Origin of the sequence: Rhodococcus sp. Eu-32, assembly GCF_003336925.1 — a bacterium.
Taxonomy (GTDB): domain Bacteria; phylum Actinomycetota; class Actinomycetes; order Mycobacteriales; family Mycobacteriaceae; genus Rhodococcoides; species Rhodococcoides kyotonensis_B.
Window position 1 is genome coordinate 57672 of sequence record NZ_QGNK01000018.1, and the last position, 54348, is coordinate 112019.

The following is a 54348-nucleotide window of genomic DNA, read 5'->3' on the forward strand; positions in this document are numbered from 1 at the left end:
GCGTCAGCGCTTGGAGTACTGCGACGCCTTGCGGGCCTTCTTCAGGCCGTACTTCTTGCGCTCGACGGCACGCGCGTCACGCGTCAGGAAGCCTGCGCTCTTGAGAGCGGGGCGATCCTCCGGGGTGACCTCGATGAGTGCACGCGAGATGGCCAGACGCAGTGCGCCTGCCTGTCCCGACGGGCCGCCACCGTGCAGCAGAGCGATGATGTCGAACGACTCGGTGCGGTCGACGAGAACCAGCGGAGCCTTGATGAGCTGCTGGTGGACCTTGTTCGGGAAGTAGTCCTCGAGGCTGCGGCCGTTAAGCGTGAAGCCACCGGCACCCGGCGCGAACCGGACACGAGCGACAGCTTCCTTACGACGACCGACGGTCTGGACCGGGCGGTCGAACACGATCGGAGCAGGCGCTGCTGCAGCGGCTTCGATCTCGGCGGTGACCTCGGGCTCTTCCACGGACACGAACTCGTCCGCAGCGATCTCGGCCTCGTTGACCTCGACCTCTGCCGGGTTTTCCTGCGACGTCACGTCATTTCCCTCCGGCGCCGTCACTGGGACACCTGCTTGATCTCGAACGGAACGGGCTGCTGCGCTGCGTGCGGGTGGTTCGGTCCCGCGTACACCTTCAGCTTGCTCGCAATGGCATTACCGAGCTTGTTCTTCGGGATCATGCCCTTGACGGCCTTCTCCACGAGACGATCGGGGTTGTTCTCCAACACCTGACGCGTCGAGCGCGACTTCAGACCGCCCGGGTGGCCGGAGTGGTGGTGGTGGAACTTGTCGTCGAGCTTGTTACCGCTGATGGCAACCTTCTCGGCGTTGATGATGACGACGAAGTCGCCACCGTCGACGTTGGGTGCGTACGTCGGCTTGTGCTTGCCGCGAAGCAGAGTCGCGGCCTGGACGGCAAGGCGTCCCAGCACGACGTCCGTCGCGTCGATCACATGCCACGCCCGGGTGGTGTCCCCGGCCTTCGGGCTGTATGTAGACACGTAAGAGTCCTGTCTTCATGATGTCGCTGCTGGCCACGGCGTGTTGATGAGCTCGGCGGCCAGTTGAGACCCGAGATCGAGAGCTCGTCCGCGCACGAATGCATGCGGCGAGCCCGTACACGCCAACGAAGGACGATACCGGCTTCGGCCGGCCCAGGTCAAAACGCCTCTTCGGCATCGACCCCCGAGTCAGCGACGGCCGGTGCAGTCGATGCAGCGACGAGCCGTCACCAGCGCCTCCAACCGGGCGTCCGAGATCGCCGAGCCACACCGTTCGCAGCGACCGTAGGTTCCGGCGTCGAGCCTGACGGCGGCTGCGTCGAGCTCTCGCAATTCGTCTTCGGCGTCGCGCGCGAGGCCTGAGATCTTCGCGCGCTCGAAGGCGATGGTGGAGCCTTCGGGGTCGTGCTCGTCGTCGGCAGTGCTGAATTCCGACCCTGCGACGATCGCGGCGAACTGCTCACGCAGAGAAACCAGGCGCGCGGCAGTGGCGGCGCGCACCTCGTCGATGCGATGCCGGGCGACGTCGGGGTCCATGACACCAGTGAACACCACGAAGGCCGGGCCCGACATCGTCATGACGTCGGCCCGGCCCGTGCAGGTGTCGCCGATCAGGCGAAGCGAGCCCGGTTGATCGCTTCCTGCTCGATCATCTTCTGGTTGCCCGCGGAGACGGCGCCGATGAGGCTCTGCAGGACCGTGTTGAGTTCGGCTTGAGCGGCGTTCCACTCGCCCTGGCGGACCTGGTACGCATCGGCGTCGGCGCCCTGCCACGTGGCGACGAGCGGCTGGATCGAGGACTTGATCTCGTCGAGCTTCTCGTTCAGCGACTGCCACTTGACCGTCATGCCGCTTGCCAGATCGGCGATCGAGCCGAAGTTGTATCTGATTTCGCCGTCCATGTGTCGGTTCCTCTTTCTCGGTTCGGTGCGTGGATGGGGTGACGGTCAGAGATTGAGGGTGCCTGCGACCGAGTTGATCGACGAGACGTTGTCCTGCTCGGACTGGTCGTACTCGACACCGGAAGTCTTGATGGCCTGGCTGATACCGGCCAGAGCGTTCTCCAGCTTGAAGGCGCTGGCATCCCAGTTGGTCATGACCTGGGCGAACGTCGTCGACGCCGCACCCTTCCAGATTCCCGACGCGGCCAGGTCGACATCGCCCCGAAGCGCTCTCAACTGCCCCGCGATCTGATCTCGCAGCCCGTCGACCTTCGCGGCGACGGCGAGCATGGTGTCGATATTTGCATCTGCCATGTCAACTCCTGATTCTTCGATGATGGGTTCTCGCGGTGGTCCGCCGCAGCGATGGACGTGCGGGACGAAGCTGCCGGTATGTCCTACATCTGCTTGGACGCACCGACGCACGTGATCGGTTCCGCCATCTCCCACTTGTTCTCGGACTCAGTTCGGTCGAACCGTCAACGACGTGGTGGCGCGTGCGCAGTCGTCCTCGAGGACGGCCTCCTCCCCGAGCGTCGACTGGCAACCGATGGCGATCTGAAGATCGTCCTCGACGAAGACGCGCCACCTCACGATCGACTCGTCGTCCGGCGACTCGGTGTACGACAGCGCCACTCGCCCACCGACATCCGTTGCACGCGTGAGGTTTCCGAGAGACGTGTCACCCCCTCGCCGATCGGCCTCGGCGAACAGGTCGTCGGCGACGTCGTCGAACGTCGCACCAGGTGTCAACGGGGTCGTCGCCACCACGATCCGGCGGTCCGGTAGGTCGTCGGGGACCAACACCAGCCGGTCGGGTTCCTCGCGCGCCGACCACGTCGACGGCAGTTCGAGCCGGACACGTCCTACCTCGAAGCCGGTCACCGCAGGTGGGGACGGCGAGGTCGTCGCCGGGACGACAGGCGGTGCTCGGTCCGCCGTCGAGGCCACGACCGACGTCGTCGGCGGCGGACGAGGCGTCGAGAGATGCCGAGCCGCAGCGGGTTGGGTCGGCGCAGGCGCGCCGCGCATCAGAACGACGACGAACGCCACGAGAATCACCACGGCGACCGCGATCAACGTTGCCGGGATCGCACCACCGCGTCGACGAACCTCGTCCGACTCCGCCGTCACTTCACTCAACCAGGCAGCCGACCGCACCGGCAACGGAATGTCCGAGATGTACTCCGCCACGTCGATTTCCGGCGCTCGCCCCTCAGGGGAAATACCCGCTCGACCCGCCACGGCACGCACGACGTCACTGCCGTCGAGTCGACGGAGAACGTGCGGCACCGTAACAGAGGGCGGATCCGGCTGCGCCCGAGCGGAATCGACGACGAAGACGTGCACCGGATCTCGGCTCGGTCGCGAGGTGATGGCGGCGGTGACGCGCTCCTCGACCCGTCGCCGGCCCGAGCCGTCGGCCACGAGATCCATCGCTCCGGTGGTGATCCAGTCTCCGGAAACGGTCGCCGACCCGTCTGCGTCGAGAGTCACTGCACTCACCGCGGAGTCGAGAAGCGCCATCTCGACGACGACCGCGAATTCGGGCGCCCGCTCTCCCACGCTGTGCACGGCCGCGACGGCGGTGTCGACGAGCAGCACCTCGCGCGCGACGGGCTGAGCGGCGAGCCGAACCGTCCGCCGCCGGTGGTGGCCCCACGTCGCGGGACACGATATCTCCAGCACGTCGACGCCGTCCGACGCACCTGCGCTGTGCAAGGCGGCCTTCAGCGTGCCTGTCAGGACGTCCGCGGTCGCGACGGGTGTGACCCCGACGATCGTCACGGGGTCGTCGATCGTGCGCGACAGGTGACACACGGTGTCCGGGTCGTCGAGATCGACAGGGAACGACAGAACCCCGTCGCGCATCACTGCCGACGTCGTATGACGGGTCTCGATCACCTCGTCACCGCGCGCGTGGAGCACCGACATCACACCGTCGCCGAGATGCACTGCGGCGTAACTGCGTTCGCCCCTCACTCGGGTATCCAGGCCAGCTGGACCAACGATTGCCCACGGCGGTCGACGAGCGTTCCACGTCCCGGGGGCAGCGGAGTCGGCTTGACCGACCCGATCAGAGCGCCCTCGTCACGGCTTCCACTCATGACGAGACCGGCCGAGACGAGGTCACGCAACCGCGACACCACCTGGTCGTACAGCGATCTCGACGCTCCCCCGGACCGTCTCGCCACGACGAGATGGAAGCCGATGTCTCGCGCGTGCGGAAGGTATTCGACGATCACCGACAACGGATTTCCCGACGGCGTCGCCACCAGGTCGTAGTCGTCGACGACCACGAAGATCTCGGGCCCGGTCCACCACGACCGTTCACGCAGCTCACGCTGCGTCACGTCAGGACCGGGCATGCGGGCAGCCAGCTTGACGGCCAACTCTCCCATCATCGTCGTCAGAACCGAGTGCGACGCAGCGTATCCGGCGAGGTGATCGCCGGTCACGGTGCCGAGCATCGTGCGCCGATAGTCGACGAGAATGACCTTGACCTGTGCCGATGTGTTCGCTTCGACGAGCGATGCACACATCGAGCGGAGCAAAGCAGTCTTGCCGCACTCGGTGTCACCGAACATGAGAAAGTGCGGTTGCTCCCCGAAATCGACTGCGACAGGCTTCAACTCGGCCTCGTCGACGCCGATCGGCACGGTGATCTCGGGACGACCACCCCCCTGTCTCGGCCAGCGTCCAGTCATCATGTCGAGAAGCGCAGCGCGCGAGAGGTTCTCGGGCAGCATGCGAACACCGGGCGCCGACATGCCGGTGAAGACACGCGCTGTCGCCGTGACCGCGGCCTGGATACCGGCACCGAGATCGACCGTCGACGATGTGTCGTCGATCCGAGGCAGCGCGGTCAACAGGTGCAAACCGTCCTTCGTGATTCCACGCCCGGGACGGTTCTCGGGGACACGAGCAGCCTTGGCACGCCCGAACTCGGAGTCCGATGCGTCACCGAGTTTCAACTCGATCCGAGTACCGACCAGATCCTTCGTCGCGGGGCGCACCTCGGCCCATCGAGAGGCACTGAGAACAAGGTGCACACCGTACGACAGCCCCTGCGCCGTCAACGCCGCAAGGGCAGGTTCGAGCGATTCGAAATCGGACCTGATGCTCGCCCACCCGTCGACCACCAGGAACACATCGCCGAAACCGTCGTCGGTATCGACCGGACCCCCGGCGCGTCGGCGACGGAAATCGACCATCGAATCGATTCCCGCCGAACGGAAATGATTTTCGCGACGAGCGATCACCGCGGTCACCTCGGCCACGGTGCGTCTGACACGGTCGACGTCCGTCCTGCCTGCAACCGAGCCGACGTGTGGAAGAGCCTGCAGAGCTCCGAGTGTGCCGCCGCCGAAGTCGAGGCAGTAGAACTGCACCTGCTCGGGCGTGTGCGTCAGAGCGAGCGACATGATCAGCGTTCGAAGAACCGTCGATTTGCCCGACTGCGGGCCGCCGACGACGGCCATGTGTCCCTGTGCCGCGGACAAGTCGACCGTCAGAAGGTCGCGGCGCTGGTCGTACGGACGGTCGACGATGCCGATCGGCGCCCGGAGCGACGCCGACGCCGGGGCCGGGCCCGTCAGCACCGAGTCAGATATCAACCGATCGAGGGTCGGCGGGAGGTCGAGCGGTGGCAACCACACCTCGTGCGCAGCCGATCCTCTACCGCGTATCCGATCCACGACGACGTCGAGAACCGTCCGTCCGTTCACCCCGGGCTCGGGCGTCTGCACGGCAGCAGATGTGGCGGCAGGCCGTACTGGCACCACCTCCTCGTTCCGGATCCGAACCGGGAATGCGCCGAACACGCGCGGGCGGATGTCGATCGCTGCCCGCCCGGCAGCTCGTTCGGCACCCCGCGGTCGGACGTAGGGCCCCGACACGTACGCCGCCGCGAAACGCACGATCTCCGAGGAATCGCACTTCAGATAGCCGACGCCGGGCTGCGCAGGCAGGTGGTAGGCGTCGGGAACACCGAGGACCGAACGAGACTCGTTGGCGGAGAACGTCTTCAACCCGATTCGGTACGACAGATGGCTGTCGAGACCTCGCAGTTTGCCCTCTTCGAGCCGCTGACTCGCCAGCAACAGATGCATGTGCAGCGACCGCCCTAGACGCCCGACAGCGACGAACAGTTCGGCGAATTCCGGCTGCTGGCCGATCAATTCGGAGAACTCGTCGACGACGATGAACAACGCAGGCAGCGGCGCGAGCGGCGCGCCCGCAGCACGGGCTTTCTCGTAGTCCGACACGTTCGCGTAATTGCCTGCGTCCCGCAGCAATTCCTGACGCCGATTCATCTCACCGGCGATCGCATCGCGCATCCGGTCGACGAGCGCCAGATCGTCCGCGAGATTGGTGATCACCGCGGCCACGTGCGGCGCGTCCTCCAACCCGGCGAACGTCGCACCACCCTTGAAGTCGACGAGCACCACGTTGAGCTGATCCGGGCCGTGTCGGGCGACCATGCCCAGCACCAGTGTGCGCAGAAACTCCGATTTTCCCGATCCTGTTGCGCCGATGCACAATCCGTGCGGACCCATGCCGTTCTCGGCGGATTCCTTCAGGTCGATCTCGACGGGGCTGCCATCGGGTGCGACGCCGATCGGAACTCGCAATCGGTCACGACCGCGGCGCGGAATCCACGTGCGGTCGGTGTCGAGCACACCGACGTCGGGGATGCCCAACAACCGATGCCACTCCGACATCGATCCCGTGTCGTCCGACCCGTCGTCGGTAGCCGCGTGCGCGGCCGCGGTGCGGTAGGGAGAGAGGCGTCGGGCAACGGTCTCGGCCTGGGCGACGCTCAGTCCGTCCACCGCACCGAAGAGTTCGATGCGGTTGCCGCTGACCGCCCCGATCGTCCCGTTCTCGGTCACCAACCGCAGCCCTCTACCGGCTGCGAGACCCGAGGCGAAGTCGGACAGGTCGACGACGGTGACGGCATCGAGTCCGGTGCGGACGACGTCGGTACCGGAATTGTCGAGCAACCCGCCGTCGACGACGATCACGAGCTGAGGCACCCCGGGTGACGGCGCGGAACCGCGCGCGAAGCGGGTACGCAACGAAAGATGCTCCACGAGAGACGATTCGAGCTCAAGGAACGATCCGTAGATCGTTCTCGCGGTTCCGACGTCGTCGCGCGCAGTGTCGTGTTGGGCGTGCGGCAGCCACTTGGTCCAATCCCAGTACGTCACGGTGTCCGGCCCGCAGACGACGGCGAGGCGTACCTGGTCGGGATCGTGAAAAGTACAGAGCGACGCGAGCATCGCGCGCACCAAAGCGCGCCCGGCATCCCGGTCACCGGCTACCGAGATGGCCGCGAACCCGCGCAGCGACACGGCCGTCGGCAGCGTCGATACCACCGAGTGCGCCCTCACGAATCTCCGCAGCGACACCGCCGACACCGGTTCCAACTCCTCCACCGGGCCCGTCTCGGGTGGGACGAGGCGCGTCGCGAGCCGTTGGTCGCCGGTGCCGAGGCGCACGTGGCAGAAATCCGGGTCCGACGTGCGTCGCTCCCACATGCGAGCGGTTCCCGAGTAGGTCCATAAGACCTCCGGAGCCGGATGCGACCACTCCAGTGCTGCGCGTTGGCTTTCCGCGGTCGCGGCGACGTCGCGCCGCAGCCCGTCCAGATAGCGCAGATAGTCCTTGCGGTCCTCGTTCGCCTCCGCCGTTCGTGCACCGCTGCCGCGACCGCCACCGGCGACCATTCCGAGCATCGACACCAGCATCATCGCCGGGAACATCAACATCATCGGGTTCGCCGCCATGCCGGAGGTGAACATCAACGCGACCATCCCGACCATGGCCGCGACCATGACGACCGGCATCAGCTTGGTCATCAGACTGCCCGGGACGACGCGCGGAATTTCCGGCGGCGCCTGCAGCGTCACTTCGCCGCCAGGGGTGCGCGGAACCGGCCGACGCTGCCCGCGCACGAAACGAATCGTGCTCACGTACTACTACTCACGCTGAACAACGCCCCCCACCGTTCGGTGTCCCCCGTTACCGCAGACTGCTCGTTCCCAGGCGAGCGGTCTGTTTCCGCGACAGACTAGCCCATGGGCACGTTCTCCGCGAGAGACGAGCTCGGAATAGTTGCACGTACACAGGGGTTGAGAATCGGAGACGACGAGCACCGAAGCGAACGAAAGGTTGGCGTCACCCGATGTCAGTACCACTCTCCATCCTCGACCTGGCCCACATCGGAACCGGCGAGAGCGTCAAGGACAGCTTCGACGCGAGTGTCACGCTCGCGCAACGCGCCGAGGACTGGGGTTACCGTCGAATCTGGTACGCCGAGCACCACAACATGAGCTCGATCGCCTCGTCCGCCACGAGCGTTCTGATCGGACACGTCGCCGCGAACACCAGTCGAATTCGGCTCGGCTCGGGAGGCATCATGCTCCCCAATCACGCACCGTTGACCATCGCCGAACAGTTCGGAACTCTTGCCACGCTTCACCCAGGCCGCATCGACCTCGGACTCGGTCGCGCACCCGGCAGCGACCAGGTGACGATGCGCGCGATGCGTCGTGATCCCGCATCGGCCGATCGATTCCCCCAGGACGTGCAGGAACTCCAGGGCTACCTGTCCGACGAGTCTCGCGTCGCAGGCGTTCGCGCGACGCCGGGTGCGGGTACGCACGTGCCGCTGTACATGCTCGGATCGTCCCTGTTCGGCGCACAGCTCGCGGCGCTCCTCGGCCTGCCGTACGCATTCGCGTCGCACTTCGCTCCCGACGCGCTCGAGCAGGCCGTCGAGATCTACCGTCGCGAGTTCCGACCGTCCGAGCAGCTCGACGCGCCGTACGTCATCGCGGGCGTCAACGTCATCGCGGCCGACACGAACGACGACGCTCAACGGCAGTTCCTCGCCACCAAGCGCAGCCGCGTCAGTTTGCTGCTGGGACGCGGACGTAACTTCACCGACGAGGAAGCCGACATGCTCCTCGACGCGCCCCAGGGCAGGCAGATCATGCAGATGACCAAGTACTCCGCAGTCGGCACGCCCGACGTCGTCAAGGACTACCTGGAGAAGTTCGCCGAGCACGCCGACGCCGACGAACTCATCGTGGCGTCCGGAGTCGTCGAGCGCGAGTCGTGGCTTCGGTCCTACGAACTGCTGGCCGACGTCAGCAATCTCGCGTCCGTCTGACACCCTCCCCGTTGTCGGACCGATGTCGTAGAGTCTGACGCTGCCAGACACGCCGGTGTCGGCACGACGACCATTCCGGGGGGATTGGATGACGGGGGATCTCGCGCGGTCCGTCGACGGTGACGGCGCGACGCACGCGGCGATGGATCTGTGCAGACTCACCGTCGTCGCGGAGTCGACGCAGGTGGACATGGCGTTGCCGACGGATGTGCCGCTCGCGCTGCTTCTTCCGGGCATCGTGGACCTGCTCGGTGGGCAGGCGGACGGTCCCGCGGCCGCTCGGCAGACGCCGTTGGTGCTCGGGCGCGTGGGCAGTCCGCCGCTACCCGGCACGCGCACTCTCCACGAGTCCGGCGTCCGCGACGGCGAGCTTCTCGTTCTCTGTGACGCCGAATCGCCCGCTCCGGCACCGCTGTTCGACGATTTGATGTATGCGGTCGCGACGACGGGCACGGACCCCGGGTCGCTCTGGACACCGCGCACGGCACGGACCGTCGGATTCGCGGTGAGTGCCGTCGCACTGCTGCTCGGATGCGTAGGCGTGGTCTCGGACGCGCTCCGCGAGAGCACCTCGGACACACCGGCCGGCGCGTTCGCCGCCGCGACCACCGCGTTCGTCTTTCTCGTGGCGGGCTCGGTCTGGAGCCGCATCGGACCGGATTCACGCACGGGCGTGTTCGTGTCGGCGTGTTCGGCGTTGCTGGCCGGGACTGCAGGCATCCTGTTCGTACCGCTGCCCCTCGGCGCTCCACACCTACTGCTGAGCGCCTCCGCCGTCGGAGTCGTCGCAATTCTCGCGCTCCGCCTCGGTGGGCAGGACTCGGCGCTGTTCACGGGCACGGCGGTGACGTCGTGTGCTGCCGCAGCGGCGGCCGCGGTTACGGAGTTCACCGAGCTACCCGTCACTACCGTCGGAGGCGGTACCGGCGTTCTCGCCCTGGCCGGTCTGACATTCGCTCCACGTCTGTCGATGATGCAAGCTCGGATCCCGCTTCCGCCGGTACCCACCGCGGGCGCTCCGCTCGACGCACACGACGAGGACGACTCTCCCTCGTACGACAACCTGGACACCGCAGCCGCCGACGCGCGCAGCTACCTGACGGGTCTCGTGTGCGCGGGCGCCGCGACGACCGCAGTCGGAGTCCTCGTCGCCGCAGTCGCGGGCGGATCCGACACCTATTGGCCGGGAATCACTCTGGCGCTGCTGACGGCGTTGGTACTCGTCCTACGCGGTCGCACCTTCGCGGAACTGAATCAGGCGGTGCCGCTCGTCGCGGCCGGGGCAATTATCGTCCTCGGCTTGTTCGGCGCCGTCATCGTGCGACTACCGTCGTCGTCGTTGGTCACCTTGTCGGCTGCGACCGCCGTGGCGGTCGTCGCGCTTGTGTTCGGCTCGATCGTCCCGACGCGCGAGTACTCACCCGTCCTGCGCCGCACCGCCGAGTTGATCGAGTACGCGGCGATCGCCGGAATCGTGCCGGTCGCATGCTGGGTGTGCGGGCTGTACTCGGCCATGCGCGCGCTGTGACGACGCAGCTTCTCCGCGTCGGATGCCTGATCGGCGCCGTCGTGGTCCTGACTGCAGCGGGTCCCGGTGTCGGCGTCTCGGGCGCCGAGAGACCCGTCGTCGACGCGTCGCTTCTTCCTGAGCCCGCACCGCCGGTGCCGCCGGACCCGACCGAGCAACGCAACGCCTGCGTCCCGGTCACGTCGGTAGTCGACGGACCCGCAGTTCCCGACGCGCAGCGCGCCCTCGACTTCGGTGCAGTCTGGCCGATCACCCGTGGCGCCGGACAACTGGTGGCCGTCATCGACACCGGCGTCACACCGCACCCCAGACTGCCCGGTCTGCGTCCCGGAGGCGATTACGTCCACACCGGTGACGGCCTGTCCGACTGCGACGCTCACGGCACCCTCGTCGCCGGCCTCATCGCCGCGCAGACCGTCCCGGGCAGCGGATTCGCCGGCGGGGCACCCGACGCCCAGATCGTCTCGATACGGCAGTCCAGCAATGCCTTTCAGAAGGAGCGAACGCCGGAGGAGGAAGAGCAGTCGCCGGTGGAGAATGCTGCCGGGTACGGCAACGTGATGACGATGGCACGAGCGGTGCGAACCGCAGCAGACCTCGGTGCGACGGTCATCAACATCTCGGAAGTCGCCTGCGTACCGGCCTCGGGCGGTATTGCCGACGGTCCGCTGGGCGCGGCGATCGACTATGCGGCACGAATCAAGAACGTCGTGATCGTGGCGGCGGCGGGCAACATCGGGGGCGGCGGCGAGGGACGGTGCAGCGCACAGAATCCGCTGCCCGACCCCACGGATCCCTATGCGGATCAATGGAATCGAACGGCGACGATCGCGACACCGGCATGGTTCGACGATCAGGTGCTCACCGTCGGCTCGGTCGGCCCCGACGGATACCCCTCGGGCTTCACACTGGCCGGACCGTGGGTCGACGTCGCGGCACCGGGCACCGGTATGACGTCGCTGTCACCGAGCGGAAACGGTCTGACCGACGGCACCGTCGACAACCAGGGGAACGCGCGTCCGATCCAGGGCACCAGCTTCGCGGCTCCCTTGGTCGCCGCCGTTGCCGCCCTCGTCCGCGCACATCGACCCGATCTTTCGGCCGCACAGGTGATCGAACGTATCGAGGCGACCGCCCATCAGCCGGCCGAGGGGTGGAACCCGTTGGTGGGCAACGGCGTCGTCGATCCTGTTGCGGCTGTCACGGGGCAGGTCGACGGAATGCCCGCTATCTCGGCGGCCGCGCCGGTGCCCGTTCCCGCACCGGTCGTGCCCGTCCCACCCGATCCACATCCGCGGTCCGCGGCGCTGTGGGGAACCGCTGCCGTGGGCGTGCTGCTCGCGCTCGGCCTCGGTGTCGCGGTCCCCCTCCGGGCACAGCGACGGCCCGTCAATTCGACGGCAACGCAGCGGCATTCGGTGGCGGATCGACGCCGTCGTGGGCCGTGAGAGCTGCCGCGCGACTCAACGCCGGCCCGGGTCCGAGAAGTTCGACCATCTGCCACGGTGCCGGGACCGGTTCGTCGAGACCGAGAGCCTTCGCGGACTCCGCATCCGGCACCCCGAATCTGACACCGGTGTCGGCCACGAAGAACGACGAGTCCTGGCGTGTGCTGTTCGCGCCGATTCCCGTCGTTCGCACGAAGCGACCGCTACCAGGAGTCAGAAAGACGGCGTCGGCCGCGGGTCCGCCGCTGTCCGCCTGAGCGAGTCGGACCGGCGCGGCCCGAGCGTCGAGCGGCAACGCACTACCGGACGACGCGACGATACGTGCCGTGGGTCCACCGTCGGCGGCGGTCAGGGGACTCCACGTCACGCACCCGACCGGCGCGGACGAGGTATCGACGAGAGTGGGCGCTGCGGCCGGAAAGGTCTGGACGGCAAGGTCGGTCACAGTCGGGGCGTCGAACAGCACGTCCGGCAGGACTGCGTCGATTTGTTGGTTGCCTTGAGAATCGACGAACACGATCAGCTGCGCTGTCGCCTCCGAGATCGCCTGAATTCCGTTCTCCAGCACCACATAGTAGGCGACATTCACCCCGGTGACCTTGACGACCGACCCGATCGTCTTGCCTGCCATCGGATAGTCGGGCAACTCCCCTGCACGAGGAATGAACGGTGGCGTGATCGCGGGAACGACCGGAACCGCATCGGCCACACCAGGACTGACCGGCGACGCGACAGCGTCGTCCAGTCCCAGCGCGCGAACCACGGCTCGGTCTCCGAGATCGATGCGGGCGCGACCGCCGCCGTACACGAGGTACGTGCCGTCGAGCGTCGACCACAGAAGAGCCTCATCGTCTCCTACAGGCTCGATGTCGTTGCCGTACACCGGGTCCCCGACCACGACCGTCGTTTCCGAGACGCTTCCGGTAGCGCCGAGCGTGTCACACACCGTCCACGCACCCACGGCCGCGTCGTCCTGCGGAAGCGCCGACGGCGCACCCGGGATACCGACGAGCGAACCACGGGGTCTACCAGCGAGTTCGGATTCTTTCACGATCGTCGGCGTCTCGGGGCGCCCGACGATCAGTCGCGCCGACGCCAGATTCAGCACCGGATGGAACACGTCGTCGACCCGCACGAACATGGCGCCCGAATCCTTCGCCACCACAACGGACGCGTCGCCGATCTTGTCCTGCGGGCGAAGCAACGCCAAGGCCGCGCATCCCGCGAGACCGATACAGGCGATGACCGATCCGACCGACAGCGCGCGCGACTGAGACCGCATCGGATCGTGCAACATACGAACATCTCGGCGGACCAGCGCGTGTTCCATCCGCCGGACGAGAAAGCGGTATCCGCCCACCTGCCATTTCGTTGTCGGCGTCGCCGCCACGAGCCCTCCCCTGCGCCGTGTCCGACCCGACCCCCCGAGCCGTTCCCCGGCCGACACAGTACAGTCCCAGGAACGAGTCGGCGATGTCCTTCTCGTCAGCAGAGCCTTCGGGGGGAGGATTCGGTCTGTGATGTCCACGTCTCCACGTCGACGCACGGCGTCGGTCGACCAGGTGACCGCACTTCGGATGCCGGGGCTCGCCCGCGTGGTGTGGACCGAATCGGTTCTGGCGTTCGCCGCGCTCGGAGCTGTCTGCCTCGGCACGTCGCTCATCGTCGTGATCTCGGGTGCTGCCGTCGTCGCCGTCCTCCCGTTCGTCGCGGTGGCCGGTCGCGGCGTGTTCGACTGGCTGTGGACCGTCGGGCGGTACGCGACGGGACGCAAGCCGGAGCTCGGGGTCGTCACCGACCGCACCGAGGCCGACGGCCGATCCTTCGGTGTGCACTGGCACGGCGGACGAGTGACGTCGGTGCTGGAGTTGCTCCCGCCCCGCGGTGCTGTCACGAGGCTCGGACGATCCGAGGCCCACACCGAATCCTTCGTCGACCTCGCCGCCCTCGCCGAATGTCTACGCCAACACGACATCTCACTCAGCGGCATCGACATCGTGGCGCACGGGATGCGGACTGCGTCTGGAACACCTGCCGCCGACGTGTACGAGCATCTCATCGGCCCGCTTCCCGCAGTTGCATCGCGACGCGTCTGGGTGGCCGTATCGCTGGACATCGCGTCGAATCGACGTGCGATCGACGCGCGCGGTGGAGGTCGAACGGGGATCGCGCGGACGGTCGGGATTGCCACAGAACGCGTCGCACGTGCACTCGCCGCCGGCGGGACCGCCTCGCGGACGCTGACCGGTACCGACATCACGACCGTCGCGTCGACGCTCCTGCGCGGCGTCCACGCCGACGAACTGACCGAGAGCTGGTCGAGCGCACCACTTCCCGGCGTGTCGAACACAGGATTCGGATTCGACTGTCGCCGTCTCGACTCGACAGTTCTGGCCGACGTCTGGGCAACTCCCTCGCTCGGCACGGCCGTCGCACTTCGACTGACACCTGGATCGTCGCCCGGCCTGGTGCGTGTCGACGGCGAATGTCGCTTCGTGTCGCGAGGGACTCGACCCGCGCCGAGAATCCCGGGTGCCGTGTCCATGAACGGCCGTCATCGCGAAGCGTTGTCGACGTCGTTACCGCTCGGCATCGCCGCGCCCGGTCACGCGGAACCCGTCCGAGAAATGGCCGTTGCCCGGATCGCGACGTTGCGCATGCCCATCAGCGGATGCGGTCAGCTGTTGGGGTCGAATGCGTCGGGACATGGGTTGGCGATGCGTCTGCACGGACCCGATCTCGCGACGGTTCTGGTCGCCGGAGAGCTGTATCTGGCACAGCAGTTGGTCTTTCGCGCGGTCGCCACCGGCGCACGGGTCCTCATCCGAACGGACCGGGCGCACGCGTGGGCGCCGCTGGTCGACTCGGTGGCGTCGCCCGATCGCCTGCACGTCGAGAGTGGGACGCTTCGCGCCGACACACGTTTCGACGTCGTACTGCACGATCACGCCGATGCCGTGTTCCCCAGCGGCCGACGTTCCGACGGGGCGACGACGATGGTCCTCACCGAACACCTCCCGCGCACACCGATGCCCGACCCCGACCTGAGCATCGTGCAACCAGGCGCGGCAGGCGACCGACTGTTCGTGCGGACCGGTACCTCCGAGACCGAACTGATCCTGGTCACGATCTCGCAGGAAACCGCGTTCATCGGTCGACCGCGCACCGTCCGACCGACCCCGGTGGGTCAGCCCGGATAAGGATGCTCGACGCGTATCGCCCTCGCCGCCGTTGCCCACCAACGCACTTGCTCGAGCATGGTCGCCGACGCATCCAACGCCACCGCGTCCGTCGTACGGCCGTGCGCGTCGAACGCCTTCTTGACCCGATGAAATCCGACACTCGTCCGCACCGACACCATGTGCAGTTCGGCCACGACCTGTCGCAACTGTTCGGTGGCCCGCAGTCCTCCGGCCATCCCGCCGTAGGACACGAAACCGATCGGCTTGCCACGCCACTCGTACTTGACGCTGTCCAGAGCAGTTTTCAGAGACGCCGGGTAGCCATGGTTGTATTCGGGCGTCACCACCACGAACGCATCGGCAGCATCGATCGCTGCGGCGAATTTCTCACCTGCCGCCGATGAACGCAGATCGACCGGCAGGTCGAAGTCGCGCAGATCCAGTGTCGTGGCAGCGAATCCGGGCGTTTCGGCGACGCGACCGAGGAACCAGTCCGCAACCACCGGACCCACCCGTTCGGGCCGGACACTGGCCACGATGACCGCCAACTTCACCGGATCCTCGTTCGTCACCACGCCCATCAGCTTAGGCCGCTGTCAGCAGCACCCTGTCACGTTCGGCGGTATGTCCCCGCGAACCTCGCGCGTCGCCACGTTCCGTGCCGCCAGGTCCGCGGCCGCAGGGTAATCCACACGCACGAGCGACAATCCGTGCGCGGGCGCCACGGTCACCGCACTCGACCGGTCGCGCGTCTCCAGCAATCCAGCCGTCCATTCCGGTGTCCGACGGCCCTCTCCGACCGCCTGCATCGCACCGACCAGGCTTCGGACCATCGACCAGCAGAAGGCGTCGGCGCTCACGTAGGCGGTCACCCGGTCTCCGACGCGTTCCCAGTCGAACCGTTGCAGTTCACGCACGGTCGTCGCGCCGTCGCGACGCTTGCAGAACGCCGCGAAGTCGTGCAAGCCGAGCAGGCGGGACGACGCGTCGCGCACGGCGTCGAGATCGATGTCGCGCGGCCAGGACACGACGCCGCGCACGTCCAGCGGATCGACGCCGTATCGCGCTGTGCTGAAACGGTATTCGTAGTGGCGTCGCAGAGCCGAGAAGCGAGCGTCGAAGTCGGAGGACACAGCGGTCACTGCGGTCACACGAACGTCCGTCGGCAGGAATCTGGCCATCCGTCGTACGAGACGATCAGGCTCGTCGATGACGGCGGTGGAGTCGAAGTGGGCAACCTGCCCGCTCGCATGCACGCCGGCGTCGGTGCGCCCCGCGACAGTCAGCTCGATCGTCTGCCGCAGCACGGTCGAGAAGGCTTCTTCGAGAACGCCGCACACCGTGCGGATTCCGGGTTGACGTGCCCAGCCCGAGAAGTCGGTGCCGTCGTACGAGACGTCGAGCCGATACCTGTGGGGAACCGAAAAAGCGGACCCGCCGTCCCCTGTGGGAACGACGGGTCCGCTTCGGTCTTGCTCCGAAACCAAGAGGACTAGTCCTTCTTGGCGTCTTCTGCCTCGGACGCGTCCGCTGCGTGAGCGTCCTTGTCCTCGATGCCGTCGACGACTGCGTCGGCGTTCTCTACCTGGGCGTCGGTCGCGTCGGCTTCGACAGCCTCGACGACGTTCTCCTCGGCGGGAGCCTCGGCAGCGGCCGGTGCAGCCTGCGATGCCTTCACGCGGCGAGCGCGATCGGCTTCGTTGGACACCGTCTGCTCGTTGACGAGCTCGATGATGGCCATCGGCGAGTTGTCGCCCTTGCGGGGGACGGTCTTGATGATGCGCGTGTAGCCACCGTCGCGATCGGCGAAGAACGGACCGATCTCGGCGAAGAGCTTGTGCACGACATCTTTGTTGTTGATGACCTTGAGGACCTCGCGACGATGCGCCAGGTCACCCTTCTTGGCGTGGGTCACCAGCTTCTCGGCGTGGGGACGAAGGCGCTTGGCCTTCGACTCGGTCGTGGTGATGCGTCCGTGCTCGAAGAGTGCCGTCGCCAGGTTGGCCAGGATGGCCTTCTGGTGCGACGCCGACCCGCCGAGACGGCGGCCCTTGGTGGGCTTGGGCATGATGAATCTCCTAGTAAGAGCTCCCGCGAGAGCTGATTACAGCTGTTCTGTCTCGGCGTAGTCCTGCTCGGTTCCCTCGGTGTCCGAGAAGGAACCGGCGTCGGTGTCGCTCCACGTTCCCGTGGTGGCGTCGTATCCGGGCACGGTGGTCGGATCGAAGGACGCGGGGCTGTCCTTGAGGGAGAGGCCCAGCGAATGCAGCTTGACCTTGACCTCGTCGATGGACTTCTGTCCGAAGTTACGGATGTCCAGCAGATCGGACTCGGTACGACCAACCAACTCGCCGACGGTGTGAACACCCTCGCGCTTGAGGCAGTTGTAGGAACGGACCGTCAGGTCCAGATCCTCGATGGGGAGTCCGAAGGAAGCGATGTGATCGGCCTCGGCGGGCGAGGGTCCGATCTCGATTCCTTCTGCTTCGACGTTCAGCTCACGGGCAAGGCCGAAGAGCTCAACCAGGGTCTTGCCCGCCGAAGCGAGCGCGTCCCGCGCGGTGATGGAGTTCTTGGTCTCCACGTCGAGAACGAGCCGATCGAAGTCGGTGCGCTGTTCGACGCGGGTGGCCTCCACCTTGTAGGTGACCTTGAGGACCGGCGAGTAGATCGAGTCGACCGGGATACGGCCGATCTCTGCGCCGGACGCCTTGTTCTGAACGGCAGGGACGTAGCCGCGACCGCGCTCGACGACGAGCTCGATCTCCAGCTTGCCCTTGTCGTTCAGGGTCGCGATGTGCAGATCCGGGTTGTTCACCGTGACGCCGGCCGGGGGAACGATGTCGCCTGCGGTAACAGCGCCGGGGCCCTGCTTGCGGACGTACATGGTGACCGGCTCGTCCTCTTCGGAGCTCACGACGAGTCCCTTGAGGTTCAGGATGATGTCGGTGACGTCTTCCTTGACTCCGGGAACGGTGGTGAACTCGTGGAGAACGCCGTCGATACGGATGCTGGTGACAGCAGCGCCGGGGATCGACGACAGCAGGGTACGGCGGAGCGAGTTGCCGAGGGTGTAACCGAAGCCAGGCTCGAGCGGCTCGATGACGAACTTCGAGCGGTTGTCGGCGATGACCTCTTCGGTCAACGTCGGGCGCTGTGAAATGAGCATTGTTTCTTCCTCCTGTACGGACGTCCGCTATTTGACGCCCACGTGTGGAGGCGAGAACGCCTGCGGATGAATACGACACCCGCAGGCGTGCTGCGCCTTACTTCGAGTAGTACTCGACGATGAGCTGCTCCTGGAGCGGCACATCGATCTGTGCGCGCTCCGGTACCCGGTGAACCAGGATCCGCAGGCGGTTCGGGACGACCTGCAGCCACGAGGCAACGGGACGCTCGCCGACCGTCTCACGGGCGACCTGGAACGGAAGCGTGGACAGCGACTTCTCGCGGACATCGATGATGTCGTACTGCGAGACGCGGTAGCTGGGAATGTCCACTCGCTGGTTGTTCACGAGGAAGTGCCCGTGGGTGACCAGCTGACGTGCCTGACGACGCGTGCGTGCGAGTCCGGCGCGGTAGACGACGTTGTCGAGACGCGTCTCGAGGATCGTCAACAAGTTCTCACCGGTCTTGCCGGGACGCTTGTTGGCTTCCTTGTAGTAGAGACGGAACTGCTTCTCCATGACGCCGTAGGTGAAGCGAGCCTTCTGCTTCTCCTGCAGCTGGAGCAGGTACTCGCTCTCCTTGATCCGCGCGCGGCCGTGCTGGCCGGGCGGGTAAGGACGACGCTCGAACGCCTGGTCGCCTCCAACGAGGTCGACGCGCAGACGACGCGACTTGCGGGTAGCGGGACCGGTATAACGTGCCATTTTCTAAACCTTTCCTTCCCGCTAGACCCGACGCCGCTTCGGCGGACGGCAGCCGTTGTGCGGCTGGGGGGTGACATCGGAGATGGTGCCGACCTCGAGGCCAGCAGCCTGAAGCGAGCGGATCGCGGTCTCACGGCCGGAGCCGGGACCCTTGACGAACACGTCGACCTTCTTGACGCCGTGCTCCTGTGCCTTGCGCGCAGCGTTCTCGGCCGCGAGCTGAGCAGCGAACGGAGTCGACTTACGCGAGCCCTTGAAGCCCACGTGGCCCGACGACGCCCACGAGATGACGTTGCCCGACGGGTCGGTGATCGACACGATCGTGTTGTTGAACGTGCTCTTGATGTGTGCAGATCCGTGCGGGACGTTCTTCTTGTCCCTGCGACGCGCCTTCTGCGTCTTCTTCGGACCGGTACCGCGTGCTTTGGGGGGCATTACTTCGCCTTCTTCTTGCCGGCAATGGTGCGCTTCGGTCCCTTACGGGTGCGCGCATTGGTCTTGGTGCGCTGTCCACGGACGGGCAGACCACGACGGTGGCGAAGGCCCTGGTAGCAGCCGATTTCGATCTTGCGACGGATGTCGGCCTGAACCTCGCGGCGCAGGTCGCCCTCGACCTTGAGGGACTCCTCGATGTACTCGCGGAGCTTCGTCAGATCTTCGTCGGACAGATCCTTGCTGCGCAGGTCCGGGCTGATGCCGGTTGCGTCGAGGATCTCCTTCGAGCGGGTACGGCCGATGCCGTAGATGTAGGTCAGTGCGATCTCCATGCGCTTTTCGCGCGGCAGATCCACACCTGCGAGACGTGCCATGTGGCAATCCTTATCTTGTTCCGGAGGTCTGCTCCCAGTCCGTCCCCTGTGCCTCTGTACTGCTGGGAACCGAAATTCCCTCGAACTCAGTGGGGCCCCGGCCTCCGTGCCGGGGGTATGCCGTGACGCGTATGTCGCGGTTGGTGCTGGGAGGTCTTCTTCTAGCTATGTGCCAAGCAGAAACGCGAATGCTCGGTGGTTATCCCTGACGCTGCTTGTGACGCAGGTTGTCGCAGATGACCATGACTCGCCCGTTACGACGAATCACCTTGCACTTCTCGCAGATCTTCTTGACGCTCGGCTGAACCTTCACGTCGCTGATCTCCTGTGTTCTGCCCACGCGCGCCGAATTGCACGGCACCGCCGCGAGCATGGTTCTCTCCGACCGGATCTGGCCGAAGAAGCTTTTTACTTGTAGCGGTAAACGATGCGCCCACGCGTGAGGTCGTACGGAGAGAGCTCCACTACGACGCGATCCTCGGGGAGGATGCGAATGTAGTGCTGGCGCATCTTTCCGCTGATGTGTGCGAGCACCTTGTGGCCGTTCTCCAGCTCAATGCGAAACATCGCATTGGGCAGGGGTTCGACGACCCGGCCCTCGACCTCGATGGCACCGTCTTTCTTAGCCATATCCTCCGCGTCCCTGGCTTCACGCCTGGTTGATTGCATCTGTTTCCGTTACCGTGATGCTCACTGCCCGGTCGCACGAGCGCCGGCTCACGCAGGCATGCGGACAACCGGTACGCAGAGCGCACCGCCGACCTATGCTACCGGCAAACTCCCACCAGGCCAAATGAGCCTCCAGCGGGGATGGCAAGCTACGGGGATGCGCGCGCTGATTCAACGGGTGACATCCGCATCGGTCCAGGTAGACGGCTCTGTAGTCGGCACCTTGGACCTCGCCGACGGCAGGCAGGGGTTGGTCGTGCTCGTCGGAGCAACACACACCGACACCGTGGAGTCGAGCGACGCTCTCGCCGAGAAGATCTGGAAAATGCGAATTCTCGACGACGAGAAATCGGCCTCGGACGTCGGTGCTCCCCTACTGGTGATCAGTCAGTTCACGCTGTACGCCAACACTGCCAAGGGCCGGCGACCGTCATGGAACCAGGCCGCGCCCGGGACAGTCGCCGAACCACTCGTCCAACGGGTGGTCGATCGCCTTCGCAAACTCGGAGCCATCGTCGAGACCGGGACGTTCGGGGCTCACATGAAGGTGGCGCTCGTCAACGACGGTCCGGTGACCATTTCGGTCGAGCTCTGACGGACCGAATGCGTCCCTCGCTCACCCCCCCGCTCGCACCGAGGGCGTCCCTCGGTCACTCGGAGTGACCGAATGCGTCCCTCGCTCACCCCGCCCGCACCGAGGGCGTCCCTCGGTCACTCGGAGTGACCGAATGTCACCTTCGGTCGGAGCGGGGACGGAGCGCGGCAACGGATCGCGACGCCCGGACTATCTATTCGGGCCGCAGCGTCAGGATGCGCGGACCGTCCTCGGTGACGGCGACGGTGTGTTCCCAATGCGCTGCTCGGGAACCGTCGGTGGTGACGACGGTCCAGTCGTCACCCAGAACCTCGGTCTCGTAGGTGCCGAGGGTGAGCATCGGTTCGATCGCGAGGGTCGAACCGACTACGAGCTCGGGGCCCTTGCCAGGTGCGCCTTCGTTCGCGAGGAACGGCTCCATGTGCATTTCGCGACCGATGCCGTGGCCGCCGTACCCGTCGACGATGCCGTACTTGCGGCCGTGTGCCTTCTCGGCCGCGTGCGTGCCTGTCTCGATGGCATGCGAGACATCCGTCAGACGGTTGCCCGCGATCATGGCCGCGATGCCCGCTTCCATCGACAACCGCGTTGCTTCGCTGAGCAACTCGTCGGCTTCGATGATCTGGCCGACACCGAAGGTCCAGGCGGAATCTCCGTGCCATCCGTCGAGAATGGCGCCGCAGTCGATCGAGATCAGGTCGCCGTCGGCGAGAACGTCGTCGGCGGACGGAATGCCGTGCACGACACGGTCGTTCACCGACGAGCAGATGCTGCCGGTGAAGCCGTGGTAACCGAGGAACGACGGGACAGCACCTGCATCCCGGATGACGGCCTCCGCGACCCGGTCCAATTCCAGGGTCGATACTCCCGGTTTGGCCGCGTCACGGACGGCTACCAATGCGGCGCCGACGACAGCGCCGGCCGCAGCCATGGCGTCGAGCTCTCCAGGACTGCGGAACGGCACTACTTTGCGCTTACGACCGAACGCCATTACTTGTCGAAACCCTCGATAGCTTTCAGAGCGCGTGCGCTGACTTCGTCGACTTCACCGATCGCGTCGACCGTGACGATCGAGTCCGAGTAGTAGTCGAGCAACGGTGCGGTCTCGTCGCGGTAGACGTTGAGTCGGTTACGAATCACGTCTTCCTTGTCGTCCGCGCGGCCGCGGGCCAGCATGCGCTCGACGACGACGTCCTCGTCGACGACGAAGGACAGGACCGCGTCGAGCTTCGCGCCCATGTCGGCGAGAATTCCGACGAGCGCCTCAGCCTGGTTGACCGAACGCGGGAAGCCGTCGAGGAGGAAGCCGTTGACGGCGTCCGGCTCGGCGAGGCGGCTGCGCACCATGTCGACGGTGAGTTCGCTCGGGACGAGGTCGCCCGCGTCGAGGTACTTCTTCGCCTCGATACCGAGTGCGGTCTGCTCGCTGATGTTCGCGCGGAACAGATCTCCGGTGGAGATGTGGGGTACACCCAGCTTCTCCGACAGGATCGTTGCCTGGGTGCCCTTACCGGCACCGGGAGGACCAAGAAGAACAAGTCTCACTTGAGGAACCCTTCGTAGTTACGCTGCATCAGCTGGCTTTCGATCTGTTTCACGGTGTCGAGGCCGACGCTGACCATGATGAGCACGGCAGTACCGCCGAACGGCAAGTTCTGCGCGCCGCCCGAGCTACCGATGTCGAGGAACAGGTTGGGCAGCACGGCGATGGTGCCCAGGTAGATCGCGCCCGGCAGTGTGATGCGGCTGAGCACGTAGTTCAAGTAGTCGGCGGTCGGCCTGCCCGGGCGGATGCCCGGGATGAATCCACCGAACTTCTTCATCTCGTCGGCGCGTTCCTCCGGGTTGAAGGTGATGGCGACGTAGAAGTAGGTGAAGAAGACGATGAGTCCGAAGTAGATGGCGATGTAGACCGGGTTCGCCGGGTTCACCAAGTACTCGTTGATGATTCGCTGCCACCAGCTCGGGTCCGTCGCGGTACTCGCGGACGTCAGCTGGGCGATCAAGTTGGGGAGGTACAGAAGCGACGACGCGAAGATCACGGGGATGACGCCTGCCTGGTTGACCTTCAAAGGCAGGTACGTCGACGAACCGCCGTACATCTTGCGCCCGACCATGCGCTTGGCGTACTGCACCGGGATACGACGCTGGCCCTGCTCGACGAAGACGACGCCGGCGATGATCAGTAGCGCCGCGACGCAGACCAGGCCGAAGACCAGGCCTCCACGGCTGTCCAGAATCGACTTGCCCTCGGACGGGATGCGCGACGCGATGCCGGCGAAGATCAGCAGCGACATACCGTTGCCGACGCCGCGTTCGGTGATGACCTCGCCGAACCACATCACGAGCGCCGCACCGGCAGTCATGACGAGCACGATGATGATCAGACCGAAGATGCTCGTGTCCGCGATGATGTCCTGTTGGCAGCCCTGCAGCAGCTGACCGCGCGACGCGAGTGCAACCAGACCCGTTGCCTGCAGGATCGCGAGAGCGATCGACAGATACCGGGTGTACTGGGTCATCTTCGCCTGGCCGGACTGGCCTTCCTTGCGAAGTTCTTCGAACTTCGGGATGACGACCGTCAACAGCTGAACGATGATGCTGGCCGTGATGTACGGCATGATGCCGATCGCGAAGACCGACAGTTGCAGAAGTGCGCCGCCGGAGAACAGGTTGATCAACGAGTAGATGCCCGCCTGGTCGCCACCGGAGACCTGGTCGATACATGCTCGGACGTTGGCGTAGTCGACGCCGGGAGACGGCAGGGTTGCACCGAACCGATAGAGGGCAACCAACCCGAGGGTGAAGAGGATCTTCCGTCTCAGGTCAGGAGTCCTGAGGGCCGACACGAAGGCGGAAAGCAAAGATCCTCCTGGCACAAGGCGCGTTGGCGTCGAGATCCGTCGGACCGTGATCGGTCCGGCCGAGCTTCGACCGTGGACTGCAGACGATGTTCGTCGCCCGCATTCGAGCAATGAAAGTGAACTCTAGAACTCTAACAGTGTGCGCCGTGCGGGCTGACGGTCAGTTGCCGTGCTACCCGATCGGGCACCGTCTTCGCCATCCGGGTGGAACCCACGAACGCCCGGTGAGGCACCGATGGCCGCAGTGCACGCCTCCGTGAGGAAGTGCACTGCGGCCATCGCGCGATGTACCTACCGGCACCCGCAAGCACGGCGGGTGCCGGAGCAGGCTAGACCTCGGTTGCAGAACCGCCGGCAGCGGCGATCTTTTCCTTGGCAGAGCCGGTGAACTTGTTGACGGAGATGTCGACCTTGACGGTCAGCTTTCCGTCGCCCAGAACCTTGACGGGCTGGTTCTTGCGAACCGCACCCTTCGCGATGAGATCGGCAATGCTGATCTCGCCGCCCTGGGGGAAGAGCCGCTCGATGTCGCGAAGGTTCACGACCTGGAACTCGACCCGGTTCGGGTTGGTGAAGCCCTTGAGCTTCGGCAGACGCATCTGCAGGGGCATCTGGCCGCCCTCGAAACGCGACGGCACGTTCTTGCGTGCGCCGGTTCCCTTGGTACCGCGACCAGCGGTCTTGCCGCGCTTGCCGCCTTCACCGCGGCCGACGCGAATCTTCGCCGACTTGGATCCGGGAGCGGGGCGCAGGTGGTGCAGTTTGATGGTCATGGTTAGACCTCCTCAACTGTGACGAGGTGGCGCACCACGTTGACCAGTCCGCGAGTCTGCGGCGTGTCCTCGCGAACGACGGACTGGCGGATGCCCTTCAGTCCGAGTGTCCGCAGGCTGTCCCGCTGGTTCGACTTCTGGCCGATGGTGCTCTTGATCTGAGTGACCTTCAGCTGTGCCATTACTTCACCGCTCCTGCCTGTGCGCGCGCACGGAGCATGCCTGCGGGAGCAACCTCTTCGAGGGTCAGGCCGCGGCGAGCCGCGACTTCCTCGGGACGCTGCAGTTCCTTCAGAGCCTGCACGGTGGCGTGGACGACGTTGATGGCGTTGTCGCTTCCGAGCGACTTCGACAGCACGTCGTGGATTCCGGCGCACTCCAGCACGGCGCGGACAGCACCACCGGCGATGACACCGGTACCGGCGCTGGCCGGACGGAGCATGACGATGCCTGCTGCAGCTTCACCCTGGACGGGGTGCGTAATGGTGCCGCCGATCATCGGAACGCGGAAGAAGCCCTTGCGTGCCTCTTCGACGCCCTTCTGGATCGCCGCGGGAACTTCCTTGGCCTTGCCGTAGCCGACGCCGACCAAGCCGTTGCCGTCGCCGACGATGACGAGGGCGGTGAAGCTGAAGCGACGACCACCCTTGACGACCTTGGAGACGCGGTTGATCGCGACTACGCGCTCGATGAAGTTCGACTTCTCGGCAGCGTTTCCGCCACGCGAGTTGTCGCGACGATCGCGTCCACCACGGTTGTCACCGCGGTTGTCGCCGCTGTTCGGTCCACTGTTCTGTCCGGCGGGGCCGTTTCCGCCGTCACGCCGTTGACGTCCCGGCATCAGGCTGTCCTTCCGTTGTTCGTGGTCATCATCAGAATGCCAACCCGCCTTCGCGGGCAGCATCTGCCAGAGCCGCGATGCGGCCGCTGTAGGTGTTGCCGCCGCGGTCGAAGACGACCGCGTCGATTCCAGCTGCCTTGGCGCGGCTGGCGATGAGCTCGCCGACCTTGGCGCTCTGCGCCTTCTTGTCGCCGTCCAACGCGCGCACGTCCGCCTCGATGGTCGACGCGCTGGCCAACGTGTGGCCTGCGAGGTCGTCCACGAGCTGGACATGGATGTGGCGTGAGGAGCGGTTGACGACCAACCGGGGACGCTCGGGCGTTCCGGAGATCTTCTTGCGCAGGCGGAAGTGGCGACGTGCCTTGGAGAGGCGGCGCTTCGTCGAGACGTCGGTTCCGCGAGGAGTGCGGTCGACCTTCGCCTTGTCTGTTGTCTGGCTCATATCACTTACCCGTCTTTCCGACCTTGCGGCGGATGACTTCACCCTCGTAGCGGATGCCCTTGCCCTTGTACGGGTCCGGACGCCGCAGACGACGAATGTTGGCAGCGATCTGGCCGACTGCCTGCTTGTCGATGCCGCTGATGGTGAATCGCGTGGGCGACTCCACCGTGAACGTGATGCCTTCCGGTGCCTCGATCAGCACGGGGTGGCTGTACCCGAGAGCGAACTCGAGGTCCTTGCCCTTGAGGACAACGCGGTAACCGACGCCGTGAATCTCCATCTTGGTGGTGTAACCGTTGGTGACACCGGTGATGAGGTTGGCGACGAGGGTGCGCGAGAGGCCATGCAGCGAGCGGCTACGACGCTCGTCGTCCGGACGGGTGACAGCGATGCTGCCGTCCTCGGCGCGGGCGATCTGGATGGGCTCGGCGATCGTCAGCTCGAGGGAACCCTTGGGGCCCTTGACCGCGACGTTCTGGCCGTCGATGGTGATGTCGACGCCCGCGGGAACCGCGACCGGCAATTTTCCAATACGTGACATGGTGGTGGCCTCCCCTACCAGACGTAGGCGAGGACTTCTCCGCCCACACCCTGCTTGGCCGCCTGACGCTCCGTGAGCAGACCGGTGGACGTGGAGATGATCGCCACGCCCAGTCCGCCGAGAACCTTGGGCAGATTGGTGGATTTCGCGTACACACGAAGGCCGGGCTTCGAGATGCGACGCACGCCGGCGAGGCTGCGCTCACGGCTGGGTCCGTACTTGAGGTCGACGACGAGGGTCTTGCCCACCTCTGCGTCCTCGGTACGGTAATCAGCGATGTAGCCCTCGCGCTTCAAGATGTCGGCGATGTTCGCCTTCAGCTTCGAGTGAGGAAGCTTCACCTGGTCGTGGTACGCCGAGTTGGCGTTGCGCAGACGAGTCAAGAAGTCTGCGATTGGATCGGTCATCGTCATGGTGTGACCTGTGCACCTTTCTCGCAGCGGTTCCCATGCAGCACGCGCGAACTGGTGCCACCGGGCGAAAGAAAACCCTTGGCCTGGCTCGTCACATCGTGGGCCTACAGCGAAGTGAACATGTCCTGACCGACTGTTGCCGGTCAGGGGTTGCGCTCCTGGCAATGCATCGCTGCACTGCCAGGTGTTACGAGTTTCAACGTGGAAGACTCGAGGTTGCGTCTGTCATTGCAAGGACTCGTGTGCAGGCACGACGAAGCCCGGGCAACCGCACAAGTGTAGGCAATGGGCCGCTGATCTCCAAATCGTCCGTTAAGCGCAAAAACGGGCGTGGGTTCCATTCGGAACCCACGCCCGTCAGCGTGGTGCGAGGCCCGAGGGCCTCAGATCACCAGGAGCTCTTGTGAACGCCAGGAAGCTCACCGCGGTGCGCCATCTCGCGAACGCAGATACGGCACAAGCCGAACTTGCGGAACACCGAGTGGGGACGGCCGCAGCGGTTGCAACGCGTGTAGGCGCGCACAGCGAACTTCGGCTTCTTGTTGGCCTTGTTGACCAATGCCTTCTTAGCCATGGACTCAGTTCTCCTTGAACGGGAAGCCGAGGTGCTTGAGCAGCGCGCGGCCTTCTTCGTTGTTGGTTGCGGTGGTCACCACAGTGATGTCCATGCCGCGCGGACGATCGATCTTGTCCACGTCGATCTCGTGGAACATCGACTGCTCGTTGAGGCCGAACGTGTAGTTGCCGTTGCCGTCGAACTGCGTGCCGGAGAGGCCACGGAAGTCCCTGATTCGGGGAAGGGCAATGGAGGTCAGGCGGTCCAGGAACTCCCACATGCGGTCGCCGCGCAGCGTGACGCGCGCACCGATGGGCATTCCTTCGCGGAGCTTGAACTGTGCGATGGACTTGCGCGCCTTGCGGATCTCCGGCTTCTGACCGGTGATCGCAGCGAGGTCGGCAACTGCACCGTTGATCAGCTTCGCGTCGCGGGCGGCGTCGCCGACACCCATGTTGACGACGACCTTCACAACACCCGGGATCTGCATGACGTTGTCGTATGCGAACTCGGAGTTGAGAGCGTCGCGGATCTCGGCGCGGTAGCGCGCCTTCAGCCGAGGCTGCGTGTTCTCAGTGGTAGTCATCTCAGATGTCCTTCCCGTTCTTCCGGGAAATACGAACGCGCTTGCCGGTCTCTTCGTCGGTCCGGTAGCCCACGCGGGTGGGGTTGCCGTCCGAGTCGATGACCGCGACGTTCGAAACGTGGATCGGGGCTTCCTGCGTGACGATGCCGCCCGAGGAGGCGCCACGCTGGTTCGCGGAAACCGCGGTGTGCTTCTTGATGCGGTTCACGCCCTCGACGAGGACCTTGGAATCAGCCGGGTAGGCCTGGATGACCTTGCCCTTGGCGCCCTTGTCCTTGCCTGCGATCACGAGAACGGTGTCGCCCTTGTGCACCTTCATTTACAGCACCTCCGGGGCGAGCGAGACGATCTTCATGAACTTCTTCTCGCGGAGCTCGCGGCCGACCGGGCCGAAGATGCGAGTTCCACGGGGATCGTTGTCGGCCTTGATGAGCACCGCAGCGTTCTCGTCGAAACGGATGTACGAGCCATCCGGACGACGGCGCTCCTTGACGGTACGCACGATGACGGCCTTGACGACCTCACCCTTCTTGATGTTGCCGCCGGGAATGGCGTCCTTCACCGTTGCCACGATGACGTCGCCGATTCCGGCGTAGCGACGTGACGAGCCACCGAGAACGCGGATGCAAAGGATTTCCTTCGCGCCCGTGTTATCAGCAACGCGTACGCGCGACTCCTGCTGAATCACAAACTTCTCCTAGACCTGGATGTGCTTACGTGCCGGATTTCCGTCCCGACACGCGCGGTCGGCTGCCGCAACACGGGCGCACGAGGGCACACCGCTGCCACAGGCAACTGGTCAAGTGTAGGGAACTACCGAGCCGAAACCAAATCGAGGCTGGTCACCAGACGAACGTGTGGTACTTCAATCCCCCGCGTACCTCACCGACGTGGGCAGCTACGGCGCGCAACCATTGTCCACGCGAGACTCGCGTGACGAATCGCGGCACGAGCGGGTTGCCGAGAAGCAACAGCCCCCACCATCGCATGGCCCGTCGTAGATGGACCGGCGGGCAGCCCTGGGCGCGATAGAGCCCTTGCACCTGGGCGAACCCGTAGCCCAATTTGTAGGACTGTCTGATCAACGGCACAAGCCTGTCGCGGAGTCGATATCCGACCAGTTGTTTTTGCGCGAAAGCAAGGGTGTACCCCGTCAATTGCGCGCGCCAGCAGAATTCGACATCCTCGCTTGCTTTCAATTCGGACGACATTCCTCCGAGTGCGCGATATACCGAAGCCCAGCAACCGAAACTCGCACCGATCGCGAAAGGCAGAAATGTGGTCTTCCCTTGCGTCTCAGGCGGACTCGTCGGCGTCCAGTCGAGCGCCTTGGCCGTATTGATCGAGTCGGTCTCGACAGCGGTGCCGACGACGTCGCTCTCCTGCGCCAGATCGACCAACGTGGCAAGCCAGTCTGCGTGCACGACGTCGTCCGCGTCGCAGAAGGCAAGGAACTCACCACGGGCAACGTTCGCGCCCTGGTTGCGTGCATACGACGGTCCCGCCTTCCCCGACGCGTCCACGTAGCGCACGTCGAGCAGTCCCTTGCGGGCGTATTCGCGCACATGTTGGTCGAGGCCGTCGTCCGACCCGTTGTCGGCGATCACGACCTCGACCGGGCCCGGGTAGCTCTGCTTGGCGAGACTGTCCAGCTGGTCGTCGAGATCCGGCAGCGAATTCTTTGCGGGAATGACGACGGAGACCAGGATCTCGTCGTGATGGCGTTTGGATTCCGATTTCTCGGAAACCTGCAGTTCGGTCATCGAAACCCCGCTCGCGTCGGCAGCCGGAAAACATGAAGAGACGTACAGCGATTCGACACTAATCCATTCGGACCGTCCTGTGCATCTCGTAACAGGTGGAACGAAGTTGTTGTCGGTCGATTGATCGACTTGAAACCGCCGAAATAATAATTTCGCCATTTCCGTTCGATTCTGCGGCCGATCCCCCGGTTCTGCCGACGTCGGGCACACTGGATCTCGTGAAGACACTCGCCCCTGGGGAGAATTGTCCGGCCCCGTCGTCCACCATGACGATCCACGTCGAGAGCGCGTATCCGCTGGACGTGTCGGCGTTGTTGCTCGCCGCGGACGGCCGTGTTCGTTCGGATGCGGACCTGATCTTCTACAACCAACCCGTCGGTCCCGGCGTCGAGTACCGCCACGAGGGCAGCCGTCACCGTATCGTCGTCGACACCGCCCACATTCCGTCCGACATCGACACAGTCGCGATCACGGCATCGCTGGATGGCACAGGCCCGACGACCTTCGCGGCCGCCGGTCCTGTCGCGACGACAGTGGGCGACGCGTCGGGAAGCGCCGTCGTGAGCTACCGAGCCGATGCCGGAGCTGACGAGTCCGCCCTGGTCTGTCTCGAGATCTACCGCCGCGGCTCGGACTGGAAGCTCCGCGCGGTGGGCCAAGGCTATGCCGACGGATTGGCCGGGCTGGCAACAGCTTTCGGCATCACCATCGACGACGAAGAGCCAACCCACGCGTCGGTCGCGTCGCCCACGAGCACTCCCCCACCCACCCCGGCGGCCGCTCCCACATCGCCGGCTCCTACGTCAGGAGGGCATCAGCCCATGAAGAGTGACCTGTTCGCGCCCGCGCATTCCGAGGTCCCCGGCGCGGGTATTCAGAAGCAAGGCAGCAAGATGTGCCGGGTCGGCATGAACGGCGACGTCATGGCACGCGCCGGCTCGATGGTCGCCTACCAGGGCGATCTGAGCTTCGAAGCAAAGGGCTCGGGTGGCTTCGGCAGAGCCGTCCGTCAGGCGCTGTCCGGTGAGGGCGTGCCGCTCATGAAGGTTTCCGGGCGCGGGGATCTGTTCCTCGCGAACGCCGCCCAGGACGTTCACCTGATCGATCTCGACGGGTCCGACGGTCTGACGATCAACGGTGCGAACGTACTGGCGTTCGATTCGTCGCTGAGCTACGACGTCAAACGCGTCCAGGGCGCGGCATCGGGCGGGAATGCCGGGTTCTTCAACTGCGTGTTCACCGGACGAGGCCGTATCGCGATCACGACCGACGGCGTTCCCGTCGTGCTGAACGTGGATCAGCCGACGTTCGCCGATCCGCAGGCGGCGGTCGCATGGTCGTCCAGCCTGTCTACGCGAGTGAAGAAGAACGACTCGTTCGGCCTGGGGACGTTGATGGGTCGATCGACCGGCGAGCGCTTCACACTGGAGTTCGCGGGTCAGGGATTCGTCGTCGTCCAACCGTCGGAGCTGCCGCCTGCCGGCATGATCGGCGGTAGTGGAAGCGGCGAACAGGCGGGTGTCGGTGGCGCGCTCGGTGGGCTCCTCGGACGCTGAGAGCCTCGCCGGAACATACGAAAAAGCCCGCTCCCATTCGGGAGCGGGCTTCGTTCGCAGTAAGGACGGGAGTCCTACTTGGCCTTCTCGAGGACCTCGACCAGTCGCCAGTGCTTCGTGGCGGACAGCGGGCGGGTCTCCATGAGCTGAACGCGGTCACCGATTCCGGCGACTCCGTTCTCGTCGTGGGCCTTCACCTTGGTCGTGCGACGGATGACCTTGCTGTAGAGCGGGTGCTTGACCCGGTCTTCCAGCTCGACCACGATCGTCTTCTGCATCTTGTCGGATACGACGTATCCGATGCGGGTCTTGCGGTTGTTGCGTCCTTCAGTCACAGTCTTTTCCTCGCTCATGCCGCGTCACCTGCAGTGTCGTCGGCAGGGCCGGTGGCCAGACCGAGCTCACGCTCACGCAGGACGGTGTAGATGCGCGCGATCTCGTGACGAACGGTGCGCAGTCGACGGTTGTTGTCCAGCTGGCCGGTAGCCATCTGGAAACGAAGGTTGAACAGCTCTTCCTTCGACTCGCGCAGCTTGGTGACCAGCTCTTCACCGGTGAGCTCGCGAAGCTCTGCGGCTGGGGTTCCGGTAGCCATCAGAACTGCTCCTCCCTGGTGATGATGCGTGCCTTCATCGGCAGCTTGTGGATTGCGCGAGTCAGTGCTGCACGCGCGGTTGCTTCGTCGGGGAACGAGAGCTCGAAGAGCACCCGACCCGGCTTGACGTTCGCGACCCACCACTCGGGCGAACCCTTACCGGAACCCATTCGGGTCTCGGCAGGCTTCTTGGTGAGCGGGCGGTCCGGGAAGATGTTGATCCAGACCTTGCCGCCACGCTTGATGTGGCGAGTGATCGCGATTCGGGAAGCCTCGATCTGACGGTTGGTGATGTAGGCGGGCTCGAGAGCCTGGATGCCGTAGTCACCGAACGTCACGTGGTTGCCGCCCTTGGACGCACCCGATCGCTTCGGGTGGTGCTGCTTCCGGTGCTTGACCCGGCGTGGGATCAACATCGTCAGCCCTCCTGATTCGACTCGGTCGAGGCCGGAGCCTCTGCGGATGCCGCGCGACCGGCCTCGGTGCTGGTCGCCGTGGTGCCCGAAGCACCGGAACGACGCGGACGCGAGGGACGCTCACGACGCGGGCGGTCGTTGCCTGCAGCAGGTGCAGCAGCGGCCAGCTCACGACGGCCACCGACGATGTCGCCCTTGTAGATCCAGACCTTCACGCCGATGCGGCCGAAGGTGGTCTTGGCTTCGTACAGTCCGTAGTCGATGTCCGCACGAAGCGTGTGCAGCGGCACACGGCCTTCGCGGTAGAACTCCGAGCGGGACATCTCGGCGCCGCCGAGACGGCCGGAGCACTGGACACGAATTCCCTTGACGTTCGGCTGACGCATGGCCGACTGAATGGCCTTACGCATCGCGCGACGGAATGCGACGCGGTTGCTGAGCTGCTCGGCAACACCCTGGGCCACGAGCTGAGCCTCGGACTCGGCGTTCTTGACCTCGAGGATGTTGAGCTGAACCTGCTTGCCGGTCAGCTTCTCGAGTGCTCCGCGGATGCGGTCGGCTTCGGCGCCACGGCGACCGATGACGATGCCCGGGCGTGCCGTGTGGATGTCCACGCGAACACGGTCACGGGTGCGCTCGATCTCGACCTTCGCGATACCCGCGCGCTCCATGCCGGTGGCGAGAAGCTTGCGGATCGCGACGTCTTCCTTGACGTACTCCGAGTACTGCTTGTCTGCGTACCAACGCGACTTCCAGTCAGTGGTGATACCCAAGCGGAAGCCGTGCGGGTTGATTTTCTGACCCACTACTGAGCCCCTTCCTTGGACGCCTGACCCTTGCGGCGGTTACGGCTGGTTCCACCGGTCTTGGGCAGGCTCTCGACGATCACCGTGATGTGGCTCGTGCGCTTGCGGATCCGGAATGCCCGGCCCTGAGCACGCGGCTGGAAACGCTTGAGGGTTGCGCCCTCGTCCACGAATGCAGTCGCGACGACCAGCGTGCTGGGGTCGAGATCCAGGTTGTTCTCGGCGTTGGCCGCTGCGGACGCGATCACCTTGGCGACCGGCTCGCTGGCTGCCTGCGGCGCGAACTTCAGGATGTTGAGCGCGTCCTCGACGGAGCGCCCGCGAACCAGATCGACGACGCGGCGTGCCTTCATGGGCGTGACGCGTACGTGCTTCGCGACGGCCTTTGCAGTCGGGTTGGCGGTTTCGGTCTTGCTCATCGCCTCTTCGCCTTCCGGTCGTCCTTGATGTGACCCTTGAACGTGCGGGTCGGTGCGAACTCTCCGAGCTTGTGGCCGACCATCGAGTCGGACACGAACACCGGCACGTGCTTACGGCCGTCGTGGACGGCGAAGGTGTGACCGATGAAGTCGGGGAGAATTGTCGAGCGACGGGACCAGGTCTTGATGACCTGCTTGGTTCCCTTGTCGTTCTGGACGTCGACCTTCGCGAGGAGGTGATCGTCTACGAACGGGCCTTTCTTCAGGCTGCGTGGCATTCTGAACTCCCTCCTAGCGCTTGTTCTTGCCGGTACGGCGACGACGGACGATGAGCTTGTCGCTCGCCTTGTTCTTGCGGGTACGGCCTTCAGGCTGTCCCCAGGGGCTGACCGGGTGGCGACCACCGGAGGTCTTGCCCTCACCACCACCGTGCGGGTGGTCGACCGGGTTCATGACGACACCACGGACGGTCGGGCGCTTGCCCTTCCAGCGCATACGGCCGGCCTTGCCCCAGTTGATGTTCGACTGCTCGGCGTTGCCGACCTCGCCGACGGTTGCGCGGCAGCGCACGTCGACGCGACGGATCTCGCCGGAGGGCATACGCAGGGTGGCGTAGGTGCCTTCCTTGCCGAGGAGCTGGATGCTCGATCCGGCGGAGCGGGCCATCTTGGCGCCGCCACCGGGACGAAGCTCCACAGCGTGGATGGTCGTACCCGTGGGGATGTTGCGCAGCGGCAGGTTGTTACCCGGCTTGATGTCGGCGCCTGCGCCGGACTCGATCGGGGATCCCTGGCTGATGCCCTTAGGTGCGACGATGTAGCGCTTCTCGCCGTCCGCGTAGTGCAGCAGTGCGATGTTGGCGGTGCGGTTGGGGTCGTACTCGATGTGAGCGACCTTGGCCGGCACGCCGTCCTTGTCGTTGCGACGGAAATCGATCAGACGGTACGCGCGCTTGTGACCGCCACCCTTGTGCCGGGTGGTGATACGACCGTGTGCGTTACGTCCACCGCGACCGTGCAGGGGGCGAATCAGCGACTTCTCGGGCGTGCTGCGAGTGATCTCCGCGAAATCGGAGACACTGGAGCCGCGGCGGCCCGGAGTGGTCGGCTTGTACTTACGGATTGCCATGAGTCTTCTCGTCCTCTAGTTCCGAAGAATCCCAGCCGCTTACGCGACCGGACCTCCGAAGATCTCGATGGGCTTGCTGTCGGCGGAGAGCGTCACGAGCGCGCGCTTGGTGTCCTTGCGCTTGCCGTAACCGAACCGGGTCCGCTTGCGCTTGCCCTGACGGTTCTGCGTGTTGACGCTGGTCACGGTGACGTCGAAGATCTTCTCGACGGCAATCTTGATCTGCGTCTTGTTCGAATCCGGGTGCACCAGGAAGGTGTAGGTGCCTTCCTCGATCAGTCCGTAGGACTTCTCGGAGATGACCGGCGCCAGCAAGATGTCGCGGGGATCGGCGATGGTGGTCACTTGCTTCCCTCCTCGTTCTTCGCAGGCCCTGCGATGAACGTGTTCAGCGCTTCCACGCTGAATACGACGTCATCGGCTTCGAGCACGTCGTACGTGTTGAGCTGGTCGGGTGCGATGGGGTGCACGCCGTCCAGGTTCTGGACGCTCTTCCACGCTGCGATGTCTTCGCGGCCGACGACCAGAAGGACCTTCTTGCGGTCCGAGATCTCGGCGAGGAACGACTTGGCAACCTTGGTCGACGGGGTCTGTCCGGCCACCAGTTCGGTGATCACGTGCAGACGCTCGTTGCGGGTCCGGTCGGAGAGGGCTCCGCGCAGAGCGGCGGCCTTCATCTTCTTCGGCGTCCGCTGGCTGTAGTCACGCGGCTGTGGTCCGTGAACGGTTCCACCGCCGACGAACTGCGGAGCGCGGGTCGAGCCCTGACGAGCGCGGCCGGTGCCCTTCTGGCGGTACGGCTTCTTGCCGCCACCGCGAACGTCGCCACGAGTCTTCGTGGAGTGCGTTCCCTGACGAGCAGCAGCGAGCTGTGCGACGACGACCTGATGCATCAGCGCGACGTTCGCAGGAGCGTCGAAGATCTCGGCGGGGAGATCGACGGTGCCGTTGGTCTTGCCACCGGCTTCCTTGACGTCCAGCGTCAGATTGGTCTTCTTCTCGAGGCTGGTCATGCCCGTGCACCACCCTTCAATGCGGACTTGACGATCACGACGTTGCCGCGACGGCCGGGGATCGCTCCCTTGATCAAGAGCAGACCGTTCTCGCTGTCCACCTTGTGGACCGAGAGGTTCTGCGTGGTGACGCGGTCGCCACCCATGCGTCCGGACATGCGCATTCCCTTGAAGACGCGACCGGGGGTTGCACAACCACCGATGGATCCGGGACGACGGTGGACTGCCTGCGCACCGTGGCTTGCACCCTGGCCGGCGAAGCCGTGGCGCTTCATGGTTCCGGCGAAGCCCTTGCCCTTGCTGGTGCCGGTGACGTCGACGAATGCGCCGTCCTCGAACACAGCGGCGGTGAGCTCCTGGCCGACCTCGAACTGCGAGGCGTCGGCGACACGGATCTCCACGACGTGGCGGCGGGGCGTGACACCTGCCTTCTCGAACTGGCCGGTGGTCGGCTTGTTCACCTTGCGCGGGTCGATCGCACCGAAGGCGACCTGGACTGCGCTGTAGCCGTCGCGCTCCTGCGTGCGGATCTGGGTGACCACGTTCGGGCCTGCCTTGATCACGGTCACGGGAACGACGCGGTTGTTCTCGTCGAAGACCTGGGTCATTCCGAGCTTCGTGCCCAGAATTCCTGTCGCAGGCCGATTCTTGTTATCAGTCATCGTTGTCTCCGCGCTCACTGGATGTTGACGTCGACACTGGCAGGCAGATCGATGCGCATGAGCGCGTCGACCGTCTTCGGCGTCGGGTCGAGGATGTCAATGAGCCGCTTGTGAGTACGCATCTCGAAGTGTTCGCGCGAATCCTTGTACTTGTGGGGCGAACGGATGACGCAGTACACGTTCTTTTCGGTCGGCAACGGCACCGGTCCGACGACGCGGGCACCCGTACGGGTGACCGTCTCGACGATCTTGCGCGCTGACGCATCGATCGCCTCATGGTCGTAGGCCTTGAGCCTGATGCGGATCTTTTGTCCCGCCACGCTTAGTGTCCTTTTCTTGCCGCTTGTCGTAGAACCGGCCACTCGGCCTGCTCCACCTCGTATGCACAGTCCCCGAGTCGTTCGGTTTCACCGAATAGGACTCGAACTGCCTTCGTGCTCGCACGACAGACCGAACGTTGGCGATCAGGCGGGTACCCGATCCGTTGCCGCTGTTCATCTGTCATGGTTCTCCGGTCCACGCGGTCGGGCGTGTCGTATTTCTACTCATACTTCGACCGCTTGCTCTTCTCCGAAGCTCCATGGCGCGAGGCCGTCGGTGCATCTCCGAGCTGGCGAACCGGACGCACTCACGTAAGAGTGCTGGTCCGTTCTGCTTTCCTTACCTGTTCGAGGCCGCACAGAAGCGCGTCCCTGCCCAGGCAACCCGACCAGTATGCCGTACACCGGCCGTGAGTACAAATCCGCCCCGATTGCCCAGCGCATGCCGCTGTCGCCCGAACTTACTCGGCGGTAAGGTGCGGACATGACCGCCACTGTGAACGCCGTCGGACCTACGTACCGCACCTGGCAGCGCCTGCCACGCACTGTCGTGGGAGAAGCACTGTTCTCTCTGGGAATGTGCGTGCGCGTGCCGTACTTCGGCACCATTCTCCCCCACGTCCGATCGCTCGAACCAGGCCGATGCGAGGTGACAGCGCCGAAGTGGTGGGGCATCCGCAATCACCTCGGGACCTTCCACGCCATCGCCGCGTGCAATCTCGCCGAGGTCGCGATGGGGATGCTCGCGGAGGCGACGGTCCCGACGACGCACCGCTGGATCCCCAAGGAGATGAGGGTGCAGTACCTGACCAAGGCGACGACGTCGCTCCACGCTGTCGCGGAGATCGAAATACCCGACTTCGACACGAGCGACGACGGCATGGATCTCGTCGTTCCCGTACGGATCACCGACAAGGCCGGGACCGAGGTCGTGCATGCCGACATCACGATCTGGGTCTCGCGCGCCGCGCGCACGTACGATCGGTGAACCGCTGCACTACATACTGGTCGCATGAAGACTTACGACGCCGTGGTCGCGGGCGGCAGCGGTGCCGTCGGCACCCTGCTCGCCCACCTTCTGGCGGATGACGGGTCGACGGTCCTGACAGTCGACCGTGTCGCTCCACACGACCGGGACGCGAGCATCGACCACGTCGTCGGTGACATCACGGACCCCGACGAACAGTTGGCGTCACACCTGAGCACAGCCGGCGTCGTCGTGCTCGCTGTTCCGGAATCCGTTGCGCTGCAAGCCGTTTCGCGATGGCGTGCTCCGACCGCCCTGCTTGTCGAAACGCTGTCGGTGAAGTCGGGATTCGCGTCGTCCGTGGGCGACATCGCGGGCCCGGTCATCGGCATCAACCCGATGTTCGCGCCCGCGCTCGGTATGCAGGGCCGCCCGGTAGCCGCCGTCACGCACCGACCCGGAACAGCTGCGACCGAGTTCCTGGACAGGGTCCGACGCTGTGGTGGGCGCGTGATCGAACTCGACGCGGACACACACGACAGGTTGGCAGCCGCGACGCAGGCGCTGACGCACGCGGCGGTGCTGGCCTTCGGTTCGGCGCTGGACCAACTGGGCGTCGACGCGTCCCTGGTCGACGCCGTCGCTCCTCCCCCGGCCCGGACTCTCCTCGCCCTCCTCGCACGGGTCTCGGGTGGTCAACCGGAGGTCTACTGGGACGTTCAGGCCGGCAATCCCCATGCGGCCGCGGCACGCGCGGCGTTGGCGCGCGGGCTTCGTGACCTCGACGCGACCGTCGCGTGCGGAACCGAGCCGGACTTCGCCGAACTCATGCGACGTGCGGGCGCATCGGTGCCGAACGGTGACGTCTATTCGGCGTTGTGTACCGAGCTTTTCGGTACGGTTCGAGGTAGCGCCACGTGACAGAGGACTACGCAATGATCGAACACCCCTCGCTTCCCGAGTACGACGCCACCGACCCCGTCGAAAGCGCCGTGGTCAAGCGTCTGGCCGGAAACTGGGAGCACCGGGCAACCGTCAAGAAGGCCGAACCGGATCTCGACGACCTCTTCGATCCTGCCAAGCACGATTTCCCCGAAGCTCTCATTCCGTTCGCGGAGCACGACACCTACCGCGAACTCCCCGAGGCCAGGCGCGAGAAGCTCCGAGCGTGGGGCTGGATCGCCTACAACAAGAACGTCATGGACGTCGAGCAGCAGGTCGTCAATCCGGGTTTCTCGTTGCTGGCGCAGGATGCCTTCGAGACCGGACTCGGCGACACACTCGCGGTCGCCGTCACTCAGGCAATGGTCGACGAGCAGTACCACACCCTCATGCACCTCAACGCGAGCGTCCTGACGCGTCGCAGGCGCGGTTGGCCCCTTCGAACGCAGAGCCTTCCCTTCAGCGCGACGGTTCGACGACGCCAGAAAGCACAGCTCACCGCACCGGACTCGGAGAGCGCAGCTCTCAGCGCCCTCGCGTTCACGACGGTGGCAGAGATCTCGATCACCTCCTACCTCGACCTGATAGAGGACAACGAACTGGTCCAGCCGGTGAACCGGGCAACCGTCAAGCTGCACAACCGAGACGAGTACTGCCACGCGTCGATCGCCGACGATCTGGCGGGCATCGTGTTCGAGAAGCTCGACGACCGAGGTCGACGCAGTTTTCTCGACGGCCTGAAAGACGGAATGGACGCCTTCTCCAGTACGGACTTCTCGACGTGGCGAGCCATTCTGCGTCAGGAGGAGGTCCCCGATTTCGAGCGAATGCTGAACGAGGTCGAGTCCGACGGGAGCAGGCGGCAGCTAATCCAGGACTACAGCGGCATCAGGGCGCTGTGCCGAAAACTCGACGTCGAGGACGAAATCGGTATCGACTGGGCGTGAGCGTTCGCTCGGGTTCGCTGTGACCGCAGGTAACATCTCAGGGCGGAACTGCTCGACCCTCACTGTCCCCGACCGTACGGAGAATCGATGGCCTTGTCCGAGGACGCAGCTGTACTGGTGGAGGACGTCCACAAGTCTTTCGACGACGTCCACGCTCTCCGCGGGATCAGCTTCTCGGCCCCTCGCGGTTCGGTTCTGGGAATCCTCGGCCCCAACGGCGCAGGCAAGACGACGACGGTCAAGGTTCTGTCGACGTTGATCAAGCCCGACCGAGGGCGCGCTCTCGTCGCAGGACACGACGTGTCCGCCGAGGCGCCGGCAGTGCGGCGGTCGATCATGATGACCGGCCAGTACGCCGCACTCGACGACACGCTGTCCGGGCGCGAGAACATCGAGCTGTTCGGCCGATTGATGGGGCTCGACAAGAAGGCGTCCAAGGCTCGCGCCCAGGCCCTCCTCGAGGAGTTCGACCTGGTCCACACCGGAAAGCGTCCTGTGCGGGGCTACTCGGGCGGTATGCGTCGCCGTATCGACATCGCGTGCGGGCTTGTCGTTCGCCCCAAGGTCGTGTTCCTCGACGAGCCGACGACCGGTCTCGATCCCCGCTCCCGTCAGGGCGTGTGGTCGCTGGTCGAGGCACTGAAGGCGCAGGGCATCACCGTGTTGTTGACGACGCAGTACCTCGAAGAGGCCGACGTGCTCAGCGACAACATCATCGTCATCGACAAAGGCACCGTCATCGCCGAAGGCACGTCGGACGAGTTGAAGGCGATGACGGGCGGCAACTTCTGCGAGGTCGTGCCGTTGGATCCCGATCAGCTGCCCGCCGTGGTGACGGTTCTCGGCGAGCTCGTCCCCGAGGCCGTCGCCAAGGATCTGACTCCCGGCGTCGACCGGTTGTCGATTCCGGCTCCGGACGGCGCAGGCACGTTGTCGGAGGTTCTTCGACGGATCGACCAAGCGGGCATTCCCCTCGCCGACATCGCGTTGCGACGGCCGTCTCTCGACGACGTGTTCCTGACTCTGACCGGCCACACCAACCCGGTTCCGACGCCGTGACCACAGCCGAGAGAGATTCGCGATCCTCGGAGAGCGAGGCCGGCGACGACCGATCACGTCGACGGCGGTTCGAGCCGTCGGGATTCGTCCAATGGCGTGTCCTGACTGCGCGGACGGTGCGCACGATGGTCAAGAAGGGTGAACTGCTGGTCGCGGTCATCGCACCGCTGATCTTCACCATCGGCTTCTATCTGCCGCTGAAGTTCGTCATGCAGTTCCAGGGCATCGATTACGCCCAGTTCCTGATGCCGATCATCGTCCTGCAGGCCATGGCGTTCACCGCAATCTCGTCCGCGCAGCGCGCGTCGACCGAGGCCTTGACGGGGTTGTCGACGCGGCTCAAGACGATGCCCGTCGTCATCGGGGCCCCGCTGATGGCCCGCATGACCAGCGCGTTCCTGAGATCCACGGTGACGCTCACCGCCGCGCTCATCTACGGCCACGTCATCGGCTTCCGGTTCAGCGCAGGTCCACTGCAGGCCATGATGTTCGGTGCGACGGCCCTCGCCATCAGCACGGTGCTGTCGTTCGGCGCCGACGCGATCGGCACGTTGTCCAAGAGTCCGGAGGCGACGAGCCAGGCGCTTACGCTCCCCCAACTGATTCTCGGGATGGCGTCGACCGGCTTCGTTCCGGAGACCGGGTTCCCCGAATGGATTCGACCGTTCGTCCGCAACCAGCCGATCTCACAGTTCTCGGCCGCGATGCGAGACATGGCCGAAGGCGCCATCACGTTCTCGGTCATTCTGCCGGCGCTGCTGTGGATCATCGGATTGAGTGTCGTGCTGATTCCGCTCGCTCTGTGGGCGAGCCTGCGACGGAGAGAGTGAGCATGACCGACCTGCACCCGGCCCGTTCGACACCGACGTCGACCCTGGATTTCCCCGAGGTCGAACATCCGCTGCCCGAGTCTTCCCCCCGCGCACTGTGGACGCACAGCCTGATTCAGTGCAAACGCCTGCTGATCCGGTGGTCGCGTGACCCGTCGACCATGATTCAGGCGATCCTGTACCCGGCGCTGATGCTGCTGATGTTCCGGGTCGTGCTCGGCAACTCGATCACGCTGGCCACGGGTCAGCCCGCCGTGTACGGACAGGTTCCGCTCATTGCGCTGATCGGCGCGATGTTCGGGTCGATCGTCAGTGCCGTCGGGCTCAAGGGCGAGCGGAACAGCGGTCTGTTGTCTCGCTTCTACACGCTGCCGACGCATCGGGCCGCTGGTCTGCTCGGACGCATGATGGCCGAGGCCGTGCGAGTTCTGGTCACGACGATCGTCATCGTTGCGATGGGCTTCGTTCTCGGGTTCCGATTCAACAACGGCCTTCTGGCTGGAATCGGGTTGATTCTGCTGCCGATCGTGTTCGGTCTCGGCTTCGCGGTGATGGTGACGTTCCTCGCGACGGCCGCCGGAGACGCTCCGCTCGTCGAACTGGTGTCGATGCTGTGCACGCTGCTGCTGTTCTTCAATTCGGGCTTCGTACCCGTTGCGGCGTATCCCACGTGGCTACAGCCTGTCGTCGCGGCGCAGCCGATGTCGTGTGCGGTCGACGCGATGAGAGCTCTGGCGTTGGGCGGTCCCACCCTCGTCCCGGTACTGCAGACGCTGGCGTGGTCGTTCGGTCTGGTGGCGGTGTTCCTCGTCCCGGCGATTCGCGGATACCGACGCGCTTCGTCGTCGGCCTGACAATAGAGAGCGGCGCCGTACGAGTCGTACCGAACGGTTGTGTGGGCTACAGTTCGGACTCGGACCCGCTCCCATCGAGGGGCTGACTGCAGGAGTGCCATGTCCGAGGGTCGATCCCTTACCCCGCACGTAACCGTCGTCATCCCTACGAGGAACCCCATCCAATTGCTCGACGAGCAGTTGAACGGACTCGCGAAGCAGAATTATCCGGGAGCCTTCGACGTCGTGGTCTCGGACAACGGAGGCAGCGCGGACATGGCCGACCACGTCTCGAGCCATCCGCTGAAAGATGCGTTGACGCTGACCTACGTGGATTCGTCCGACAGTTCCGGGGCGGCCCATGCCCGTAACCGAGGCGTCGAGGCCGCGACGGGCGACTTCCTGGCGTTCTGCGACGCGGACGACGTCGTACACCCCACATGGCTCGGTGAATTGGTGACCCTGGCGCAGCAGCACGATCTCGTGGGTACCGCCGTCGAGACGACCAGCCTGAATTCAGCGCGTGCCCTGTCCTGGACACCGACCACTCGGCCGGAGCGTCAGGGCAAATCCCCGTTCCTACCCTTCGCCATCGGCGCGAGCCTCGGCTGTTGGACGTCCGTCTACCGCGATCTGGGCGGTATGGACAACCGCTATTCGACCAGCCAGGACGTCGAGTTCAGCTGGCGAGCGCAGCTGGCCGGGTACTCGCTGGGTTTCAGCAACGAGCAACTGGTCGCCTATCGCCTCCGCGACGAGTTCAAGCCGCTGATCCGCCAGTCGTACCGACTCGGTTACGGCTTCGCGAAGCTACAAGGTGACTACCGCGACCGAGGCTGCCCGCCGGTGAAGGTCAGGCGGGTTCTGTATTGGTGGACGTTGCTGCTGTTGGGCAATCCGCTGGTTCCGAGGTTCGTCGTACGCGTCTCGCGAGGCCAGTGGGTCAGAGCGGTCGCCGCGCACACGGGCGAAGTGCGCGGCGGAATAAGGTACCGCACATTCGGGTGGTAGCAAGTTGATTTCTCCAACGTTTGCCGCAATCCTGGTGGGCGACCCCGACGAATCCCCACAAGGGCAACACAGGGAACGCAAAGGAGAAACTGTTGAGTTTTCGCGGTACGGCCCGTTTTCGCAGGACCTACTCGCTACTCGCATCGTTGCTGCTTCTCCTCGGCGCCGGAGCACTGGTCACCGCGCCGAGCGCGGCCGCAAGTCCTCCACCGTTCGTCGACCAGATGGGTGTGCCTCCTGCGGGATCGAACGATTGGTCGTGCACACCGTCACCTGAGCACCCTCGTCCGGTGGTTCTGATTCACGGCACCGACACCGACATGCAGGAGAGCTGGCCGACGCTGTCTCCCGAGCTGGCATCGCAGGGCTACTGCGTCTTCGCGCTCAACTACGGCGCGATGCCGGTCATGTGGGACCACAGCAGACTCGTCTGGGGCATCGACGACATCACGAAGTCCGCCGCGGAGCTCGACCGGTTCGTCGATTCGGTTCTGACCAGCACCGGCGCATCCCAGGTCGATCTCATCGGTCACTCGCAGGGCGGAACTCTTGCGCGCCAGTACCTGAAGTTCAACGGCGGCGCCGACGCGGCCGACCCGGCTCGGAACAAGGTGCATCGCGTCATCACCCTCGGCGCCACGAATCACGGCACCAATTTCGCCGGTCTGCAGCAGCTCTACCTCGTCGGCGTTTCCCTCGGGCTACCGCGTGACGTGACGTCGCAGCTCATCTTCGGTGTGGCAGGCACTCAGCAGCTCATCGGTTCGCCGCTCCTCAAGCAGCTCAACGCGGGCAGCGAGGTCATGCCGGGTGTCGAATACACCGTCATCGCCACGCGCCACGACGCCGTCGTGACTCCTCCCGAGCGCACGTTCCTCGACGACGGCGGTAGCGGGCAGGTCACCAACGAATGGGTTCAGGACGTCTGCCCGGCGAACCAGGCGTCGCACATGGGACTGACGCGTGATCCCGACGTCGCCCACATGATCAGCACTGCCCTTGACCCCAGTTACGCCGAGACACACCCGCTGGTGTGTGCGGCGCCCGCTGAGTAGCCCAGGGACGGGCGGCGTCGGTCTCGATCACCGCATCCAGGTCGAGAATGTCGGGGTCCAATTCCGTCGCCGACGGCGCGAACAGATGCGTCACCCACAGCTGCTCGACGGTGTCCGCGACGCTACCGCCCGGCACCCCGACAGCGATCGAGGCGCCCGTTACGGACGCGGCGAGAACAGCGAATGCGTCCCACGCACGCGCGGCGGCGGACTCGTCCACGACGAGGATTCGAGACTCGTACGTCAGTTTCCAGGTATCCACCGCCGCGAGCGCTCGTGTCGCAACGTCGCCGTGGGTCAGTACGGTCTCGCCCAGCTCGTCGACGACGATCATCGCCGCGTCGTCGGCCAGCAGCGTGCGAGTTCGTGACGCGTAATCGACCGGCCTGCTCGACTGCCCGGCGATCGAGTCGGCGGTGACCGGATCCTCGAGAGCAATCGAGCCGCGTCGGGTGTCGGCGCCTGCGTGAACGACGAGCGTGTCCGCCGAGTCGGCAGGCCCTACGACGAGCGCAGCGCCCGCGGACCACACCGCCCACGCCGCGGTGACGGAAGCGATCGACATCGGCAGGTCGACGGCGACGCGGTCTCCCGGCCCGATTCCGCGCGCGACGAGGTATCGCGCCAGACGGGCTGCGCCTGCGGCGATCTCGGCGTAGCTCACCTCGGTGTCGTGGGTGACGACGGCGGGAGCGTCGGGTTCGGAATCGACGGCAGCCTCGATCGTCTGCGGGAGCAGACGGACGTTCCGACGCGGCGCGACGGCGGGTGCGTCGACGGCCGGCTCTGTCCGCTCGGCCTCGGTGCGCACGTCGATGTCGCCGACGACGGTGTCCGGTGACTCGGTCAGGACGCGCAGTACCCGCGTCAGCCGTTCCGCGAGGCTACGAACGGTGACGTGGTCGTAGACGTCCGTGGCGTAGACGATCGAGCAGGTGAGAGCGCTGGTGCCGTCCTCCCCTACGCCGTCGGAGAACACGAACTGCAGGTCGTAATTGGCCGTCTGGGTGCCCGAGGCGAGGCCCGAGATCGACAGCCCCGGCAGATCGAGCCACGAGGTTCCGTGATTCTGCAGTGCGACGACGACCTGGAAGAACGGTGTCCTCGATTCCGAGCGCGGTGGGTCGAGCAGTTCGACGATGCGCTCGAACGGCACGTCCGCGTGGGCGAAGGCGTCGAGATCGACCTCCCGTGCGCCCGTCAGGACGTCCGACACCGTGGCGTCGGCCGCGACGTCCGTACGCAGCACGAGCGTGTTCACGAACATGCCGACCACGTCGTCGAGTGCCGATTCGCCGCGCCCGGCCACCGGGGTGCCCACCGCGATGTCGTCGTTCCCCGACAGCCGTGCGAGCAGTACCGCGACGGCAGTGTGCAATGCCATGAACAACGTCGCGTTGTGGCTGCGCACCACCTCGTCGAGCGCGGTCAGCAAGGCCTTGTCGATCGCGAACTCATGGGTGGCACCGATACCCGTCGGTGCCCCCACACGCACCCGGTCCGGCGTCGGACCGTCCTGCTCGGCAAGGCCGGCCAACGCGCTGCGCCAGAACGATTCCTGGGTCGCCACGATCGACGCCGGGTCGTCGGCGTCGCCGAGAACGTCCCGATGCCACAGCACGTAGTCGGCGTATTGCACGGTGAGAGGCGCCCATTCGGGTACGCGCCCTACCGCACGTGCCGCGTACGCAGCCATGAGGTCGCGTGTGAGTGGCCCCATCGAGAACCCGTCGGCCGCGATGTGATGGACGACGAGTACCAGGATGCGCTCGCTGCCGGACATCTCGAGCACACGCACGAGCATCGGCACCGACGATGCGACGTCGAACGGCTGATCCACCAGCTGTCGCACACGATCCGCCGCGTCATCGGCGTCGACATGTTCGCGCCCGACGAGCGACAGGACGTCCGCGACGGGCAGTACTTCCTGAGTGCCGATGCCGTCGACGTCCGGGTACCGCGTCCGCAACGTTTCGTGACGAGCGATGACGTCGGTGATCGCAGACATCAGCGCGTCGACGTCGAGATCTCCGCTCAACCGAAGTGCCAGGGAGATGTTGTAGGCGGCCGACGTCGGATCCAGTCTGTTGGCCAGCCACATTCGACGCTGCGCGAGCGACAACGGGATGGTGTCCGGTCGCGTGCGTACACCGAGCGCTGGCCGATCGTCGTCGCCGACGGCCGACTCGAGTCTGGCCGCGAGCTCGGCGACCGTGGACGCCTCGAACAGGGTGCGCACGTCGACGCGTGAGTCCAGCGCCGCACCGAGCCTCGACACGACGCGGGTCGCGATCAGCGAGTTGCCGCCCAGGGCGAAGAAATCGTCGTCGGCTCCGACGCGCTGCCGCCCGAGGACGTCCGCGAAGACATCGGCCACGACTTCCTCGATCGGATTCGACGGTGCCCGGAAGGCGGTTTCGACGAGAACCGGCGCGGGCAGCGCCGACCGATCCAGCTTTCCGTTGACTGTCAGTGGTATCGATTCCACCGCGACGAACGCCGACGGCACCATGTAGTCCGGCACCCAGGTGCCGACGCCTCGACGAAGATTCTCCGGTTCCAGCTCCTCGTTCTCGCCGAGCACGACGTAGGCGACGAGCTGCACACCGGCCGGTGAATCCTCACGCAGGACGACGGCCACCGACGCCACCGACGGCTGCGCCGCGACCGCCGCTTCGACCTCGCCGATCTCGATTCGGAATCCGCGCACCTTGACCTGATCGTCGGTACGTCCGAGATACTCCAGCTCGCCGGTCGACTCCGCCCGACGCCATCGAGCCCGGTCACCGGTTCGGTAGAGCACTCCGCCGTCACCGTCGAACGGGTCCGCGACGAAGCGCGTCGCCGTCAGCCCGGACCGCCCGACGTACCCACGTGCGGCCTGCCCACCCGAGACGTAGAGCTCGCCCGCGACTCCGATCGGCACCGGACGCAACCGTCGGTCCAGGACGTACATGCGCAGCCCGGGAATCGGCACCCCGATCATCGACGCCGACCTCGTGTCGTGCGCGGTGATCCGGCGGATCGACACGTGCACCGTGGTCTCGGTGATGCCGTACATGTTGATCAGCGCGGGCCCGACGCGTCCGTCGGCGTCCTCGGTGCCGTCTCCGTGGCGCTCGATCCAGTTCTGCAGACGACGCGGTTCGAGCGCCTCGCCGCCGAACACGATGTAGCGCAGTGCAAGTGGGACCGCGGGCAGGACCCGATCGACCTCGGCGAGTTGGTGGAACGCGGACGGCGTCTGATTCAGGACGGTGACCTTCTCGGTGGCCAGCAGCTTTCGGAAGGCTTCCGGGGAACGGGACGTGAAGTAGTCGACGACGACGAGCGTGCCGCCGTGCAGCAACGGTCCCCACATCTCCCACACGGAGAAGTCGAACGCGTAGGAATGGAACATGGTCCACACGTCGTTCTCGTCGAACCGGAACGCCGCGGATGTCCCGGCGAACAGCCGCAGCACGTTGTCGTGCGTGACGACGACGCCTTTCGGTCGTCCCGTGGAACCCGACGTGTAGATGACGTAGGCGGTGTTGCCCGACGACACCGGCACCCGCACCTCGCCCCGGACGGCTCCGTCGGTCTCCGGTGTCGATTCCGACGGATCGATCACCGGCAACGTTCCGAAGTCGAGATCGTCACCGGATGCGACGACGGCGACGGGCCGGGCGTCGTCGAGCATGAAATCGATGCGTTCCCTCGGGTACGACGGGTCGACCGGGAGGTATCCCGCTCCCGACGTCACGACGGCGAGAAGCGCGACGACCAGATCGATCGATCGTGGAAGTGCCACTGCCACCAGTGTTTCCGGTCGTGCGCCCTCAGCCGTCAGACGACGTGCGAGTACATGCACCCGGTGGAGAAGTTCGGCGTACGAGCAGGATTCGTCCCCGTGACGAACCGCAACGCGGTCCGGACAGCGCGTCGCGGCCGTCTCGAACGCCTCGGCCAGCGTCGCCGACACCGGTAGCTCCTCCGATCCCGAAGTGCTCCAACGGTTCACGACGATGTCGAGCTCGTCGGGCGGGGTGAGGTCGACGTCACCGACCACCGTGTCCGGCTTCTCGACGAATGCGGTGAGCAGCCGCACGAAGGTCGAGGCCCAGCCCTGAACCGTCACGTCGTCGAACAGGTCCGTCGCATAGGTGAATTCGACCGCCCATCCGTCGACGTCGCCGCCCGAACCATACGCGTCGGCAACGGTCACCTGCAGGTCGAACTTGGCTGCGATGGCATCGAACTCCATGCCGCTGACGGTCAGATTCGGCAACTCCAGCCGAGTGGTCGCCAGATTCTGGAACGTCAGCATCACCTGGAACAGCGGGTGCCGTCCGCGCGAACGATTCGGATCGAGAACTTCGACGAGCTTCTCGAACGGTATGTCCGCGTGAGCGAATGCCGACAGGTCGTTCTCGCGCACCTCGTCGAGCACGTCCTCGAAGGATGCGCCCGTGTCGACGCGGGTCCGCAGGACGAGTGTGTTGACGAACATGCCGATCATGTCGTCGAGTTCGGACTCGCCGCGTCCGGCGACCGGTGTGCCGACGGCAATGTCGTCCGACGCGGACAACCGTGCCAGCAGCACGGCGAGCGCGGAATGCACGACCATGAACGGCGTCGCGCCTGCAGCATGCGCGACGTCGGTGACTCGGCGACGTACCTCGGCGTCGATCGACACCGTCACCACTGCGCCCGTGTGCGATTCCGTCGTGGGGCGCGGGCGATCGGCCGGGAGTTCGATCTCGTCGGAAAGGTCGGCGAGTTGGCGTGTCCAGTAATCGATCTGGGTCGACGTGATCGACGACGGGTCGTCTTCCGAGCCGAGCACTTCGCGTTGCCACAATGCGTAGTCGGCGTACTGGATCGCCGGACGTTCCCACCCGGGATCCTGCCCGATCACCCGTGCCGCGTAGGCGCGCACGAGATCCCGGGTCAGGGGCCCGATCGAATAGCCGTCCACCGAGATGTGGTGGGCGACGACGACGAGCACATGCATCGTCGGCGATTCGCGGAAGAGCGTCGCTCGGACGGGAACGGCCGCAGTGATGTCGAACGGTGCGCCGACCAGCTCGAGGACCCGAGCGGAGACCGTCGCGGAATCGATGTCCTCCATGTGCAGCACGACGGAACTGCCCGACACCGGCTCGATGACCTGGTACCCGACCCCGGCGATGTCGGGGTACACCGTGCGCAGTATGTCGTGCCGAGCGGTCACGTCGTGGAACGCCGAGGTGAACGCGTCGACGTCGAGTTCTCCGGCGAGCCGAATCGTCACCGGTACGTTGTGGGCGGCGGACTCGGGGTCGAGTCGACCCAGAAACCACATGCGTTGCTGCGCAAGCGACAACGGGACGGGTGCGTGTACGTCTCGTCGCACGTGAACGGGTACGCGGTGCGCCGGTTCGGTGTGCATTTCGATGCGCGCGGCGAGAGCTTCGACGCCGGGAGATTCGAAGACCGATCTGAGCGAGACGTCCGCGTTCAGCGCCGAGGACAACCGCGCGACGACGCGCGTCGCCGTCAGCGAATTGCCGCCCAGCGAGAAGAAGTCGTCGTCCAGACCCACCTGCTCGGCGCCGAGCAGGTCGGCGAACGTCGCCGCGACGACTTCCTCGATCGGCGTGGACGGCGGTCGGAAGGCCTTGACCTCGAAGATCGGTCGCGGAAGCGCACGTCGATCCAGTTTGCCGGTCGGACCGACCGGCAGCGTCTCGACGACCATCACCGACGTGGGCACCATGTAGTCGGGCACCCCGCGGGTCGCCGTACGACGCACCTCGACCGGGTCCACGACACGTCCTGGATTCGGGACGACGTACGCGACGAGGATGTCACCGACCGTGGCGTCCGTGCGCAGTACCACGACGGCTTGGCCGACGCCGTCGTGCGCGAGCACCGCCGCTTCGATCTCGCCCAGTTCGATGCGCTGGCCACGGAGCTTGACCTGGAAATCGGCTCGGCCAAAGTATTCGAGTTCGCCGTGCGGATTCCACCGTGCATGATCGCCGGTGCGGTACATCCGAGAACCCTTGGCGGAGAACGGATCGGCGACGAATCGATCGGCGCTGAGCTCCGGGCGTCCGACGTAGCCTCGCGCCAACTGCACTCCGGCGACGTACAGTTCGCCGACCACTCCCGGTGGCACCGGGTGCAATCGACCGTCGAGCACGAAGCATCGGGTGTTCGACACGGGCCGTCCGATGGGCACGGCCACGACGTCGGACGGCACGAACTCGTGATACGTCACGTCGACCGCGGTCTCCGTCGGGCCGTACAGATTGACCACACGAGTCGACGGCAGTAGCTCCCGTGCGGTTCCCGCCGTGGCCGCCGGAAGCGCCTCACCGGATGCGAACACCCAGCGTAGCGACGTGACGGCGTCGACGGCAGGTCCGGCGAGGAACACCGCAAGCATCGACGGAACGAAATGCGCGACGGTGACCGACTCTTCGGCGAACAATCCAGCCAGGTAGGCCGGGTCGCGATGGCCGTCGGGCCTCGCGACGACGAGTTCGGCTCCGATCTGCAGCGGCCAGAACAATTCCCACACCGACACGTCGAATGTCACCGGCGTCTTCTGCACCACGACATCGTCGACGCGAAGCCGGTACTCGGCCTGCATCCAGGACAATCGATTCACGATCGCACGATGGTCGACGACGACGCCCTTCGGTCGCCCGGTCGATCCGGACGTGAACAAGACGTAGGCGGGATGGCGCGGTCGCAGCGGCGCAGTCCGTTCCTCGTCCGTCACCGGTGCACCGGACATGCCGCTCAGGTCGACGGTATCGACGTCGACGCGCCGGATCCCGGACGGGACGACGTCGTTCGAGGCCCCCAACACCACGGACACGCTCGCGGCGCCCAGTACGTAGTCGACTCGATCGGCCGGCTGGGTCGAATCCACGGGAACGTACGCACCTCCCGCCGTCACCACTGCGTAGATCGCGACCAGCATGTCGATCGAACGCGGAAGAGTCACTGCGACAGCGGATTCCGGTCCGACGCCCTCTCCGATCAGAACGCGGGCGAGCTGGTTCACCCGAGAACCGAACTGCGCGTAACTGATCGACTCGCCCGAACAGGTGAGCGCCACGGCGTCCGGCGTCGCCTGCACCCGCTCGGAGAACCGGTCGAGGAGCAATTCGTCGGCCGACGCCACGTCGGTGGCGTTCCATTCCCGCAGGACCAACTGCTGCTCGTGGTCGTCGACGACGTCGATGTCACCGACGATCGTCGACGGGTCGTTCACGATGGTCCTAAGAATTTGCAGGAACCGCCGTGCCATGCGCACCACTGTCGGTTCGTCGAACAGGTCGGTGAGGTACAGGAACTGTGCCAGCATGCCGATCGGCTCACCCGACGCGTCGAACTCCTCCGACATCGTCAGGTACAGATCGAATTTGGCGAGTCCCGTCTCGAGTTCGACGCCTGCCGCACTGAGGCCGGGAAGTTCGACGGTGGTGCGCTCGAGGTTCTGGAATGCGAGCATCACCTGGAACAGCGGTTGGCGCGCCGTCGATCGAGGTGGGTCCAGAATCTCGACCAGCCTCTCGAACGGAATGTCGGCGTGTGCGAAGGCGTCGAGATCGACGTCGCGGACGGAACTCAACAGGTCGGAGATCGCCATGCCCGACGGCACGGCGGTGCGCAGCACGAGCGTGTTGACGAACATGCCGATCACGTCGTCCAGCGCCCGCTCACCGCGTCCGGCGATGGGAGTGCCGATCGCGATGTCGTCACTTCCCGACAACCGCGCCAGCGTGATCGCGAACGCAGCGTGCACGATCATGAAAGGCGTGCATCCGACCTCGAGCCCGAGGGCGACGATCGATCTGTGCAGCGCCGCGTCGATGCCGAAGGCGTGGATGCCTCCATGCTCGGTCAGAGTGACCGGACGTGGGCGATCGGTCGGTAGGTCGAGCTGTTCGGGGATCCCGTCGAGAGCCCGCTTCCAGAACGCGATCTGCGTACTCATGATGGAGTTCGGATCCGATTCGTCACCGAGCATGTCTCGTTGCCACACAGCGTAATCCGCATACTGGACCGACAGGTTCTGCCACTGCGGCGCTCGATCACCGATGCGCGCGGCATAGGCCGTCACGATGTCCCGCATCAACGGTCCCATCGAGAAGCCGTCGGCGGCGATGTGATGCACGACAACAGCGAGAATGTCCTCGGTCTCGCTCATCCGGTACAGGTGGGCACGGAACGGCGGTTCGTTCGCCAGGTCGAACCCGCGGACGACGAGCAGCCGGATGTCCTGCAGCGCATCCGCTTCGGTGCACTCGGCCACGCCGAGCGTGAACTCCGACGACGACAGCGGAAGCACCACCTGATGACCGACGCCGTCGACGTCGGGATAGACGGTGCGCAACGACTCGTGGCGTCCGCGCACGTCGTCGATCGCCGACCCGAGTGCATCCGCATCGATTCCACCGCGGAGCCTGACGACGATGGGAATGTTGTAGGCCGCGGAGTTCGGATCGAACCTGTCGAGGAACCACATGCGTTGCTGCGCAAGGGACAACGGAACGCGACGCGGTCGTCGACCGGCACGAAGCGGCACTCGACCGCCGCTTCCGACGCTGCCATGCAGGAGTGCCGCCAGGCCCTCGACCGTGGAGACGTCGAAGATGGCTCTGACCGGCACCTGGGCATCGAGGGCAGCACCGAGCCGGGACACCACCTGCGTCGCGACCAACGAATTGCCGCCGAGCGCGAAGAAGTCGTCGTCCAGACCCACGCGCGGTACACCGAGTATCTCCTCGAACACGCGAGCGACCGCGACCTCGGTGTCCGTCGTCGGTTCGCGGAATTGCCGGACCTCGAACACGGGATTCGGCAACGCCTTTCGGTCGAGCTTGCCCGACGGCCCGAGCGGCAACTCGTCGAGCACCAGGATCACCGCGGGGACCATGTACTCCGGTACCGACCGGCCCGCCGACGCGCGCAGCGCATCGACGTCGATCGAACGATCCACTGCTGCAACGACATACCCGACCAACCGATCGCCGCGGACCTGGACGACGGCCTGCGCGACCGAATCGTCGACCAACAACGCCGACTCGATCTCCCCCAGCTCGATACGCAGACCACGCAACTTCACCTGGAAATCACTACGACCGATGTACTCGAGTTCGCCGGAAGCGTTCCAGCGCACCAGGTCGCCGGTCCGATACAACCGACCACCGACATCGAACGGATCCGCCACGAACCGATCCGCCGACAAATCCGGACGACCGTAATACCCGCGCGCCAACTGCACACCCGCGAGGTAGAGCTCACCCACCATGCCCACCGACACCGCACGCAGCCGGCCATCGAGCACATGCACCCGCGTGTTGAACACCGGCCGCCCGATCGGCACCACAGCCGAATCCGACGCCGTGTACTCGTGGAACGTCACATCCACCGCAGCCTCGGTCGGACCATACAAATTCACCAACCGAGCCGACGGAAGCACCGCCGCGAACGACCGCGCCGTCGCCACCGGCAACGCCTCACCCGAGGCGAACACCCACCGCAGACCCGACGCCTCGGCTGCCGACGGCTCCCCCGCGAACACCGCCAACATCGACGGCACGAAATGCGCCACCGACACCCGCTCATCCCGCATCAACGACGCCAAATACACCGGATCCCGATGACCATCCGGCCGCGCGATCACCAACCGCGCACCGACCTGCAACGGCCAGAACAACTCCCACACCGACACATCGAACGTCACCGGCGTCTTCTGAACGACGACATCGGAATCGGTCAGCGCGTACTCCGCCTGCATCCACACCAGA

General features: G+C 65.4%; 57 protein-coding genes. 14 read left to right on the forward strand and 43 right to left on the reverse strand.

Features of this window, described 5'->3' with window-relative positions; all coding sequences use genetic code 11:
* Positions 1–3 precede the first annotated feature (3 nt).
* The 7 genes from rpsI to eccCa all read right to left on the reverse strand — a co-directional run bounded on the left by rpsI (position 4) and on the right by eccCa (position 7911).
* Positions 4–552, reverse strand: a complete 549-nt coding sequence (rpsI, locus tag DK926_RS20120; RefSeq protein WP_084424115.1) for a 30S ribosomal protein S9 — start codon at positions 550–552, stop codon at positions 4–6.
* On the reverse strand, positions 549–992 hold the full coding sequence (rplM, locus tag DK926_RS20125) for a 50S ribosomal protein L13 (RefSeq protein WP_068432222.1): 444 nt from the start codon (positions 990–992) through the stop codon (positions 549–551). Before rplM ends, rpsI begins: the two co-directional genes overlap by 4 nt.
* Positions 993–1181: 189 nt before the next feature.
* A complete protein-coding gene (locus DK926_RS20130) occupies positions 1182–1529 on the reverse strand; it encodes a TraR/DksA C4-type zinc finger protein (protein ID WP_114331922.1) in 348 nt (115 codons plus the stop codon).
* A gap of 74 nt (positions 1530–1603) precedes the next feature.
* Positions 1604–1894 carry a WXG100 family type VII secretion target gene (locus DK926_RS20135; RefSeq protein ID WP_068432225.1) on the reverse strand — a complete coding sequence of 97 codons (291 nt, stop codon included), beginning with the start codon at positions 1892–1894 and terminating at the stop codon, positions 1604–1606.
* Positions 1895–1939: 45 nt separating this feature from the next.
* Positions 1940–2248, reverse strand: a complete 309-nt coding sequence (locus DK926_RS20140; protein WP_068432228.1) for a WXG100 family type VII secretion target — start codon at positions 2246–2248, stop codon at positions 1940–1942.
* 147 nt (positions 2249–2395) lie between these two features.
* Positions 2396–3916 carry a type VII secretion-associated protein gene (locus DK926_RS20145; protein ID WP_114331900.1) on the reverse strand — a complete coding sequence of 507 codons (1521 nt, stop codon included), beginning with the start codon at positions 3914–3916 and terminating at the stop codon, positions 2396–2398.
* On the reverse strand, positions 3913–7911 hold the full coding sequence (gene eccCa / locus DK926_RS20150; protein ID WP_114331901.1) for a type VII secretion protein EccCa: 3999 nt from the start codon (positions 7909–7911) through the stop codon (positions 3913–3915). Before eccCa ends, DK926_RS20145 begins: the two co-directional genes overlap by 4 nt.
* A gap of 212 nt (positions 7912–8123) precedes the next feature.
* Here eccCa and DK926_RS20155 point away from each other — a divergent pair, with 212 nt between their 5' ends.
* The 3 genes from DK926_RS20155 to mycP all read left to right on the forward strand — a co-directional run bounded on the left by DK926_RS20155 (position 8124) and on the right by mycP (position 12089).
* Positions 8124–9113 (forward strand): LLM class flavin-dependent oxidoreductase, encoded by a 990-nt coding sequence (locus DK926_RS20155; protein ID WP_114331902.1) that lies wholly within the window; start codon positions 8124–8126, stop codon positions 9111–9113.
* 88 nt (positions 9114–9201) lie between these two features.
* Positions 9202–10641: a type VII secretion integral membrane protein EccD gene (gene eccD / locus DK926_RS20160; protein ID WP_114331903.1), complete on the forward strand. Its 1440-nt coding sequence runs from the start codon at positions 9202–9204 to the stop codon at positions 10639–10641.
* Positions 10638–12089 (forward strand): type VII secretion-associated serine protease mycosin, encoded by a 1452-nt coding sequence (gene mycP, locus DK926_RS20165; RefSeq protein WP_243636922.1) that lies wholly within the window; start codon positions 10638–10640, stop codon positions 12087–12089. The genes eccD and mycP overlap by 4 nt, the downstream gene beginning before the upstream one ends.
* Here mycP and eccB read toward each other — a convergent pair.
* Positions 12031–13479 carry a type VII secretion protein EccB gene (gene eccB / locus DK926_RS20170; protein WP_114331905.1) on the reverse strand — a complete coding sequence of 483 codons (1449 nt, stop codon included), beginning with the start codon at positions 13477–13479 and terminating at the stop codon, positions 12031–12033. The genes mycP and eccB overlap by 59 nt on opposite strands.
* A 130-nt stretch (positions 13480–13609) precedes the next feature.
* Between eccB and eccE the strand changes: the two genes are divergently transcribed.
* The gene (gene eccE / locus DK926_RS20175; RefSeq protein ID WP_114331906.1) at positions 13610–15289 is read left to right on the forward strand and encodes a type VII secretion protein EccE; all 1680 of its coding nucleotides are present in this window, start codon (positions 13610–13612) and stop codon (positions 15287–15289) included.
* Here eccE and DK926_RS20180 read toward each other — a convergent pair.
* The 9 genes from DK926_RS20180 to infA form a co-directional block, all read right to left on the reverse strand.
* Complete coding sequence (locus DK926_RS20180; RefSeq protein WP_114331923.1) at positions 15277–15843, reverse strand: NAD(P)H-dependent oxidoreductase; 567 nt, start codon at positions 15841–15843, stop codon at positions 15277–15279. The two genes, eccE and DK926_RS20180, sit on opposite strands and share 13 nt — an antisense overlap.
* A 24-nt stretch (positions 15844–15867) precedes the next feature.
* Entirely contained in the window at positions 15868–16758 is an 891-nt protein-coding gene (gene truA / locus DK926_RS20185; RefSeq protein ID WP_114331907.1) for a tRNA pseudouridine(38-40) synthase TruA, read from the reverse strand.
* A gap of 5 nt (positions 16759–16763) precedes the next feature.
* On the reverse strand, positions 16764–17339 hold the full coding sequence (gene rplQ / locus DK926_RS20190) for a 50S ribosomal protein L17 (protein WP_068432253.1): 576 nt from the start codon (positions 17337–17339) through the stop codon (positions 16764–16766).
* Between the two features lie 36 nt (positions 17340–17375).
* A complete protein-coding gene (locus tag DK926_RS20195) occupies positions 17376–18440 on the reverse strand; it encodes a DNA-directed RNA polymerase subunit alpha (RefSeq protein WP_114331908.1) in 1065 nt (354 codons plus the stop codon).
* A gap of 97 nt (positions 18441–18537) precedes the next feature.
* On the reverse strand, positions 18538–19143 hold the full coding sequence (rpsD, locus tag DK926_RS20200) for a 30S ribosomal protein S4 (protein WP_068432259.1): 606 nt from the start codon (positions 19141–19143) through the stop codon (positions 18538–18540).
* Positions 19144–19164: 21 nt separating this feature from the next.
* A complete protein-coding gene (gene rpsK, locus DK926_RS20205; RefSeq protein ID WP_068432262.1) occupies positions 19165–19578 on the reverse strand; it encodes a 30S ribosomal protein S11 in 414 nt (137 codons plus the stop codon).
* Positions 19578–19952, reverse strand: coding sequence for a 30S ribosomal protein S13 (gene rpsM / locus DK926_RS20210; protein ID WP_068432265.1), 375 nt, complete (start codon positions 19950–19952; stop codon positions 19578–19580). The genes rpsK and rpsM overlap by 1 nt, the downstream gene beginning before the upstream one ends.
* Positions 19953–20151: 199 nt before the next feature.
* Positions 20152–20265 carry a 50S ribosomal protein L36 gene (gene rpmJ / locus DK926_RS20215; protein WP_025347279.1) on the reverse strand — a complete coding sequence of 38 codons (114 nt, stop codon included), beginning with the start codon at positions 20263–20265 and terminating at the stop codon, positions 20152–20154.
* Between the two features lie 95 nt (positions 20266–20360).
* Positions 20361–20582 (reverse strand): translation initiation factor IF-1, encoded by a 222-nt coding sequence (gene infA, locus DK926_RS20220; RefSeq protein WP_005140011.1) that lies wholly within the window; start codon positions 20580–20582, stop codon positions 20361–20363.
* 196 nt (positions 20583–20778) lie between these two features.
* Here infA and dtd point away from each other — a divergent pair, with 196 nt between their 5' ends.
* Entirely contained in the window at positions 20779–21216 is a 438-nt protein-coding gene (dtd, locus tag DK926_RS20225; protein ID WP_114331909.1) for a D-aminoacyl-tRNA deacylase, read from the forward strand.
* 193 nt (positions 21217–21409) lie between these two features.
* On the opposite strand, the gene map is transcribed toward dtd, so the two are convergent.
* The 14 genes from map to DK926_RS20295 all read right to left on the reverse strand — a co-directional run bounded on the left by map (position 21410) and on the right by DK926_RS20295 (position 29995).
* Entirely contained in the window at positions 21410–22207 is a 798-nt protein-coding gene (map, locus tag DK926_RS20230) for a type I methionyl aminopeptidase (RefSeq protein WP_114331910.1), read from the reverse strand.
* Positions 22207–22761, reverse strand: coding sequence for an adenylate kinase (locus tag DK926_RS20235; protein ID WP_068432273.1), 555 nt, complete (start codon positions 22759–22761; stop codon positions 22207–22209). The genes map and DK926_RS20235 overlap by 1 nt, the downstream gene beginning before the upstream one ends.
* The gene (secY, locus tag DK926_RS20240) at positions 22758–24080 is read right to left on the reverse strand and encodes a preprotein translocase subunit SecY (RefSeq protein ID WP_068432276.1); all 1323 of its coding nucleotides are present in this window, start codon (positions 24078–24080) and stop codon (positions 22758–22760) included. The genes DK926_RS20235 and secY overlap by 4 nt, the downstream gene beginning before the upstream one ends.
* Before the next feature lie 329 nt (positions 24081–24409).
* A complete protein-coding gene (gene rplO / locus DK926_RS20245) occupies positions 24410–24853 on the reverse strand; it encodes a 50S ribosomal protein L15 (protein WP_068432279.1) in 444 nt (147 codons plus the stop codon).
* Positions 24854–24855: 2 nt separating this feature from the next.
* Positions 24856–25035, reverse strand: coding sequence for a 50S ribosomal protein L30 (gene rpmD / locus DK926_RS20250; RefSeq protein WP_019663565.1), 180 nt, complete (start codon positions 25033–25035; stop codon positions 24856–24858).
* Positions 25035–25694 (reverse strand): 30S ribosomal protein S5, encoded by a 660-nt coding sequence (gene rpsE / locus DK926_RS20255; protein WP_068432282.1) that lies wholly within the window; start codon positions 25692–25694, stop codon positions 25035–25037. The genes rpmD and rpsE overlap by 1 nt, the downstream gene beginning before the upstream one ends.
* 31 nt (positions 25695–25725) lie before the next feature.
* The gene (gene rplR / locus DK926_RS20260; protein ID WP_068432286.1) at positions 25726–26136 is read right to left on the reverse strand and encodes a 50S ribosomal protein L18; all 411 of its coding nucleotides are present in this window, start codon (positions 26134–26136) and stop codon (positions 25726–25728) included.
* A gap of 1 nt (position 26137) precedes the next feature.
* A complete protein-coding gene (gene rplF / locus DK926_RS20265; RefSeq protein ID WP_068432288.1) occupies positions 26138–26677 on the reverse strand; it encodes a 50S ribosomal protein L6 in 540 nt (179 codons plus the stop codon).
* A 14-nt stretch (positions 26678–26691) separates the two neighbouring features.
* Positions 26692–27090, reverse strand: a complete 399-nt coding sequence (rpsH, locus tag DK926_RS20270) for a 30S ribosomal protein S8 (protein WP_068432291.1) — start codon at positions 27088–27090, stop codon at positions 26692–26694.
* Positions 27091–27478: 388 nt separating this feature from the next.
* Positions 27479–27664 (reverse strand): type Z 30S ribosomal protein S14, encoded by a 186-nt coding sequence (locus tag DK926_RS20275; protein WP_084424121.1) that lies wholly within the window; start codon positions 27662–27664, stop codon positions 27479–27481.
* Between the two features lie 4 nt (positions 27665–27668).
* Positions 27669–28232, reverse strand: a complete 564-nt coding sequence (rplE, locus tag DK926_RS20280; protein WP_068432294.1) for a 50S ribosomal protein L5 — start codon at positions 28230–28232, stop codon at positions 27669–27671.
* A 1-nt stretch (position 28233) separates the two neighbouring features.
* Positions 28234–28551 (reverse strand): 50S ribosomal protein L24, encoded by a 318-nt coding sequence (gene rplX, locus DK926_RS20285; RefSeq protein WP_068432297.1) that lies wholly within the window; start codon positions 28549–28551, stop codon positions 28234–28236.
* Entirely contained in the window at positions 28552–28920 is a 369-nt protein-coding gene (rplN, locus tag DK926_RS20290; RefSeq protein WP_068432300.1) for a 50S ribosomal protein L14, read from the reverse strand.
* 154 nt (positions 28921–29074) lie between these two features.
* Positions 29075–29995: a glycosyltransferase gene (locus DK926_RS20295; RefSeq protein ID WP_165839632.1), complete on the reverse strand. Its 921-nt coding sequence runs from the start codon at positions 29993–29995 to the stop codon at positions 29075–29077.
* Between the two features lie 218 nt (positions 29996–30213).
* Between DK926_RS20295 and DK926_RS20300 the strand changes: the two genes are divergently transcribed.
* The gene (locus tag DK926_RS20300) at positions 30214–31551 is read left to right on the forward strand and encodes an AIM24 family protein (RefSeq protein ID WP_114331912.1); all 1338 of its coding nucleotides are present in this window, start codon (positions 30214–30216) and stop codon (positions 31549–31551) included.
* Between the two features lie 74 nt (positions 31552–31625).
* Here DK926_RS20300 and rpsQ read toward each other — a convergent pair whose 3' ends face one another.
* The 11 genes from rpsQ to rpsJ are packed head-to-tail and all read right to left on the reverse strand — an operon-like array spanning position 31626 to position 36910.
* Positions 31626–31904, reverse strand: coding sequence for a 30S ribosomal protein S17 (gene rpsQ, locus DK926_RS20305; RefSeq protein WP_068432307.1), 279 nt, complete (start codon positions 31902–31904; stop codon positions 31626–31628).
* Positions 31901–32146 (reverse strand): 50S ribosomal protein L29, encoded by a 246-nt coding sequence (gene rpmC, locus DK926_RS20310; protein WP_019663551.1) that lies wholly within the window; start codon positions 32144–32146, stop codon positions 31901–31903. Before rpmC ends, rpsQ begins: the two co-directional genes overlap by 4 nt.
* Positions 32146–32562, reverse strand: a complete 417-nt coding sequence (gene rplP, locus DK926_RS20315; RefSeq protein WP_068432308.1) for a 50S ribosomal protein L16 — start codon at positions 32560–32562, stop codon at positions 32146–32148. The genes rpmC and rplP overlap by 1 nt, the downstream gene beginning before the upstream one ends.
* A gap of 2 nt (positions 32563–32564) precedes the next feature.
* The gene (gene rpsC, locus DK926_RS20320; RefSeq protein WP_068432310.1) at positions 32565–33368 is read right to left on the reverse strand and encodes a 30S ribosomal protein S3; all 804 of its coding nucleotides are present in this window, start codon (positions 33366–33368) and stop codon (positions 32565–32567) included.
* Positions 33368–33787 carry a 50S ribosomal protein L22 gene (gene rplV, locus DK926_RS20325; RefSeq protein WP_068432312.1) on the reverse strand — a complete coding sequence of 140 codons (420 nt, stop codon included), beginning with the start codon at positions 33785–33787 and terminating at the stop codon, positions 33368–33370. The genes rpsC and rplV overlap by 1 nt, the downstream gene beginning before the upstream one ends.
* The gene (gene rpsS, locus DK926_RS20330; protein ID WP_008718309.1) at positions 33784–34065 is read right to left on the reverse strand and encodes a 30S ribosomal protein S19; all 282 of its coding nucleotides are present in this window, start codon (positions 34063–34065) and stop codon (positions 33784–33786) included. Before rpsS ends, rplV begins: the two co-directional genes overlap by 4 nt.
* Before the next feature lie 13 nt (positions 34066–34078).
* The gene (rplB, locus tag DK926_RS20335) at positions 34079–34915 is read right to left on the reverse strand and encodes a 50S ribosomal protein L2 (RefSeq protein WP_068432314.1); all 837 of its coding nucleotides are present in this window, start codon (positions 34913–34915) and stop codon (positions 34079–34081) included.
* A 39-nt stretch (positions 34916–34954) separates the two neighbouring features.
* Complete coding sequence (rplW, locus tag DK926_RS20340) at positions 34955–35260, reverse strand: 50S ribosomal protein L23 (RefSeq protein ID WP_068432316.1); 306 nt, start codon at positions 35258–35260, stop codon at positions 34955–34957.
* Entirely contained in the window at positions 35257–35928 is a 672-nt protein-coding gene (gene rplD / locus DK926_RS20345; RefSeq protein WP_068432322.1) for a 50S ribosomal protein L4, read from the reverse strand. The genes rplW and rplD overlap by 4 nt, the downstream gene beginning before the upstream one ends.
* The gene (rplC, locus tag DK926_RS20350; protein ID WP_068432479.1) at positions 35925–36590 is read right to left on the reverse strand and encodes a 50S ribosomal protein L3; all 666 of its coding nucleotides are present in this window, start codon (positions 36588–36590) and stop codon (positions 35925–35927) included. The genes rplD and rplC overlap by 4 nt, the downstream gene beginning before the upstream one ends.
* Before the next feature lie 14 nt (positions 36591–36604).
* Positions 36605–36910: a 30S ribosomal protein S10 gene (gene rpsJ, locus DK926_RS20355; RefSeq protein WP_003938093.1), complete on the reverse strand. Its 306-nt coding sequence runs from the start codon at positions 36908–36910 to the stop codon at positions 36605–36607.
* Between the two features lie 484 nt (positions 36911–37394).
* Between rpsJ and DK926_RS20360 the strand changes: the two genes are divergently transcribed.
* The 8 genes from DK926_RS20360 to DK926_RS20395 all read left to right on the forward strand — a co-directional run bounded on the left by DK926_RS20360 (position 37395) and on the right by DK926_RS20395 (position 44554).
* On the forward strand, positions 37395–37898 hold the full coding sequence (locus DK926_RS20360) for a hotdog fold domain-containing protein (RefSeq protein WP_114331913.1): 504 nt from the start codon (positions 37395–37397) through the stop codon (positions 37896–37898).
* Positions 37899–37922: 24 nt separating this feature from the next.
* Entirely contained in the window at positions 37923–38798 is an 876-nt protein-coding gene (locus tag DK926_RS20365) for a prephenate dehydrogenase dimerization domain-containing protein (RefSeq protein ID WP_114331914.1), read from the forward strand.
* A 14-nt stretch (positions 38799–38812) separates the two neighbouring features.
* Positions 38813–39766, forward strand: coding sequence for a diiron oxygenase (locus DK926_RS20370; protein ID WP_068432480.1), 954 nt, complete (start codon positions 38813–38815; stop codon positions 39764–39766).
* 87 nt (positions 39767–39853) lie between these two features.
* Positions 39854–40825 carry a daunorubicin/doxorubicin resistance ABC transporter ATP-binding protein DrrA gene (locus tag DK926_RS20375; RefSeq protein ID WP_068432332.1) on the forward strand — a complete coding sequence of 324 codons (972 nt, stop codon included), beginning with the start codon at positions 39854–39856 and terminating at the stop codon, positions 40823–40825.
* Complete coding sequence (locus DK926_RS20380) at positions 40822–41655, forward strand: ABC transporter permease (RefSeq protein ID WP_068432333.1); 834 nt, start codon at positions 40822–40824, stop codon at positions 41653–41655. Before DK926_RS20375 ends, DK926_RS20380 begins: the two co-directional genes overlap by 4 nt.
* 2 nt (positions 41656–41657) lie before the next feature.
* Positions 41658–42509: an ABC transporter permease gene (locus DK926_RS20385; RefSeq protein WP_068432334.1), complete on the forward strand. Its 852-nt coding sequence runs from the start codon at positions 41658–41660 to the stop codon at positions 42507–42509.
* Between the two features lie 99 nt (positions 42510–42608).
* Positions 42609–43499: a glycosyltransferase gene (locus DK926_RS20390; protein WP_084424125.1), complete on the forward strand. Its 891-nt coding sequence runs from the start codon at positions 42609–42611 to the stop codon at positions 43497–43499.
* A gap of 92 nt (positions 43500–43591) precedes the next feature.
* Positions 43592–44554, forward strand: a complete 963-nt coding sequence (locus DK926_RS20395; RefSeq protein ID WP_243636920.1) for an alpha/beta fold hydrolase — start codon at positions 43592–43594, stop codon at positions 44552–44554.
* Here the strand turns inward: DK926_RS20395 and DK926_RS20400 are convergent.
* On the reverse strand, positions 44487–54338 hold the full coding sequence (locus DK926_RS20400; RefSeq protein ID WP_207890873.1) for a non-ribosomal peptide synthetase: 9852 nt from the start codon (positions 54336–54338) through the stop codon (positions 44487–44489). The two genes, DK926_RS20395 and DK926_RS20400, sit on opposite strands and share 68 nt — an antisense overlap.
* Between the last annotated feature and the right edge of the window lie 10 nt (positions 54339–54348).

Coding starts and splice junctions, on each gene's coding strand:
- DK926_RS20130 (WP_114331922.1), bottom strand. CDS start 1,529: ATGGACCCCGACGTCGCCCGGCATCGCATCGACGAGGTGCGCGCCGCC.
- DK926_RS20135 (WP_068432225.1), bottom strand. CDS start 1,894: ATGGACGGCGAAATCAGATACAACTTCGGCTCGATCGCCGATCTGGCA.
- DK926_RS20140 (WP_068432228.1), bottom strand. CDS start 2,248: ATGGCAGATGCAAATATCGACACCATGCTCGCCGTCGCCGCGAAGGTC.
- DK926_RS20155 (WP_114331902.1), top strand. CDS start 8,124: ATGTCAGTACCACTCTCCATCCTCGACCTGGCCCACATCGGAACCGGC.
- eccD (WP_114331903.1), top strand. CDS start 9,202: ATGACGGGGGATCTCGCGCGGTCCGTCGACGGTGACGGCGCGACGCAC.
- eccE (WP_114331906.1), top strand. CDS start 13,610: ATGTCCACGTCTCCACGTCGACGCACGGCGTCGGTCGACCAGGTGACC.
- rplQ (WP_068432253.1), bottom strand. CDS start 17,339: ATGCCCAAGCCCACCAAGGGCCGCCGTCTCGGCGGGTCGGCGTCGCAC.
- DK926_RS20195 (WP_114331908.1), bottom strand. CDS start 18,440: ATGCTCATTTCACAGCGCCCGACGTTGACCGAAGAGGTCATCGCCGAC.
- rpsD (WP_068432259.1), bottom strand. CDS start 19,143: ATGGCACGTTATACCGGTCCCGCTACCCGCAAGTCGCGTCGTCTGCGC.
- rpsK (WP_068432262.1), bottom strand. CDS start 19,578: ATGCCCCCCAAAGCACGCGGTACCGGTCCGAAGAAGACGCAGAAGGCG.
- rpsM (WP_068432265.1), bottom strand. CDS start 19,952: ATGGCACGTCTCGCAGGTGTGGATCTGCCGCGCGAAAAGCGCATGGAG.
- infA (WP_005140011.1), bottom strand. CDS start 20,582: ATGGCTAAGAAAGACGGTGCCATCGAGGTCGAGGGCCGGGTCGTCGAA.
- dtd (WP_114331909.1), top strand. CDS start 20,779: ATGCGCGCGCTGATTCAACGGGTGACATCCGCATCGGTCCAGGTAGAC.
- map (WP_114331910.1), bottom strand. CDS start 22,207: ATGGCGTTCGGTCGTAAGCGCAAAGTAGTGCCGTTCCGCAGTCCTGGA.
- rplO (WP_068432279.1), bottom strand. CDS start 24,853: ATGACCATCAAACTGCACCACCTGCGCCCCGCTCCCGGATCCAAGTCG.
- rpmD (WP_019663565.1), bottom strand. CDS start 25,035: ATGGCACAGCTGAAGGTCACTCAGATCAAGAGCACCATCGGCCAGAAG.
- rpsE (WP_068432282.1), bottom strand. CDS start 25,694: ATGCCGGGACGTCAACGGCGTGACGGCGGAAACGGCCCCGCCGGACAG.
- rplR (WP_068432286.1), bottom strand. CDS start 26,136: ATGAGCCAGACAACAGACAAGGCGAAGGTCGACCGCACTCCTCGCGGA.
- rplF (WP_068432288.1), bottom strand. CDS start 26,677: ATGTCACGTATTGGAAAATTGCCGGTCGCGGTTCCCGCGGGCGTCGAC.
- rpsH (WP_068432291.1), bottom strand. CDS start 27,090: ATGACGATGACCGATCCAATCGCAGACTTCTTGACTCGTCTGCGCAAC.
- DK926_RS20275 (WP_084424121.1), bottom strand. CDS start 27,664: ATGGCTAAGAAGGCATTGGTCAACAAGGCCAACAAGAAGCCGAAGTTC.
- rplE (WP_068432294.1), bottom strand. CDS start 28,232: ATGACTACCACTGAGAACACGCAGCCTCGGCTGAAGGCGCGCTACCGC.
- rplX (WP_068432297.1), bottom strand. CDS start 28,551: ATGAAGGTGCACAAGGGCGACACCGTTCTCGTGATCGCAGGCAAGGAC.
- DK926_RS20295 (WP_165839632.1), bottom strand. CDS start 29,995: ATGACCGAACTGCAGGTTTCCGAGAAATCGGAATCCAAACGCCATCAC.
- rpsQ (WP_068432307.1), bottom strand. CDS start 31,904: ATGAGCGAGGAAAAGACTGTGACTGAAGGACGCAACAACCGCAAGACC.
- rpmC (WP_019663551.1), bottom strand. CDS start 32,146: ATGGCTACCGGAACCCCAGCCGCAGAGCTTCGCGAGCTCACCGGTGAA.
- rplP (WP_068432308.1), bottom strand. CDS start 32,562: ATGTTGATCCCACGCCGGGTCAAGCACCGGAAGCAGCACCACCCGAAG.
- rplV (WP_068432312.1), bottom strand. CDS start 33,787: ATGAGCAAGACCGAAACCGCCAACCCGACTGCAAAGGCCGTCGCGAAG.
- rpsS (WP_008718309.1), bottom strand. CDS start 34,065: ATGCCACGCAGCCTGAAGAAAGGCCCGTTCGTAGACGATCACCTCCTC.
- rplB (WP_068432314.1), bottom strand. CDS start 34,915: ATGGCAATCCGTAAGTACAAGCCGACCACTCCGGGCCGCCGCGGCTCC.
- rplD (WP_068432322.1), bottom strand. CDS start 35,928: ATGACCAGCCTCGAGAAGAAGACCAATCTGACGCTGGACGTCAAGGAA.
- rplC (WP_068432479.1), bottom strand. CDS start 36,590: ATGACTGATAACAAGAATCGGCCTGCGACAGGAATTCTGGGCACGAAG.
- DK926_RS20360 (WP_114331913.1), top strand. CDS start 37,395: ATGACCGCCACTGTGAACGCCGTCGGACCTACGTACCGCACCTGGCAG.
- DK926_RS20365 (WP_114331914.1), top strand. CDS start 37,923: ATGAAGACTTACGACGCCGTGGTCGCGGGCGGCAGCGGTGCCGTCGGC.
- DK926_RS20370 (WP_068432480.1), top strand. CDS start 38,813: ATGATCGAACACCCCTCGCTTCCCGAGTACGACGCCACCGACCCCGTC.
- DK926_RS20375 (WP_068432332.1), top strand. CDS start 39,854: ATGGCCTTGTCCGAGGACGCAGCTGTACTGGTGGAGGACGTCCACAAG.
- DK926_RS20385 (WP_068432334.1), top strand. CDS start 41,658: ATGACCGACCTGCACCCGGCCCGTTCGACACCGACGTCGACCCTGGAT.
- DK926_RS20390 (WP_084424125.1), top strand. CDS start 42,609: ATGTCCGAGGGTCGATCCCTTACCCCGCACGTAACCGTCGTCATCCCT.
- DK926_RS20400 (WP_207890873.1), bottom strand. CDS start 54,338: ATGCAGGCGGAGTACGCGCTGACCGATTCCGATGTCGTCGTTCAGAAG.